Annotated in this window: 52 protein-coding genes (2 of these 52 cut by a window edge); 10 read left to right on the top strand and 42 right to left on the bottom strand. The window is 71.3% G+C overall.

Annotated elements, in window-relative coordinates:
• From ACIQH8_RS10540 to rpsT, 3 genes are all read left to right on the top strand, one after another.
• A protein-coding gene (locus tag ACIQH8_RS10540) for a response regulator (protein ID WP_400998192.1) crosses the window boundary here: on the top strand, positions 1 to 399 show its 3' portion. It extends 228 nt beyond the left edge of the window; only the last 399 of its 627 coding nucleotides appear in the window; its start codon lies beyond the left edge, outside the window; the stop codon is at positions 397 to 399.
• 2 nt (positions 400 to 401) lie between these two features.
• Positions 402 to 1,154 (top strand): alpha/beta fold hydrolase, encoded by a 753-nt coding sequence (locus ACIQH8_RS10535; protein WP_400998189.1) that lies wholly within the window; start codon positions 402 to 404, stop codon positions 1,152 to 1,154.
• Between the two features lie 173 nt (positions 1,155 to 1,327).
• Positions 1,328 to 1,588, top strand: a complete 261-nt coding sequence (gene rpsT / locus ACIQH8_RS10530; RefSeq protein ID WP_067945396.1) for a 30S ribosomal protein S20 — start codon at positions 1,328 to 1,330, stop codon at positions 1,586 to 1,588.
• Positions 1,589 to 1,722: 134 nt separating this feature from the next.
• On the opposite strand, the gene holA is transcribed toward rpsT, so the two are convergent.
• The 9 genes from holA to ACIQH8_RS10485 all read right to left on the bottom strand — a co-directional run bounded on the left by holA (position 1,723) and on the right by ACIQH8_RS10485 (position 16,013).
• A complete protein-coding gene (gene holA, locus ACIQH8_RS10525; RefSeq protein WP_400998185.1) occupies positions 1,723 to 2,742 on the bottom strand; it encodes a DNA polymerase III subunit delta in 1,020 nt (339 codons plus the stop codon).
• A 28-nt stretch (positions 2,743 to 2,770) separates the two neighbouring features.
• Positions 2,771 to 5,185, bottom strand: a complete 2,415-nt coding sequence (locus tag ACIQH8_RS10520) for a ComEC/Rec2 family competence protein (RefSeq protein ID WP_400998183.1) — start codon at positions 5,183 to 5,185, stop codon at positions 2,771 to 2,773.
• On the bottom strand, positions 5,186 to 5,887 hold the full coding sequence (locus ACIQH8_RS10515; protein ID WP_400998180.1) for a ComEA family DNA-binding protein: 702 nt from the start codon (positions 5,885 to 5,887) through the stop codon (positions 5,186 to 5,188). It lies immediately after the preceding gene.
• Positions 5,888 to 5,997: 110 nt separating this feature from the next.
• A complete protein-coding gene (leuS, locus tag ACIQH8_RS10510; protein WP_400998178.1) occupies positions 5,998 to 8,571 on the bottom strand; it encodes a leucine--tRNA ligase in 2,574 nt (857 codons plus the stop codon).
• Positions 8,572 to 8,651: 80 nt separating this feature from the next.
• Positions 8,652 to 10,121 (bottom strand): aminodeoxychorismate synthase component I, encoded by a 1,470-nt coding sequence (gene pabB / locus ACIQH8_RS10505; RefSeq protein WP_400998176.1) that lies wholly within the window; start codon positions 10,119 to 10,121, stop codon positions 8,652 to 8,654.
• Positions 10,122 to 10,221: 100 nt separating this feature from the next.
• Positions 10,222 to 11,943, bottom strand: a complete 1,722-nt coding sequence (cydC, locus tag ACIQH8_RS10500) for a thiol reductant ABC exporter subunit CydC (RefSeq protein ID WP_400998173.1) — start codon at positions 11,941 to 11,943, stop codon at positions 10,222 to 10,224.
• Positions 11,936 to 13,582, bottom strand: a complete 1,647-nt coding sequence (gene cydD, locus ACIQH8_RS10495; RefSeq protein WP_400998170.1) for a thiol reductant ABC exporter subunit CydD — start codon at positions 13,580 to 13,582, stop codon at positions 11,936 to 11,938. Before cydD ends, cydC begins: the two co-directional genes overlap by 8 nt.
• Position 13,583: 1 nt before the next feature.
• Positions 13,584 to 14,588: a cytochrome d ubiquinol oxidase subunit II gene (gene cydB / locus ACIQH8_RS10490; RefSeq protein ID WP_400998168.1), complete on the bottom strand. Its 1,005-nt coding sequence runs from the start codon at positions 14,586 to 14,588 to the stop codon at positions 13,584 to 13,586.
• Positions 14,589 to 14,600: 12 nt separating this feature from the next.
• Positions 14,601 to 16,013, bottom strand: a complete 1,413-nt coding sequence (locus ACIQH8_RS10485; protein WP_400998165.1) for a cytochrome ubiquinol oxidase subunit I — start codon at positions 16,011 to 16,013, stop codon at positions 14,601 to 14,603.
• A 111-nt stretch (positions 16,014 to 16,124) separates the two neighbouring features.
• Between ACIQH8_RS10485 and ACIQH8_RS10480 the strand changes: the two genes are divergently transcribed.
• From ACIQH8_RS10480 to ACIQH8_RS10470, 3 genes are read left to right on the top strand one after another with little or no spacing between them, the layout of a single operon-like run.
• A complete protein-coding gene (locus ACIQH8_RS10480) occupies positions 16,125 to 16,496 on the top strand; it encodes a BlaI/MecI/CopY family transcriptional regulator (RefSeq protein ID WP_400998162.1) in 372 nt (123 codons plus the stop codon).
• Position 16,497: 1 nt separating this feature from the next.
• Positions 16,498 to 17,430 carry a M56 family metallopeptidase gene (locus ACIQH8_RS10475; RefSeq protein ID WP_400998159.1) on the top strand — a complete coding sequence of 311 codons (933 nt, stop codon included), beginning with the start codon at positions 16,498 to 16,500 and terminating at the stop codon, positions 17,428 to 17,430.
• Between the two features lie 35 nt (positions 17,431 to 17,465).
• Positions 17,466 to 18,215, top strand: coding sequence for a DedA family protein (locus ACIQH8_RS10470; protein WP_400998156.1), 750 nt, complete (start codon positions 17,466 to 17,468; stop codon positions 18,213 to 18,215).
• On the opposite strand, the gene ACIQH8_RS10465 is transcribed toward ACIQH8_RS10470, so the two are convergent.
• The 5 genes from ACIQH8_RS10465 to ACIQH8_RS10445 all read right to left on the bottom strand — a co-directional run bounded on the left by ACIQH8_RS10465 (position 18,212) and on the right by ACIQH8_RS10445 (position 22,134).
• Positions 18,212 to 19,138 carry an ABC transporter substrate-binding protein gene (locus ACIQH8_RS10465; RefSeq protein WP_400998154.1) on the bottom strand — a complete coding sequence of 309 codons (927 nt, stop codon included), beginning with the start codon at positions 19,136 to 19,138 and terminating at the stop codon, positions 18,212 to 18,214. The two genes, ACIQH8_RS10470 and ACIQH8_RS10465, sit on opposite strands and share 4 nt — an antisense overlap.
• Complete coding sequence (locus ACIQH8_RS10460; protein ID WP_400998151.1) at positions 19,135 to 19,878, bottom strand: ABC transporter permease; 744 nt, start codon at positions 19,876 to 19,878, stop codon at positions 19,135 to 19,137. The genes ACIQH8_RS10465 and ACIQH8_RS10460 overlap by 4 nt, the downstream gene beginning before the upstream one ends.
• Positions 19,875 to 20,561 (bottom strand): ABC transporter permease, encoded by a 687-nt coding sequence (locus tag ACIQH8_RS10455; protein ID WP_400998148.1) that lies wholly within the window; start codon positions 20,559 to 20,561, stop codon positions 19,875 to 19,877. The genes ACIQH8_RS10460 and ACIQH8_RS10455 overlap by 4 nt, the downstream gene beginning before the upstream one ends.
• Positions 20,558 to 21,370 carry an ABC transporter ATP-binding protein gene (locus tag ACIQH8_RS10450; RefSeq protein ID WP_400998145.1) on the bottom strand — a complete coding sequence of 271 codons (813 nt, stop codon included), beginning with the start codon at positions 21,368 to 21,370 and terminating at the stop codon, positions 20,558 to 20,560. Before ACIQH8_RS10450 ends, ACIQH8_RS10455 begins: the two co-directional genes overlap by 4 nt.
• Positions 21,371 to 21,474: 104 nt before the next feature.
• Positions 21,475 to 22,134 carry a TetR family transcriptional regulator gene (locus ACIQH8_RS10445; protein ID WP_400998142.1) on the bottom strand — a complete coding sequence of 220 codons (660 nt, stop codon included), beginning with the start codon at positions 22,132 to 22,134 and terminating at the stop codon, positions 21,475 to 21,477.
• Between the two features lie 109 nt (positions 22,135 to 22,243).
• Between ACIQH8_RS10445 and ACIQH8_RS10440 the strand changes: the two genes are divergently transcribed.
• Positions 22,244 to 23,302 (top strand): App1 family protein, encoded by a 1,059-nt coding sequence (locus tag ACIQH8_RS10440; RefSeq protein WP_400998139.1) that lies wholly within the window; start codon positions 22,244 to 22,246, stop codon positions 23,300 to 23,302.
• A 63-nt stretch (positions 23,303 to 23,365) separates the two neighbouring features.
• On the opposite strand, the gene ACIQH8_RS10435 is transcribed toward ACIQH8_RS10440, so the two are convergent.
• From ACIQH8_RS10435 to ACIQH8_RS10320, 24 genes are all read right to left on the bottom strand, one after another.
• The gene (locus ACIQH8_RS10435) at positions 23,366 to 24,421 is read right to left on the bottom strand and encodes a quinone-dependent dihydroorotate dehydrogenase (protein ID WP_400998136.1); all 1,056 of its coding nucleotides are present in this window, start codon (positions 24,419 to 24,421) and stop codon (positions 23,366 to 23,368) included.
• A 47-nt stretch (positions 24,422 to 24,468) separates the two neighbouring features.
• Entirely contained in the window at positions 24,469 to 24,942 is a 474-nt protein-coding gene (gene nrdR / locus ACIQH8_RS10430; protein WP_155051343.1) for a transcriptional regulator NrdR, read from the bottom strand.
• 24 nt (positions 24,943 to 24,966) lie between these two features.
• The gene (hisD, locus tag ACIQH8_RS10425; protein ID WP_400998133.1) at positions 24,967 to 26,280 is read right to left on the bottom strand and encodes a histidinol dehydrogenase; all 1,314 of its coding nucleotides are present in this window, start codon (positions 26,278 to 26,280) and stop codon (positions 24,967 to 24,969) included.
• A 48-nt stretch (positions 26,281 to 26,328) separates the two neighbouring features.
• The gene (dnaE, locus tag ACIQH8_RS10420) at positions 26,329 to 29,859 is read right to left on the bottom strand and encodes a DNA polymerase III subunit alpha (RefSeq protein ID WP_400998130.1); all 3,531 of its coding nucleotides are present in this window, start codon (positions 29,857 to 29,859) and stop codon (positions 26,329 to 26,331) included.
• A gap of 78 nt (positions 29,860 to 29,937) precedes the next feature.
• On the bottom strand, positions 29,938 to 30,858 hold the full coding sequence (locus ACIQH8_RS10415; protein ID WP_400998127.1) for an RluA family pseudouridine synthase: 921 nt from the start codon (positions 30,856 to 30,858) through the stop codon (positions 29,938 to 29,940).
• Position 30,859: 1 nt separating this feature from the next.
• On the bottom strand, positions 30,860 to 31,465 hold the full coding sequence (gene lspA, locus ACIQH8_RS10410; RefSeq protein WP_400998124.1) for a signal peptidase II: 606 nt from the start codon (positions 31,463 to 31,465) through the stop codon (positions 30,860 to 30,862).
• Positions 31,455 to 32,123, bottom strand: coding sequence for a DivIVA domain-containing protein (locus ACIQH8_RS10405; RefSeq protein ID WP_400998121.1), 669 nt, complete (start codon positions 32,121 to 32,123; stop codon positions 31,455 to 31,457). Before ACIQH8_RS10405 ends, lspA begins: the two co-directional genes overlap by 11 nt.
• Before the next feature lie 114 nt (positions 32,124 to 32,237).
• Positions 32,238 to 32,555: a YggT family protein gene (locus ACIQH8_RS10400; protein ID WP_166548517.1), complete on the bottom strand. Its 318-nt coding sequence runs from the start codon at positions 32,553 to 32,555 to the stop codon at positions 32,238 to 32,240.
• A gap of 10 nt (positions 32,556 to 32,565) precedes the next feature.
• On the bottom strand, positions 32,566 to 33,042 hold the full coding sequence (locus ACIQH8_RS10395; protein WP_400998119.1) for a cell division protein SepF: 477 nt from the start codon (positions 33,040 to 33,042) through the stop codon (positions 32,566 to 32,568).
• 36 nt (positions 33,043 to 33,078) lie between these two features.
• Positions 33,079 to 33,750: a YggS family pyridoxal phosphate-dependent enzyme gene (locus tag ACIQH8_RS10390; RefSeq protein WP_400998116.1), complete on the bottom strand. Its 672-nt coding sequence runs from the start codon at positions 33,748 to 33,750 to the stop codon at positions 33,079 to 33,081.
• A gap of 46 nt (positions 33,751 to 33,796) precedes the next feature.
• Positions 33,797 to 34,996, bottom strand: a complete 1,200-nt coding sequence (gene ftsZ, locus ACIQH8_RS10385) for a cell division protein FtsZ (RefSeq protein WP_400998113.1) — start codon at positions 34,994 to 34,996, stop codon at positions 33,797 to 33,799.
• A gap of 149 nt (positions 34,997 to 35,145) precedes the next feature.
• Positions 35,146 to 35,799, bottom strand: coding sequence for an FtsQ-type POTRA domain-containing protein (locus ACIQH8_RS10380; RefSeq protein ID WP_400998110.1), 654 nt, complete (start codon positions 35,797 to 35,799; stop codon positions 35,146 to 35,148).
• A gap of 418 nt (positions 35,800 to 36,217) precedes the next feature.
• Positions 36,218 to 37,624: a UDP-N-acetylmuramate--L-alanine ligase gene (gene murC, locus ACIQH8_RS10375; protein WP_400998107.1), complete on the bottom strand. Its 1,407-nt coding sequence runs from the start codon at positions 37,622 to 37,624 to the stop codon at positions 36,218 to 36,220.
• 43 nt (positions 37,625 to 37,667) lie between these two features.
• Positions 37,668 to 38,768, bottom strand: a complete 1,101-nt coding sequence (gene murG, locus ACIQH8_RS10370) for an undecaprenyldiphospho-muramoylpentapeptide beta-N-acetylglucosaminyltransferase (protein WP_400998105.1) — start codon at positions 38,766 to 38,768, stop codon at positions 37,668 to 37,670.
• On the bottom strand, positions 38,765 to 40,012 hold the full coding sequence (gene ftsW / locus ACIQH8_RS10365) for a putative lipid II flippase FtsW (protein WP_400998102.1): 1,248 nt from the start codon (positions 40,010 to 40,012) through the stop codon (positions 38,765 to 38,767). Before ftsW ends, murG begins: the two co-directional genes overlap by 4 nt.
• Entirely contained in the window at positions 39,969 to 41,525 is a 1,557-nt protein-coding gene (gene murD, locus ACIQH8_RS10360; RefSeq protein ID WP_400998099.1) for a UDP-N-acetylmuramoyl-L-alanine--D-glutamate ligase, read from the bottom strand. The genes ftsW and murD overlap by 44 nt, the downstream gene beginning before the upstream one ends.
• Entirely contained in the window at positions 41,510 to 42,604 is a 1,095-nt protein-coding gene (gene mraY / locus ACIQH8_RS10355; RefSeq protein ID WP_400998097.1) for a phospho-N-acetylmuramoyl-pentapeptide-transferase, read from the bottom strand. Before mraY ends, murD begins: the two co-directional genes overlap by 16 nt.
• Positions 42,601 to 44,013, bottom strand: coding sequence for a UDP-N-acetylmuramoyl-tripeptide--D-alanyl-D-alanine ligase (gene murF / locus ACIQH8_RS10350; RefSeq protein WP_400999788.1), 1,413 nt, complete (start codon positions 44,011 to 44,013; stop codon positions 42,601 to 42,603). The genes mraY and murF overlap by 4 nt, the downstream gene beginning before the upstream one ends.
• Positions 44,010 to 45,554 carry a Mur ligase family protein gene (locus ACIQH8_RS10345; RefSeq protein ID WP_400998094.1) on the bottom strand — a complete coding sequence of 515 codons (1,545 nt, stop codon included), beginning with the start codon at positions 45,552 to 45,554 and terminating at the stop codon, positions 44,010 to 44,012. Before ACIQH8_RS10345 ends, murF begins: the two co-directional genes overlap by 4 nt.
• A 13-nt stretch (positions 45,555 to 45,567) precedes the next feature.
• Complete coding sequence (locus ACIQH8_RS10340; protein WP_400998091.1) at positions 45,568 to 47,349, bottom strand: peptidoglycan D,D-transpeptidase FtsI family protein; 1,782 nt, start codon at positions 47,347 to 47,349, stop codon at positions 45,568 to 45,570.
• A gap of 61 nt (positions 47,350 to 47,410) precedes the next feature.
• Entirely contained in the window at positions 47,411 to 47,989 is a 579-nt protein-coding gene (locus ACIQH8_RS10335; protein ID WP_400998089.1) for a hypothetical protein, read from the bottom strand.
• Positions 47,986 to 48,939, bottom strand: coding sequence for a 16S rRNA (cytosine(1402)-N(4))-methyltransferase RsmH (gene rsmH, locus ACIQH8_RS10330; protein WP_400998086.1), 954 nt, complete (start codon positions 48,937 to 48,939; stop codon positions 47,986 to 47,988). Before rsmH ends, ACIQH8_RS10335 begins: the two co-directional genes overlap by 4 nt.
• A gap of 105 nt (positions 48,940 to 49,044) precedes the next feature.
• Positions 49,045 to 49,476 (bottom strand): division/cell wall cluster transcriptional repressor MraZ, encoded by a 432-nt coding sequence (gene mraZ, locus ACIQH8_RS10325; RefSeq protein WP_129233160.1) that lies wholly within the window; start codon positions 49,474 to 49,476, stop codon positions 49,045 to 49,047.
• 407 nt (positions 49,477 to 49,883) lie between these two features.
• Positions 49,884 to 50,267, bottom strand: coding sequence for a DUF3040 domain-containing protein (locus tag ACIQH8_RS10320; protein WP_400998083.1), 384 nt, complete (start codon positions 50,265 to 50,267; stop codon positions 49,884 to 49,886).
• A 76-nt stretch (positions 50,268 to 50,343) separates the two neighbouring features.
• Between ACIQH8_RS10320 and ACIQH8_RS10315 the strand changes: the two genes are divergently transcribed.
• Positions 50,344 to 51,456 carry a polyprenyl synthetase family protein gene (locus ACIQH8_RS10315; protein WP_400998080.1) on the top strand — a complete coding sequence of 371 codons (1,113 nt, stop codon included), beginning with the start codon at positions 50,344 to 50,346 and terminating at the stop codon, positions 51,454 to 51,456.
• An 11-nt stretch (positions 51,457 to 51,467) separates the two neighbouring features.
• Here ACIQH8_RS10315 and ACIQH8_RS10310 read toward each other — a convergent pair whose 3' ends face one another.
• Positions 51,468 to 51,806, bottom strand: coding sequence for an Rv2175c family DNA-binding protein (locus ACIQH8_RS10310; RefSeq protein ID WP_400998077.1), 339 nt, complete (start codon positions 51,804 to 51,806; stop codon positions 51,468 to 51,470).
• A gap of 134 nt (positions 51,807 to 51,940) precedes the next feature.
• On the opposite strand from ACIQH8_RS10310, the gene ACIQH8_RS10305 reads away from it, so the two are divergent.
• Positions 51,941 to 53,176 (top strand): LysM peptidoglycan-binding domain-containing protein, encoded by a 1,236-nt coding sequence (locus ACIQH8_RS10305; protein ID WP_400998074.1) that lies wholly within the window; start codon positions 51,941 to 51,943, stop codon positions 53,174 to 53,176.
• Between the two features lie 125 nt (positions 53,177 to 53,301).
• The gene (gene pknB / locus ACIQH8_RS10300) at positions 53,302 to 55,176 is read left to right on the top strand and encodes a Stk1 family PASTA domain-containing Ser/Thr kinase (RefSeq protein ID WP_400999786.1); all 1,875 of its coding nucleotides are present in this window, start codon (positions 53,302 to 53,304) and stop codon (positions 55,174 to 55,176) included.
• 72 nt (positions 55,177 to 55,248) lie between these two features.
• Here the strand turns inward: pknB and ACIQH8_RS10295 are convergent, their stop codons facing one another.
• The 3 genes from ACIQH8_RS10295 to ACIQH8_RS10285 form a co-directional block, all read right to left on the bottom strand.
• Entirely contained in the window at positions 55,249 to 56,577 is a 1,329-nt protein-coding gene (locus ACIQH8_RS10295) for a class II 3-deoxy-7-phosphoheptulonate synthase (RefSeq protein WP_400998071.1), read from the bottom strand.
• A gap of 140 nt (positions 56,578 to 56,717) precedes the next feature.
• Positions 56,718 to 57,413, bottom strand: a complete 696-nt coding sequence (locus ACIQH8_RS10290; RefSeq protein WP_400998069.1) for a lysophospholipid acyltransferase family protein — start codon at positions 57,411 to 57,413, stop codon at positions 56,718 to 56,720.
• 50 nt (positions 57,414 to 57,463) lie between these two features.
• Positions 57,464 to 57,671, bottom strand: the 3' end of a protein-coding gene (locus ACIQH8_RS10285) for an ROK family glucokinase (RefSeq protein WP_400999784.1). It continues 740 nt past the right edge of the window; the window shows 208 of its 948 coding nt (coding positions 741-948); its start codon lies beyond the right edge, outside the window; its stop codon occupies positions 57,464 to 57,466.

Raw genomic sequence — 57,671 nt, 5'->3', positions numbered from 1 at the left:
CCGCGCGTGCTGGTCCTCACGAACTACGACACCGACGCCGACATCCTCGGCGCGATCGAGGCCGGCGCCAGCGGGTACCTGCTGAAGGACGCCCCGCCCGGGGAGCTCGTCGCGGCGATCCGCGCCGCGGCGGCCGGCGAGTCGGCACTCGCCCCGACGATCGCCTCCCGGCTCGACGAATCGCAGCGCGCCGGCGACCAGCGTCTCACCGTTCGCGAGGCGGAGGTGCTCGCACTGGTCGCCGCCGGGCGCACGAACCGCGAGATCGGCCAGGCGCTCTTCCTCAGCGAGGCGACCGTGAAGTCGCACCTCGTGCACATCTTCACCAAGCTCGGCGTCGGGTCGCGCACCGCCGCGGTCGCGCGGGCCCGCGAGCTTGGGGCGATCCGGGCGGGCTGACGATGCCGCGCGCACGTGTCGTCCTCGTCCACGGCATCCGCACGTCGGCCACGATGTGGCGCGGGCAGGTGCTGCGGCTCGAGCGTCACGACCTCGAGGTCGTCACCGTCGACCTCCCGGGTCACGGGTCCCGGCTCGGGGAGCCGTTCACACTCGGGGACGCGCTCGGCATCATCGGGGAGGCGCTCGGTGATCCGGTGCCCGGCGTGCCGCGACTGCTCGTGGGCCTGAGCCTCGGCGGGTATCTCTCCATCGAGTTCGCGGCGCGGCATCCGCACGCCCTCGAGGGTCTCGTCGCCGCCTCGTGCGGCACGCGCCCGCGCGGGCCGGGCCTCCAGAGCTACCTGCGTCTCGCCGACGCCATCGGCCGGCTCCCCGACCAGGGGCGGGCACTCAACGACCGGATGGCGCGCCTCTTCCTCTCCCCCGCTGCCGTTGACGACATCGTGGCGGGCGGCGTCGCCCTCGACGTCATGCGTCCGGCGATCACCGCGGTCGGCGAACTCGACCTCGAGGCCTCGATCGCGGCGATCGAGGTGCCCGTCTGGTTCGTCAACGGACGGTACGACCACTTCCGGTTCGAGGAGCGGCGGATGCTCCGTGCCGCCGCCGACGGCCGTCTCGTGCACATCGACGGGGCGACCCACCTCGTGAGCCTCGCACGGCCCGAGGAGTTCACCGCGACGGTGCTCGGCGCGGTGGCCGAACTCGAACTGCGGGAGGTCCGCCGCGAGGCGGCTGCCTCACCGCGCTGAGGCAGCGTCGCGGGTCGCTCCCGCTCCGCGGTCGCTTTGGTACCGCACGGGCGATGCTGGTATCGTTGCCTGTTGGCTTGCGTGTGGGTCCCACCCCGCACGATGCGCCGCGACGGCCCCTCTACCGATTGCGGCAACTCCGGTACCCGCAGAACACACGAAAGACGAACCACGTGGCAAACATCAAGTCGCAGATCAAGCGCATCCGCACCAACCTGAAGGCGCAGGAGCGCAACAAGGCCGTCAAGAGCGAGCTCAAGACCGTCATCACCGCCACCCGCAAGGCCATCGCCGAGGGCGACAAGGAGAAGGCCACCGCCGCCCTCCGCGTCGCGACCCGCAAGCTCGACAAGGCCGTCAGCAAGGGCGTGATCCACAAGAACCAGGCCGCGAACCGCAAGTCGGCCATCGCGAAGCAGGTCGCCGCGCTCTGATCCGAGCATCGTCCGAAGGCCCCGCACCGAGAGGTGCGGGGCCTTCGTCGTTCCACCACGACCGAACCTGCTCGAGGATCCGCCCGGTGGTCGGCCGACTGGACTCGACGGCCGGATCCTGATGCGAACGGCGGCTACGCGAGGGCGCGGCCGCGCGAGGCGATGATGCCGACCAGGCGCTCGAGCGCGAAGACCGGGTCGCGTTCGGCGCCCTTCACCGCGGCATCGGCCGCAGCGAGCGCCTGCACGGCGACCCCGAGGCCCTCATCGCTCCACCCGCCGAGGTCGCGACGGGCGCGGTCGACCTGCCACGGCGCGAGGCCGAGGGAGGAGGCCGACGCACCACGCGACCCGGCGACCTTCGCCATGGTGCGGATCTTCATCGCGAAGGCCGCGACGATCGGCACCGGGTCGGCGCCCGAGTCGAGCGCGTGCCGGAGCGCGATGAGCGCTTCGCCGTGACGACCGGCGATCGCCGCGTCGGCGACCTCGAAGGCGCTGGTCTCGACGCGGCCGCCGTAGTACTTGCGCACGGTCGCCTCGTCGATGTCGCCGGACGCGTCGGCGATGAGCTGCCGGCATGCCGCCGCGAGCTCCCCAAGGTCGTCGCTGAACGCGCCGACGAGGGCACGGAGGGCGGCCGGGGCGATGCGCCGACCGGCGAGCCGGAACTCGGCCGCTGCGAAGTCCTGCTTATCGGCGTCGCGCTTGAGCTCGGCGCACAGGACCTCGACGCCGCCGCCCTCCCCGGCGCGCAGGGCGTCGAGCAGCTTCTTGCCGCGGTTGCCCCCGCGGTGGCGGAGCACGACGGTCGTGCCGTCGGCGGGAGCCGCGAGGTACTCCAGCGCATCGAGCAGGAATTCGTCGCTCGACTTCTCGACGCCGGTGACACGGATGAGGCGCGGCTCGCCGAACAGCGACGGGCTCGCCAGTGTGAGCAGCGTGCCGCGCGTGTAGCCGTCGGCCTCGAGGTCGCTCACCTCGAGCGACGGGTCCTCGGCCCGAAGCATCTCGCGCAGCATCGTCAGCGCGCGCTCCGCAAGCACGTCTTCACCGCCGGAGACGAGGATGACGGGCGCCGGGCGTGCCTCGCTCCACGTCAGCTGCGGAATCGCGGTCTTCGTCGACCTGCTGCTGCCCTGTCGTGCCGCCACCGCGCTCCCTCCGTCGTGCCGGTCCAGTCTACGGAGCACCGGCGACGCCGGAGTGCCGGCCGCTCCACAGCTCGAAGCCGCCCGCCACCGCCTCCAGCGCGGCGTCGCCGGAGTGGTCGCTCCGCACCGTCACGGTTCCCGTGTCATCGAGCAGTTCGAGCAGCGATGCCGTCGGATGCCCGTAGCCGTTCTCCGCTCCCACGCCGATGAGCCCGACGGATGCCGCGAGCTCGCCGTACAGGTCGGCGCTCTGGTCGGCGCTCCCGTGATGCGCCACCTTCACGAGGTCGACCCGCGGCAGCTCCGTCGAGCGCCGCATCGCGTCCTGCGCCTCGCGACCGAGGTCGCCGAGGAAGATCGCCCGGTAGTCGGGCGTCACGAGATCGAGCACCACGCTCGCGTCGTTGCCCGGGGCGGCATCCGGTCGCGGCCACACCACCCGCCAGCGGGCCTCGCCGAGGGTGCCGGAGGCCCCGGCCCCGACCTCCTCGTGCGTCGCACCCCCGACGACCAACGGTTGGAGCGCACGGGCGGAGCGTGCGCCGTCGAGCGGTCCGTGCAGCACGGCGCCGACCCGTCCCGCGAGCGCGGACGTGCCCGTCACGTGGTCGGCGTCCCAGTGCGTGAGCACGAGCAGGTCGATGCGGTTCACGCCGGCGCTCACGAGGCAGCGGCGGAGGGCGTCGGCGTCCGGACCGGCGTCGACGAGCATCACCGCCCCGGCGCTGCGGACCAGCACCGCGTCACCCTGACCGACGTCGCACTGCCAGACGTCCCACGCGGACGGCCGGGTCGCGCCCGCGACGATCGGCGGTCCCGCGGCCGAACCGAGTGGCACTGCGACGCTGAGGCAGAGCGCGATCACCGCGATACGGCGCGTCACGCGACGCACCCGTCTGCCGTCGGGCGCCGCCGATGCGAGCAGGAGCAGGAGACCGGACCCGACGGCGACCACCACGAGGAGCGCCCCGCCGACGTCCGGCGGCCAGGGCACGCCGGTGAGCGGCATCCGCTCGACGCCGCGCGCGAGGAGTGCGATCCATGACGCCGGCAGCCACGCCACCTGCAGTGCGGCGAGTCCGGCCGACGGCAGGACGGGCAGCAGGAGGCAGCCGATGAGGCCCGCCATGGTCGCGATCGGTGCGGCGGGCGCGGCCAGGAGGTTCGCCGGCACCCCGTACACGGGGATCACCGGTTCGAGCAGCACGAGCACGGGCTGGCAGGCGAGCTGCGCTGCGAGCGGGATCGCCGTCACCGTGGCGAGCGGTCGAGGCATCCACCTGGCGAGCACGCGTGCCAGCGGCCCGGAGAGCAGCACCAGGCCCGCTGTCGCGCAGACCGACAGGGCGAAGCCGGCGTCTGCGGCGTACCACGGGTCGATCGCGAGGAGAGCGATGACGGCGACCCCGAGCGCGGGCACCCCGCCCGCGCTTCGGGCGGTCGCGCACGCCGTGAGCACGACGATCGCCATCGCGGAGGCCCGCACGACGCTTGCCTCGGGCGTGACGAGGGCGACGAATCCGCCGAGCGCGATGAGGGCGCAGACGACGCGTGCGATGCGCGGCAGCCCCGCGAGACCCGCGATCCAGAACGCGGCAGCGGTGATGATCGCGCAGTTCGCCCCCGAGACCGCGGTGAGGTGCGTGAGCGATGCGGTCGTCATCGCCGCCCGCAGGTCGTCCGGGACCCGCGACGTATCGCCAATGGCGAGGCCCGGCACGAGCGCAGCGCCGTCGCCGCCGAGCCGGGCGGATGCCTCCGCCAACCCGCCCCTCAGCGGGTGGGTCCAGGCGAGCCAGGCCGGGGCCGGTCCGATCGCCACGACGTTCGACGCATTCAGGCGGTAGGCGGCACGCGACGCGGACGGCAGCTCCGAGAGCCGCCCCTCGACGACGAGGGTCGATCCGAATCCCGATGGCCCCGCCCCGCCGGGCAGCGACAGGTCGAGACGCACGGCGGAGACGTCGACGGCTCCTGCCTCCGTTCCGCCGCCCGACAGCGTGAGCAGCGTCGCGGCGACCCGCAGACGCGGCTCGCCCGACCACGGTGCCGCGTTCGCGGGGCGCGGCGCCGCATCCAGTCGAACGCTCGCCCGGACCACCTCGCGTGATGCGGCCGCCGCTCCGACGGCCTCCGGATGCCGCCGCTCGAGCGCACTCCACGCCGATGACGCGACGAGGCCGGCCGCCGTCGCTGCCAGGAGCACCGCCGCCGCCGACCTGCGCAGACGGAGGGCGCGGACTGACGCGTGCGAGCGGCCCCGCCACCCGCCACCGCCCCGACCGCCGAACAGGAGGGTCGCGACCGCGAACCCGGCGAGACTCCACGCGACGATCGGACCGCCCCACGTCGGCACCCCGAGATCGGGGATCGTCGTCGCGAGCCAGGCGGTCGCCCAGGCCGCCGCAGCGGGACCGAGCAGGCGGAGGTCGTGCCCGCGCACTCAGAGGCCCACGAGGTCGACGAGCCCGGAGTAGACGGCATCCCCGATGCCCGCCACCTCCATCAGCTGCGACACGTCGGTGAAGGGTCCGTTCGCCTCACGCCAGTCGATGATGCGCTGGGCGAGCGCCGGCCCGATCCTCGGAAGCGTGTCGAGGGTCGCGGCATCCGCCTGGTTGATGCTGACGCGGCCGCCGCTGCCCGCCCCGATCCCGCCGGCCGAGACGCCGGAGCCGGCCGGCGGAGCCACCTCGCCCTCGCGGGGAACGACCAGTTGCTCGCCGTCGACGATCGGTCGTGCCAGGTTCACGCCCGCCGGGTCCGCATCGCCCGCGAGGCCGCCGGCTGCGGCGATCGCATCGACGACCCGTGCACCCGCGCCGAGCTCGACGATGCCGGGCTCGGCGACCGCACCGAGCACGTGCACGAGGATCGTCGGCGCGTCGACGGCCCGCTCACCCGCCGGCGCACCGCCGCCGGGCGCGCCCCCCGCGCTCGAACCGTCGCCGGACGCGTCGCCGTCGTCGACGCGCACGATCTCACCCTGCATTCCCCCTCCGCCGGCGCCGATCGAGAGGATCGCCGAGACCGCGACCGCCGCGACGAAGAGCACGACGGCCGCGCCGACTGCGACGCGAGCCCGCGGTCGCGCACGCGATGGCGCGAGTCGGGCGAGCGCATCGGCGTGGGGTCCATCGATCACGTCGCGACGCTACGGGGGCGCACGGCGAGCGTCGGCGGCGCACGGGCGAACGGCAGTCGCCGGCCGATCCTCCCCGGTGTGGAGGAGGGCTCGACCCCGGGAGACGGGACCTAGCCGCGCGTGGCGATGTTGACGAGCTTCGGCGCGCGCACGATCACGTTCACGATCTCGCGCTCGCCCACCGACCGCACGACCGCTGCCGACGCTCGCGCGAGCGACTCGAGCTCGTCGGCGCCGATCTTCGGCGAGACCTCGAGGCGGTCGCGCACCTTGCCGTCGACCTGCACGATGGCCGTGACCGACTCCTCGATGAGCAGCGCCGGGTCGGCCTTGCGCCACGCGACGTTCGCGACCGTGGGCTCGTAGCCGAGACGCTCCCACATGTCCTCGGCCGTGTAGGGCGCGAACAGGTCGAGGATCATGGCCGTGACCTCGGCGGCCTCGCGCACGGCGGCATCACCCGCGCCGGGACCGGAGTCGATCGCCTTGCGCGTGGCGTTGACGAGCTCCATGAGCCGGGCCACGATGACGTTGAACTTGAACGACTCGGCGAGGCCCGGGGCATCCGCCAGCAGCCGGTGCGTGATGCGCCGGAGCGCCGGATCACCCGACTTCCACTCCACGTCCGGGCTCGAGGTGACCTCGCCCGAGATTCGCCAGGCGCGGGCGAGGAACTTCGCGGCGCCGACCGGCGACACGTCGGCCCAGTCGATGTCGTCCTCGGGCGGGCCCGCGAACGCCAGCGTGACGCGCAGCGCGTCGGCGCCGTGCGCCGACAGCTCGGCCGCGAACTCGACGAGGTTGCCCTTGGACTTCGACATCTTGGTGCCGTCCATGATGACCATGCCCTGGTTCAGCAGCGACGTGAACGGCTCGGTGAACCCGAGGTATCCGAGGTCGAAGAGCACCTTCGTCACGAAGCGCGAGTAGAGCAGGTGCAGGATGGCGTGCTCGACGCCGCCGACGTACTGGTCGACGGGCATCCACTTCTCGGCCTCGGCCGGGTCGAAGGCCTTCTCGTCGTCGGTCGGATTCAGGTACCGCAGGTAGTACCACGAGCTGTCCACGAAGGTGTCCATAGTGTCCGAGTCGCGACGCGCGTCGCGGCCGCAGTTCGGGCACGTCGCGCGCGACCACTCCTCGGCGGCACCCAGCGGGCTCGCGCCCTTGGGGCTCAGGTCGAGCCCCGCGGCATCCGGCAGTCGCACCGGCAGGTCGGCCTCGGGCACCGGCACCTCGCCGCAGTGCTCGCAGTGGATGATCGGGATCGGGGTCCCCCAGTAGCGCTGGCGCGAGATGAGCCAGTCGCGCAGGCGGAAGTTCTTGGCCGCACGGCCGACGCCGCGCTCCTCGAGGATCTCGATCGCGCGTCGGATCGCGTTGGTCTTGCTCAGGCCGTTCAGCGGGCCGGAGTTCGTCAGCCGGCCCTCTCCGGCGAGGGCGACGCCCGTGCCCGCAGGATCGAGCGCGGGCAGGTCGTCGAGCGGCAGCGGGACGCCGTGCTCGTCGACCGGGATCACGGGGATGACCCCGGTGACGGGCGCGTTGGTGTCGACCACCACGCGGACGGGCAGCTCGAACGCGCGCGCGAAGTCGAGGTCGCGCTGATCGTGCGCCGGAACCGCCATGATGGCGCCGTGGCCGTAGTCGGCCAGCACGTAGTCGGCGGCCCAGATCGGCAGCCGCTCGCCGTTCAGCGGGTTCGTCGCGTAGCGCTCCAGGAACACGCCGGTCTTCGGCCGATCGGTCGAGAGGCGGTCGATGTCGCTCTCGGCGCGTACCGAGTCCAGGTAGTCCTCGAAGCGGGTGCGCACCTCCTCGGAGGCGCCCGCGGCGAGCTCCGCCGCCAGCGTCGAGTCGGGGGCGACGACCATGAAGGTCGCGCCGTACAGCGTGTCGGGCCGTGTCGTGAAGACCGTGACCGGCTCGTCACGGCCCTCGATCGCGAAGTCGACGTCGGCACCCGACGAGCGGCCGATCCAGTTGCGCTGCATCGTCAGGACCTTGTTCGGCCACTTGCCCTCGAGCTGGTTGAGGTCGTCCAGCAGGCGGTCGGCGTAGTCGGTGACGCGGAAGTACCACTGCGTCAGCGCCTTCTTCGTCACGAGGAACCCGCAGCGCTCGCAGTGACCGTCGACGACCTGCTCGTTGGCGAGCACGGTCTGGTCGTTCGGGCACCAGTTCACCTGGCCGTCCTTGCGGTACGCGATGCCCTTCTCGTAGAGCTTCAAGAACAGCCACTGGTTCCACTTGTAGTACTCGGGGTCGCTCGTGTGAAGCTCGCGCGTCCAGTCGAACGAGGGCGCGTACTGCTTGAACGAGCGCTTCTGCTGCTCGATGTTCGCGTAGGTCCAGGCCTTCGGGTCGGCACCGCGCTTGATGGCCGCGTTCTCGGCGGGCAGGCCGAAGGAGTCCCACCCGATCGGGTGCAGCACGTCGAAGCCCTGGTGGCGCCAGTAGCGCGCGGCCGCGTCGCCGAAGCCGAACGCCTCGGCGTGGCCCATGTGCAGGTCGCCCGACGGGTACGGGAACATGTCGAGGATGTACTTGCGGGGGCGCGTGTCTCCCGGCTGCGCCGCGCGGAACGGCTGGAGCTCCTCCCACACCGGAGCCCACTTCGCCTGGATCGCGGCGAAATCGTAGGTGCCTGCCTCGGCCTGGGTGGTGTCCTGCTCGTGTGCCACGTGTCTCTCAATCGTGATGCGCGGGGGTCGGGCGTCTCGCCCGGATGCGGGCGCGCGCGACGGGCGCCCGAGGATCAAGCCTACTCAATGCCCGGAGAGGTGCGTCGGTCGTCCACGTGGGGCCCCGCAGCCGGGCGGCCGCCGTCGCCGCGCCCCGTCCACGGGGCCGGCGCCTCGCCGCCGAGGGCCGCGATCAGCGCCCGCGCCTTGATGCGGGTCTCCTCGACCTCCTCGTCGGGGTCGGAGAGCGCCGTGATCCCGCCACCCGTGCCGATCGATGCCCCCTCGGGGGTCAGCACGATCGAGCGGATCACCATCGCGAGGTCGGCGGTTCCGTCGACCCCGAGACATCCGAACGCCCCGGAGTACACCCCGCGCGGACCCTGCTCGAGTCCGTGCAGGATCGACATGGCCGACAGCTTCGGCGCCCCCGTCATCGACCCGGCGGGGAACGCCGACCGCACGGCGTCGAGGGCGGTGAGCGGATGTCGCAGCCGCGCGGTCACGGTCGAGACGAGCTGGTGCACGTGCGGGTACTCCTCGATCTCGAGCAGGTGCGGGACGCGGACGGTGCCGAGTTCGGCGATCCGTCCGAGGTCGTTGCGCATGAGATCGACGATCATGAGATTCTCCGCGCGCTCCTTCTCACTCGCGTGGAGCTCAGCGCGGAGCGCGGCATCCGTCGCCGGATCGGCCGACCGCGGCCTCGTGCCCTTCATGGGCTTCGTCGCGACCGTGCCGTCGCGCTCGACGAGGAGGAACTGCTCTGGCGACGCGCTGAGCAGGGCCACATCGTCGATGCGGACGAACCCGCCGTGGTGACTCGGGCTCGAGGCGCGGAGGGCGAGGTAGGCGGCGACCGGGTCGGGTCGCACGTCGAGGTCGACCCGGTTCGTGAGACACAACTGGTAGGCGTCGCCGCGCGCGATCGCCGCCTGGCACTCCGCGATCATGCGCCGGTACTCATCGGGCGAGTGGCGCCAGCGCGTGCGAGCCGGTGCGGCAGTCGGTGCTGCGAGCCGTTCCCGGTGGTCGACGGATCGGCCTGCACTCCCGATCGCGCCGATCCGCCGCGTGGTCCGCCGAGCCCACTCGTCGATGCCGGCCGCGCCTCGCACATCATCCTCGATCCACTCGAGGCGGACGGTCCGCGCGGCGTGTTCGAACACGATCACGCGATCCGCGAGGAAGAACGCCGCATCGGGCGTCCGCGAGGCGGCGGCGGGCACGCCGAGCGTGCGGGCGCCGAACTCGTACCCGAACCAGCCGTGCCACCCGACGGCCGCGCGGCCGCGCGACGGTCCGGGATCCGGGTCGACGTCTCCGAGCTCGTCGGCCAGCGCCGCGTACACCGCGTCCGGGTCGGCGCCACCGCCTGCCCGCACGACGGCCGCGTCGTCGGCGGCCACCGCGATCACGCTCCGCCCGGTCGTCGCGTCGTCGCCCCCGTCGAGCCATGCGACGCGGTCCGCACCCGCGGCGACGGCGAGGAACACCGACTGCGGATCGCGCCACTCGGGCAGCACCGTGCTGCGGATTCGTCGCGGCATCCCCTCAGCCTACGGCTGCGCCGCGCCCGCGATGCACGCAGCGACGGGCGGGTGCCGTCGGCACCCGCCCGTCGTGTCGTGCGATCAACGGATCACGGCGTCACCGCAGCGAGCCGCCGACGAGGTGAACCTCCCGGTCGACGAGCCCGGCCGGGGCGCCCGTGTGCGAGATCAACAGCACCGACCGCGCGTCGCCGGCCGCGCCGAGCAGGTCGCGCAGCAACGCGTCGGCCTGCGCCGGGTCGACGCTCGCCGTCGGCTCGTCGAGCACGAGCACCGGGAAGTCGGCGAGCATGGCTCGGGCGAGGGCGATGCGCTGGGCCTGGCCGCCGGAGACGAGGGCGCCGCGCTCGCCGACGCGGGCGTCGAGGCCGCCGCGCTCCTCGGCCCACGCTCGGAGGCCGACCCGATCGAGCACGTCGAGCAGTTCCGCGTCGGTCGCGGTGTCGCGCGCGAAGATCAGGTTCTGACGCAGGTCCTCGTCGAAGAGCCACGGCCGCTGCTCGACGAGCCCGACCGTCCGCCGCACGGCACGCGCATCGAGCTCGCGCGCCTCGACGCCGTCGAGTCGGTACGAGCCGCCGTACTCTAGGAACCGGACGAGCACGTGCGCGAGCGTCGTCTTGCCCGCGCCCGACGGACCGGTGACCAGCACGCGCTCCCCCGGCGCGAGCTCGAGGTCGAGGGGGGCGAGCGAGGCACGAGCGGATGGCTCGGCGCCATCCGTCGCGTCGTCGCCCGCGATCGCCGGCCACCGTGCACCCGCGCCGCGGAGGCTGATCGCGGGAATCGGTCGTGCGCCGGGCGTGTGCGGCGCCGAGGGTTCGATACCCGCGTCGACGTCTCGTGCCGGGATCTCAGCCGGAACCGAGTCCGGGACCGCCTCGGCGACCCGACGAGCGCTGGCACGCACCACGCGGAGCGAGCCCACCGCGACCGGGATCGCTGCAGCGACCTCGGCGATCGCGAGCGGCACCAGGCAGAGCACGGCGAAGGTCGGGCCGTCGATGCGACCGCCGTCGAGCAGCGGCTGCGCGGCGCCGAGGCCGGCCGCCGCCGCGAAGGCCCCGACGGCGCTCATGGCGGCCGCGGCGAGCCCGACCGCCGATGCTCGGGCCCGGGTCGCGCGCTCGAGGCGGCGGCCCAGCGACCGGATCCGCTCGCGACCGATCTCGGCCGCACCGAACGCGACGAGGACGTCGAGGGCCTGCACGTGCTCGACGATCGCCGCCTGCAGCTCACCGCGGAGCGGAGCGAGCCGCTGGTCCGCACGCGCGGCCAGCAGCGCCTGCGCGACCACGGCGCCCCCGACGCCGAGCGCGAGGACGAGACCGACTGCTGCGGCCGCGGCCGGCGCGAGCCACGCGAGCCCGACGAGCGCGGCGGCGAGCACCACGATCGCACTCGCGACGGGCTGCACGATCCGGAGCGACACGTTCTGCAGGTCGTCGACGTCGCCCACGAAGCGCGAGAGGAGGTCGCCGCGCCGTGAGGACGCGAGACCGTCGGGCGCGAGCGGGAGCATCCGTTCGAAGACCCCGACCCGGATCTCGGCGAGCTGCCGGAACGCGGCGTCGTGGCCGGCGAGCCGCTCGAGGTAGCGGAACACGGCCCGCCCGATCGCGAACGCCCGGACCCCGACGACGCCGAGCGAGAGGAACAGGATCGGCGGCTGCTCCGCGGCACGAGCGATGAGCCACGCGCTGGAGGCGAGCAGGGCGACGCTCGAGAGGCCGGCGAGCACCCCCAGCGCCACCGACGGCAGCAGTCGGCGCAGCGGCGGGACGGCCTGCCGGAGGACCGAACGACCACGGTCAGGCACGGACCACCTCCGGGATCGCGACGACGCGATCGGCCGCGTCGCCCAGCCCGCCGCGGTGGGTCGTGACGAGCACGATCCGGCCGGATCGCGCGAGCCCCCGCAGTGCCACGGCCATCGCCCGTTCCCGCTCGGGGTCGAGCGCCGATGTCGGCTCGTCGAGGAGGACGAGCGGCGCGTCGGTCGCGAGCGCACGATGGACGGCCCGCGCGACGGCGACCCGCTGCGCCTGCCCGCCCGAGAGCCCCGCACCGGACGGGCCGAGGCGCATCGCCGGGTCGACGTCGACGCCGCCGACGGCGAGCGCCCGTGCGAGCAGGTCCGGGTCCGCGGCCTCCGAGCCGAGGCGGACGTTCTCCGCGACCGTGCCCTCCACGAGCTGCGGCGACTGACCCGCCCAGGCGACGAGCCGTCGCGTTCCGGATCCGAGCGGGACGCCGTCGAGCGCGAGCACGCCGGTGCGGTCGGCGAATCCGAGCATCGCGGCGAGCACCGAGGACTTCCCCGAGCCGCTCGAGCCGGTCAGTGCGACGAACTCGCCGCGTGCGGCGTCGAGGTCGAGCGGAGCGCACACGGGCGTGCCGTCCCGGAGGACGACGAGGTCGCGGACACGCAGTCCCCTCCCCGCGCCCGCTGGGCTCGGCTCCACGGCGACGGATGCCGCGGCATCCGCTCGCCCCTCCGATGCGCCGGTCGTCGGGCCGTCGAGCAGGTCGAGCGCGTCCCTCGAGGCTTCGAGCCCCGCCGTCGCGGAGTGGAACGCGGCGCCGACGTTCCGCACGGGCAGGAACACGTCGGGCGCGAGGATCAGCACGAAGAGGCCGGGCGCGAACGCCATGTCGCCCGCGACCAGCCGCAGCCCGATCGAGACCGCGACGAGCGCGACCGAGAGGCTCCCGGCGAGCTCGAGCGTGAACCCGGAGAGGAAGGTGACGCGCAGCACCTTCATCGTGCTCGACCGGTAGTCGTCGGTCACGGTGCGGATCCGACGCGCCTGACGCTCGGCGCGCCCGAACACCATGAGCGTCGAGAGCCCGCCGAGCACTTCGAGGAACCCGCGGGAGAGCGCTTGCAGCCGATCCCACTGGCGGCGCTGCACGACCTGGGTGGCCATGCCGATGAGCGCCATGAAGACCGGGATGAGCGGCAGCACGATCACGAGGATCAGGCCGGAGACCCAGTCCGCCGCCCAGGCGGCCACGACGAGTACGGGCGTCGCGATCGCCGTCAGCACGAGCTGCGGGAGGTAGCGTCCGAAGTACTCGTCGAGCGCGTCGAGCCCAGGACCCAGCAGTGTCGCGGCACGCGCGGTCGAGACCCCGCGCCGCCCGGACCGGTCCTCGAGTCGCCTGAGCAGCGCATCGCGCAGTTCGGCCTTGACGCGCATCGCCCCGGCCGAACCCAGCCACTCCCACAACCAGCCCGAGATCGCGCGAACGGATGCCGCGGCAAGGAGCACTCCCACGATCGCGCCCGTGCCGACGCGCGGGTCGCCCTCGATGAGTCCGACGACGAGCGTGGACAGGGCCCACGCGAACGCGACCGTCGCGCCGGCCTGGAGGAGCGCGAGCGCGCCGCCCGCGACCAGGAAGCCGCGGGCGGCGCGGGAACGCCGGAGCAGTCTCGGATCGAGTGGACGCACGTCAGTGCGCAGCGGCGTCGATCGTCTGCCGGGTCACGCGCTTGCGGAACACCCAGTAGGTCCAGCCCTGGTAGGCGAGGATCAGCGGCAGGAAGATCAGCGCCGTCCAGCTCATCACCGTCAGCGTGTACGGCGTGCTCGACGCGTTCTCGATCGTGAGGCTGTTCGCGGGGTCGTTCGACGCCGGCATGACGTCGGGGAACAGCGCGGCGAACAACGCGAAGACGGCGGTGCCGATCGTCACGGCCATGAGCGTGAACGCGACCCGTTCGGCTCCGCGGCCGTTCGCGAGCCACGAGCCGATCAACGCCAGCGCCGCGACGCCCGCCAACCCCCAGAACCACGCCGTGCCGTGCGCGAAGCCCGTCCACACGAGGAAGGAGGCCGCGACCACGATCGTGATCGCACCGGCCCGCGCCGCGAGGCGTCGTGCGCGCTGCCGGATGTCGCCGTCGGTCTTGAGCGCGACGAACACCACGCCGTGCGTGAAGAAGAGCATCAGCGTCGTGAGCCCGCCGAGCAGGGCGTACGGGTTCAGGAGGTCGAAGAGCGTGCCCGTGTAGTTGTGGTCGGCATCGAGCGGGACGCCCTGCACGATGTTCGCGAACGCGACGCCCCAGAGCAGCGCGGGCACGGCCGAGCCGACGATGATCATCCAGTCGAAGCGCCGCTTCCACTCGAGCTCCGGGCGCTGGTGTCGGTACTCGAATGAGACGCCGCGCGCGATGAGCGCCAGCAGGATGAGGAGCAGCGCGAGGTAGAACCCCGAGAAGAGGGTCGCGTACCACTCCGGGAAGGCCGCGAACAGCGCCGCGCCCGCGACGATGACCCACGTCTCGTTGAGGTCCCACACCGGACCGATGGTGTTGATGAGGACCCGGCGGTCGGTGTCGTCCTTCCCGAGGAAGGGCAACGACATGCCGACGCCGAAGTCGAACCCGTCGAGCACGAAGTAGCCGACGAAGAGGAAGGCGACGATCCAGAACCAGAGCACTGCGAGATCCATGTGCGTGTCCTCCTAGTAGACCGTTGCGGTGTGTTCGACCTTGCCCGTCTCCGGGTCGGGCGGGGCGATCTCGGGGGGTCCCTTCCGAACGGCCTGGACGATGAGCTTCACCTCGACCACCGCGAGGATGCCGTAGATGAGCGTGAATGCGACGAGCGAGATCAGCACGTCGAGGCCCGTGACGTTCGGCGAGACCGCCGATTCGGTCGGCAGCAGGCTGAAGACGATCCACGGCTGCCGGCCCATCTCGGTGAAGATCCAGCCGACGATCATCGCGGCGAGCGAGAGCGGGAAGCTCCAGACGGCGACGGTCCAGATCCAGCGCCGCGTCGGCATCCGGCCGCCGCGGGTCAGCCAGAGGCCGACGAGCGCGATCAGGACGTGCAGCACGCCGAGGCCGATCATCCAGCGGAACGCCCAGTACGTGACCCAGATGATGGGCGCGTAGTCGCCGGGGCCGTAGAGCTCGGTGTACTGCGCCTGCAGGTCGTTGATGCCCTCCACGCATCCGTCGAGCGAGTGCGTCGACAGCAGCGACAGCAGGTAGGGCACGCGGATGGAGAACAGTTCGGTCGTGCCGTCGGGCGTGCCGAGCGTGAACAGCGAGAACGAGGCATCCGCGCCGCAGACCGTGTCGTAGGTCGCCTCGGCCGCGGCCATCTTCATGGGCTGCGTCGCGACCATCGCGAGGCTCAGCTGATCGCCGAAGAAGGTGGTGAGCGCACCGGCGATCAGCATGCCCCAGAGGCCGAACTTCAGCGCGGGACGCATCGTGTCGAGATGCTGGTTGCGCGCCAGGTGCCATGCGGCGGCGCTGATGATGAGGCCCGAGCTCACCATGAAGCACGCCGCGATCGTGTGCGGGAAGGCGGCGAGGGCGACCGGGTTGGTCAGCAGCGCCCAGATGTCGACGAGCTCTGCTCGGCCGCGCTCCGCGTTCATCTCGTAGCCGACCGGGTTCTGCATGAACGCGTTGGCGGCGATGATGAAGTACGCCGAGAGGATGGTGCCGATCGCCGTCGCCCAGATGGTGGCGAGGTGCAGCTTCTGCGGCAGCCGGTTCCAGCCGAAGATCCACAGGCCGATGAACGTGGCCTCGAGGAAGAACGCGAGCAGGCCCTCGAGCGCCAGCGGAGCACCGAACACGTCGCCGACGAAGCGCGAGTACTCCGACCAGTTCATGCCGAACTGGAACTCCTGCACGATGCCCGTGACGACGCCCATCGCGAAGTTGATGAGGAAGATCGTGCCGAAGAACCGCGTGATCCGCAGGTACTCGACCTTGCCCGTTCGCACCCAGGCGGTCTGGAAGATCGCCGCGGAGGTCGCGAGCCCGATCGTGATCGGGACGAAGAGGAAGTGGTACACCGTGGTGAGACCGAACTGCCACCTGGCGAGCAGGAGCGGATCGAGCAACTCGTTCACGCGGGGGCCCCTTTCATGGGAACGATCGTCGACGCGATTCTTCTACAGAGCGTAGAGCATGTTTTCTACACCGTGTAGAATCGTTCGCCCCTTGCGCGGTATCCTCGACGTATGGCAGGCCTCGGCGAGTTGGAGCGCTCCGTGATGGAGCAGCTCTGGGTGACCGACACCGCACTCACGGCGAACGAGGTGCGCGACCGCCTCGCACTCGTGTCCGAGCCCGGTCGCGCGCCGGCGACGACGACGGTCCTCACCGTGCTCTCGCGCCTCGAGCGGAAGGGCTTCGTCGGGCGCAGCCGCGACACGCGGCCGCATCGCTACAGCGCGCTCCTCTCGCGCGCGGAGCACACGGCCGAACTCATGCACGAGGTGCTCTCCTCGTCGTCCGACCGCGACGCCGCACTGGCACGATTCGTGGGCACCGTCACGGCCGGCGAGGCCAACACGCTGCGCCGCCTGCTCGACGACCTGGTGCGCCACTGACGTGATCGTCGCCGCCCTGGCGCTCGGCGCCCTCGCCCTCGCGCTCGCATGGCCCGTGCCGGTCGCGCTGTCGCGGGCCGAATGGCCCTCCCGCTCCCCCGCGACCGCGCTGGCGCTCTGGCAGGGCATCGCACTCGGCGGCGGCCTCTCCATGATCGGCGCCCTCCTGGCGTTCGGCGCATCGCCCGCGGGTTCGCTCACGGGCGCCGCGACCGCGCTCCTGCCCGTCCTCGCCGCCGGCCCGATCCCCGACGGCTTCGGCGTCGTGCACCTCGCCGCCCTCACGCTCGCGGTCGGACTGGCCGTCCACCTCGCCCTGAACCTCGGCACGACCGCGGTGCGCGCGGAGCGCGCCCGCCGCCGCCAGCACCGGCTGATCGACCTGCTCGCCGGCCCCGCGAGCGAATCGACCGGCGCGCGGGTGCTCTCGCACCCCGTTCCGGTCGCCTACTGCGTGCCCGGGCTCCGCACCGCGACCGTCGTCACCGACGGACTCGTCGACCTCCTCGATGACGACGAGCTGCGGGCGGTCGTCGGCCACGAGCGCGCCCATCTCGACCAGCTCCACCACCTCGTGCTGCTCGCGTTCCGGGCCTGGCACGCCGCACTCCCCTGGTTCCCGATCGCGAACCGTGCCGAGCGATCGGTCGCGACCCTCACCGAGATGCTCGCCGACGACGCGCCCCGCCGTCGCGTGGGCGTCGAGCCGCTGCGCACGGCCCTGCTCCGGGTCGGGAGCTCGGGAGCGGCGGCGACCTACGCGGACGCACCGGTCGGTGCATTCGATCCCGACGAGCGCGTGCTCGAACGCAGGCTCGCGCGCCTCGACGCCGACCTGCGCCCGCTCGGCGCTCGTGCACGCAGCGCGACCTGGCTGCTCGCGACGGGAATCGTCGCCGTCCCGGTGTGCGTGCTCGCGGCGATCGCATTCTGATCGACTTCCCTGCCGCAGCCCATAGGCTCTGAACCGTGAACGAGCTGCTCGACGGCATCCTCGCGACGGTGCAGGGCGTCGACCCCGTCGTCCGGACGCTGCTCGCCGGCCTCGGCATCATGCTCGAGACGTCGGTGCTGATCGGCCTCATCGTGCCGGGCGACACGATCGTCCTCGTCGCCGCAACCGGCGTCGAGGGCCCCGTCGAGTTCGTGGCGCTCGCCGTCGCTGTCGTCGTCGGTGCGCTCATCGGCGAGAGCATCGGCTTCGCCCTCGGTCGCTGGTTCGGCCCGCACATCCAGCACTCGCGACTCGGGCGCCGCATCGGCGAGCACAACTGGCACCGAGCGCAGCGCTACCTCGCGCGTCGCGGAGGCCCGGCGGTCTTCATCTCGAGGTTCCTCCCGGTCCTGCACTCGCTCGTTCCCCTCACCGTGGGCATGAGCGACATGACCTATCGGCGATTCATGGCGTGGACCGCCCCCGCGTGCGTGATCTGGTCGTTCGCGTACGTCGGCGTCGGGTCGGCTGCCGCGGGCGGATACCGGGAGCTCAGCGACAACCTGCACTGGGCGGGCTACCTCTTCGTCGCCGTCATCATCCTGTTCCTCGTCCTCGCGTGGCTCGGCAAGAAACTCCTCCTCCGCCTCGAGGCGCGGCACATGACGGAGTCTGCCGCACCGCCGCCGCACCCCGCCGTTCCGCCGCACATCTCGCCTGCCGAGACCACGAAGGGGCCGGCCGCCGGAGCGGCCGACCCCTCACGCGAGGACACGGTTCCCTAGAACAGCGACTGCTCCGCGAGCCAGTCGCTCGCGATCTGCTCCGCAGACTGCTGCTCGTTGACGCTCAACGCGTTGAGGGCCACGAGGTCCTCCGCGGTGAGCGCGGCACTGACGGTGTCGATGATCTCGGCGATCTCGTCCGTCACCTTCTCGCTCACGACGGGCACGACGTTCGAGGCGAGGAAGAGCCCCTCGGGGTCCTCGAGCGTGACGAGGTCGTTCGCGGCGATGTTCGGGTCGGCGCTGTAGATGTTCACCATCTGGACCTGGTCGTCGACGAGCGCCTTGAGCGTGAGCGGCCCGCCGCTGTCCTCGATCGGCGTGAACGCCACGTCGACGCCGTACACCGACTTCAGGCCCTCGGGTCCGTACGGCCGGGTCTCGAGTTCGGAGTTGCCGCCGAGCGTGATCGACGCGTCGACGTCGGCCAGGTCGGCGAGGCTCGTGACGCCGTACTCGTCGGAGAACGCCTGCGTCACGTTGTACGAGTCCTGGTCGGTCGCCGGGGACTGATCGAGCACGCGCAGCCCGTCGGGCAGTGCGCTCGAGAGCTCTGCATACACGTCGTCGCTCGTGGTGGCCGTCGTATCGGGCACGTAGTACTGGAGGAGGTTGCCCGTGTACTCGGGGAAGACGTCGATCGCGCCGGCCTCGATCTCGGGGATGTACACCTCGCGTTGGCCGATCCGGAACTGCCGGTCGACCGTGTAGCCGTTCTCCTCGAGCGCCTGCGCGTAGAGCTCGGCGATGATCTCGTTCGAGTAGTAGTCCTGCGAGCCCACGACGATGGTCTCGCCGGTGGCCTCGCCATCACCCGATCCGCTGTCGAGCGGATCGCCCGATGCACACCCTGCCAGGGCCACTGTCGCCCCGACCGCGACCGCTGCCAGGGCAACGAGCCGGCCTTTTCCTGCTGTGATCATTCCTGATTCCCTTCGGTGTTGGGTCGCCCCACGACCGTTCGCGACCGGGTCGGCCGGGAACGGAGCTCTGCGGTCCGCGTCGCGCGGACGCCGGCGGGGACGACGACGCGCTGCGTGAGCGCGAAGCATCCGTCGATGACCAGGGCGAGGAGGATGACGAGGATCGACCCGCCCAGCATCTCGCCGTAGTCGCGGGTCTTGAGCCCCGCGAAGATGAAGCGGCCGAGCCCCTCGTCGGCGATGTAGGCCGCGAGGGTCGCCGTGGCGATGATCTGGAGCGTCGCCGACCTGATGCCGCCGACGACGATCGGCATGCCGAGCGGCAGCTCGACCTTGCCGACGACCTGGAGTTCGCGCATCCCCATCGCTCGCGCGGCGTCGATCGTGCGCCGGTCGACGGACTCGAATCCGGCGTAGGCGCCCGCGAGCAGCGGTGGAATCGCGAGGATCACGAGCGCGATGACGGGTGCCGCGAGGCCGATGCCGATCCAGATGCCGAACAGGGTCAGCACACCGAGCGTGGGCAGGGCGCGAAGGCCTCCGGAGATCATGACCGCCGGTTCACGGCCGCGGCCGGTGTGGCCGACGAGTGCGCCGATCGGCAGCGCGATGACGGAGGCGATGACGAGCACGAGGGCCGAGACCCAGAGGTGCTCCCAGATGCGCTGCGGGATGCTGCCGGGCCCGGTCCAGTTCGCGGGGTCGGCGAGCCACGCGAAGGCGTCGAGGAAGAGGTTCACGCGGTCTCCTCCCGAACGCGTCGCGCCGCGGCGACCCGACCGTTCGACGCCCCCCGCCGGGTCCACGGCATCAGGAGGCGACCGAGCAGGACGCTGAGCGCGTCGAGACCGAGCGCGAGCACGATCGTGGCGACGATGCCGGTGATGATCTCGACCTGGATGCCGCGTTGGAAGCCATCGGTGAAGAGGCTCCCGAGGCTCTGGACCCCGATCACCGCGCCGACGGTGGCGAGGCTCACGGTGCTCACGATGACGACGCGCAGGCCCGACAGCAGTACGGGCCCGGCGAGCGGCAGTTCGACGCCCCAGAACCTGCCCGTCGCCGAGTAGCCGACGGCGGTCGCCGACTGCCGGATGTCGCGCTCGACGGAGTCGAACGCGTCGGCGGACGTGCGGACGATCACCGCGATGCCGTAGAGCGTGAGCGCGATGACGAGGTTCACCGGTGAACGGAGGCTCAGTCCCGTGAACGCGGGCAGGGCGATGAACAGCGCGAGCGACGGGATCGCGTAGAGGAGCCCGCAGATGGACAGCAGCACCCCCCTCGACCACCGGTAGCGGTGGGCGAGCCAGCCGATCGGCACGGAGATCACGAAGCTCAGTATGATCGCCGGCACCGACAACGCGAGGTGGACGAGCATGAGCTCACCGACGAGGTCGAGGTTCGACCACAGCCAGTTCACGAGGCCAGGACTCCCGCCGCGCGGCCGTCCGCATCGACGACCACCCGGCGTCCGTCGACCTCGGTCACGTGCAACGCCCGCTTGCCGCGGTCGGCGCCCACGAAGTCGGCGACGAACGCGTCGGCGGGATGCGCGAGGATCTCGGCCGGGGATGCGGCCTGCGAGATCAGGCCGCCCTGCTGCATGATCACGACCTGGTCGCCGAGCAGGAACGCCTCGTCGATGTCGTGCGTGACGAACACGACCGTCTTGCCGAGCTCCTCCTGGAGCCGGAGGAGCTCCTGCTGCAGCTCCGCCCGCACGATGGGGTCCACGGCGCCGAACGGCTCGTCCATGAGCAGGATGTTCGGGTCGACCGCAAGGCCCCGAGCGACCCCGACACGCTGCTGCTGTCCCCCCGAGAGCTGGGCCGGGTACTTGTCGGCGAGCGACCGGTCGAGTCCGACGGTGTCGAGCAGCTCGAGCGCATGCGCGTGCGCTGCACGACGGGACTCACCGCGCAGCAGCGGGACCGTGGCGACGTTGTCGATCACCTTCCGGTGCGGCAGGAGCCCGGAGTTCTGCATGACGTAGCCGATACCCCGTCGCAGCTTCACCGGGTCGACGGTCGCGACATCCGTACCGTCGATGAGCACCTGCCCGGCGGTCGGATCGACCATGCGGTTGATCATCCGGAGGAGCGTCGTCTTGCCCGAGCCCGACGACCCGACGAGGACGGTCGTCCTGCGGGGCGGGATGACGATGTCCACGTCGTGCACGGCGACCGTGCCGTCGGGGAACTGCTTCGTGACGCCGCGGAACTCGATCATGCTGCCTCTCCGTCGGTGCCGTGCGCCGACCGGCGCCGCATCCCCAAGCCAAACACCTCCGCCGCGGCGGAGCAACGGGGACCGCAGCGGTTCGCTGCGGATGCTCAGGCGGCGGGGGCGGCGGCGAGCCGGTCGGCGAGGTGCCGACCGAGGTAGTCGCGCACGACCCGGTGCGCCTCGTCGAGGTACCGGGCGTCCCCGGCGTCATCGCGGGCGAACGCCCGGTGGATGAGCGTCGCGCCGATCTCGAGCGCGATCCCGAGCCGCAGGCGCACCTCGGCGTCGTCGGCCACGCCGAAGTCGTGCTCGAGGAGCCGCGCGACGCGGTGCGCGATCTCGGGCTCGCCGTCGAGTTCGGACGCCTCCCGCGGGGCGGAGTAGACCACCGCGAAGCCGGGCTCGTTGCGATAGAGGTCGACGCAGACGTCGAGCGCCACGTCGACCACGTCCCACCAGGCGGCGAGCTCGGCTCCGTCGACCGCCTCGGCGAGCCGCTCGCGGAAGCGTCGCACGCTCCGCTCGCGGAGGGCGTGCAGGACGGCGACCCGGTCGGGGAAGTACCGATAGACGGTGCCGATGGAGGCCCCGGCTCGCTCGGCGACCATCTGGGTGGTCAGTCGCTCGAATCCGAGTTCGTCGACGATCTCGGCGGCGGCGTCCAGCAGCGCGTCCAGCCGCTGGGAGCTGCGTCGCTGCGTGGGCTCGGTTCGCACCGAGCGCCTCCGCCCGTGATCGGCCCCCAGGATCAGGTCGATGTTCGGCACGGGTCCTCCTTGTTCGCCGGACCACTCTACCCGGCTCCGAGCGGAAGTCCCGCCTTCGGGGGACGGCGGGTTTTCGCTTCGGTACGCGGGTCCATGAAAGACTGGCGTGATGCCGGTGAGTTCCCCCGACCCGGCCGGTCCCCGGCTTCGGCCGGCCCGGCACGGTGCTGCGCGCGCCGAGGACTGGATCCACGACGTCCGCGAGCGGTGGGCGCGGAGCCGTGGCCACGTCCCCACCGTCGTGCCGTACACCGGGTACGGCTCGACGGAATGGGTGCGGGTGTTCTGCCGCGTCCTGCTGTCGAAGCCGATCCGACCGGACGACACGTCGAAGCGCCGGCGGCAGCGGCGCGAGCAGGGCATCCGCGGGTGGCGGAGCTTCACGAGCGTGCCGGTCGGCGATGTGCCGGTGACCATCGAGGTCGGCGGCGAGCGGGTCGAGGTCCTCGCCGATCGCGGCGGCGTCGTCGACACCAAGATCCCGGCGCGCCTCGCACCGGGTTGGAACCACGTCGTGCTCCACACGCACGGCGCCGAGCCGGTCGAAGCGCCGATCAGGGTCGTCGGCCCCGACGTCGACTTCGGCATCCTCTCCGACGTCGACGACACCGTGATGGTCACCGCGCTCCCGCGCCCGTTCGTGGCGGCGTGGAACACGTTCGTCCTCGACGAGCACGCGCGCAGCCCGACGCCGGGCATGGCCGTGCTCTACGAGCGCCTCGCACGACGTCACCCGGGCTCCCCGGTGATCTACCTGTCGACCGGTGCGTGGAACGTCGCCCCCACGCTCACCAGGTTCCTCTCCCGCAATCTCTACCCCGCCGGACCGCTGCTGCTCACCGATTGGGGGCCGACCCACGATCGATGGTTCCGCAGCGGGCGCGAGCACAAGAGCGACAACCTCAGTCGCCTCGCCGAGGAGTTCCCGAACGTCCGCTGGCTCATGATCGGCGACGACGGGCAGCACGACGAGGAACTCTACGCCGCGTTCGCGCGCGAGCATCCGAACAACGTCGCGGCGATCGCGATCCGCGAGCTCTCCCCCGGCGAGGCCGTCCTCGCGGGCGGTCGCACGAAGTCCGAGCAGCACGGCGCCGACGTGCCCTGGGTGTCGGCGAGCGACGGCGCGACGCTCGCCGATCGGCTCTCCGAGGTCGGGATGCTCTAGGTCCCGCCGACGGCGCCCCCGGTCCGCGGTCGGGCCGACCGGATCCGATCGGACCCGGTCGGGTCAGCCGACGGATGCCGCGGCGCGCCGCTCGCGTCGGATCCGCTCGAGCCCGCGGTTGACCTCGTGCGCCCACAGTGGCCCGCGGTAGATGAACGCGGTGTACCCCTGCACGAGGGTCGCGCCGGCGTCGAGTCGTTCCTGCACGTCCTCCGCGGTCTCGACCCCTCCGACGGAGACGACGCACAGGTCGGCGGGCACCTGCTCGCGGATAAGCTTCAGCACCGCGAGCGAGCGCGTGGCGAGCGGCGCTCCCGACAGCCCGCCGGCCCCGATCGCCTCGACCTCCGCCGACGGTGTGACGAGGCCGGCTCGGGAGATCGTGGTGTTCGTGGCGATGATCCCGTCCAGGCCGAGCCGGACCACGAGCTCGCAGATCCGGACGACCTCCGCGTCGTCGAGGTCGGGCGCGATCTTCACGAGGAGCGGTGTGCGAACCGCCGCGGCGCGAACCGCTTCGAGCAACGGGGCGAGCGCGTCGAGCTCCTGCAGCCCACGGAGGCCCGGCGTGTTCGGAGAGCTGACGTTCACGACGAGGTAGTCGGCGTGCGGTGCGAGCACCTTCGTGCTCCGCACGTAGTCGTCGGTCGCGTGCTCGACCGGTGTCACCCGGCTCTTGCCGATGTTGACGCCCAGGACGGGTCGGCGACGACGGCGCGACAGCCGCGAGACCCGGCCGACGGCGGCATCCGCCCCGCCGTTGTTGAAGCCCATGCGGTTGATCAGTGCTCGGTCAGCGATCAGGCGGAACAGCCGCGGGCGCTCGTTGCCCGGTTGCGGGAGGGCGGTGATCGTGCCGACCTCGACGTGCCCGAAACCGAGCTGCCCGAGGCCGACGACCGCGAGCGCATCCTTGTCGAAGCCCGCGGCCACGCCGAACGGCGATGGGAATCGCAGGCCGAGCGCCTCGACCGCGAGCTCGGGTGCAGGCCCGGTCGCGCGCTCGACGAGGCGGCCCAGCCCGAGGGTCGGAAGCGCGCGGATGACCCGGAATGCGAGGTGGTGGGCGCGCTCGGGATCCATGCGCGAGAAGACGAGGGAGAAGAGGAGTCGATACATGCCTGGATCAGGCTACCCGAGCGTCGTCGCGCCGCCCGACGCGCCCCTCACTCGGCCGGCCTGGCCGGCAGCCGACCGTGCTCCTCCCGGAGCGCCTCGATCGCCGTCTCGAAGTCGTCGAGCGACTCGAACGCCTGGTAGACGCTCGCGAACCGCAGGTAGGCGACCTCGTCGAGTTCGCGGAGGGGCGGCAGGATGGCCAGGCCGATGTCGTTCGCCTCGATCTGCGAGGCGCCGGTCGACCGGATGGTCTCCTCGACCTTCTGCGCGAGCACCGCCAGGTCGGAATCGGTCACCGGCCGACCCTGGCAGGCCTTCTTGACGCCCAGCACCACCTTCTCGCGGCTGAACGGCTCGATCACGCCCGAGCGCTTGATGACCGCGAGGCTCGCCGTCTCGGTCGTCGAGAAGCGACGACCGCACTCGGGGCACTGGCGACGGCGGCGGATGGAGAGCCCGTCGTCGCTCGTGCGGGAGTCGATGACGCGCGAATCCGGATGGCGGCAGAAGGGGCAGTACATGGTGCTCCCAGCGTAGCGTCGGGATCAGCGACGATCGCCGAAGCGGGCGGTGACCGCCTCGCCGTGCGCCGGGAGGTCCTCTTCCTCGGACAGCGTCGCGATGACGGGCGCGACCGCGCGCAACGCGGTCTCGTCGTACCGCACCACCTGCTGCGGTCGCAGGAACGTCGCCGCAGACAGCCCGGCGGCGTACCGCGACTGACCGCCCGTCGGGAGGACGTGGTTCGAGCCAGCCGCGTAGTCGCCGAGGCTCACCGGCGAATACGGCCCGATGAAGATCGCTCCCGCGTTCTCGATGCGCTCGAGCACCGCGTCGGCGTCCCGCACCTGGATCTCGAGGTGCTCGGCGCCGAACGCGTTCGCGAAGTCGGCCGCCTGCGCGAGGTCGTCGACGAGCACGACCGCCGACTGCACGCCCTCGAGCGCGACCCGGACGCGTTCGGAATGCCGCGTCTCGGTGGCGCGCACGACGAGCCGCTCGAGCACCCGCTCGGCGAAGTCGGCCGAGTCGGTGACGAGCACCGCGGCGGCGAGTTCGTCGTGCTCGGCCTGGCTGACGAGGTCGGATGCCACGAAGTCGGCGTCGGCCGCCGCGTCGGCGATCACGAGGATGTCGGTCGGTCCTGCCTCCGCGTCGATGCCCGTGACCCCCTGCACGACGCGCTTCGCGGCGGCGACGAACACGTTGCCCGGACCGGTGACCCGTTGCACGGGGTCGAGGCCGAGCTCGGGCACCCCATAGGCGAACGCGCCGATGGCGCCTGCACCGCCCATCGCGTACACCTCGTCGATGCCGAGGAGCCCGGCGACTCCGGCGATCGTCGGGTGGATCCGCCCGCCGTGCGCGGCCTGCGCCGGCGAGGCGAGCGCGATCGAGCGCACGCCCGCCACCTGCGCGGGCACGACGTTCATGACCACGCTCGACGGGTACACGGCCTTGCCGCCGGGGACGTAGAGCCCGACGCGACCGACCGGCTGCCACCGCTGCTCGACCACCGCGCCCGTGGCGAGGGTGGTGCGTTCGGGCGCGGGAATCTGCGCGGCGCTCGCCGCGCGCACGCGCTCGATCGTCGACTCGACGGCGCGACGCACGTCGGGTCGCAGCGCGTCGCGCGCGGCCGCGAGTTCGCCGGCCGCCACTCGCACCGCCGGCGGCCGGACACGGTCGAACCGCTCGGCCTGGTCGAGCAGCGCCGCCTGCCCCCGCGCACGCACGTCGTCGATGAGTGCGCGAGCCGGCTCGAGCGCGGCGGCGACGTCGGTCGCCGCCCGTGGGACGAGGGCGAGCAACTCGGTCGGTGACGGACGGGTGCCACGGAGGTCGATCGTGCGAAGCATGGTCCGCTCAGCGTACCGACCGGCACCGCCCGACCGCTGGGAGCGACGTCACGTGAGGCAGTTCGGCCCGAGGAGGCTCTTCAGCTCGCCGTAGAAGTCGGCGCTCACCGCGACCGGGTACGGCAGCTCGAACACGCGCGCCGTCCGGCCCTTGGTGAGCTTCAGGCGCACCTCGGTGTCGCCGCGGTGCCGGATGAGCACGTCGCCGAGCGCGGTGATCGTGTCGGTGGTCGCCCGGACATCGGGCAGGGAGATCACGACCGGACCGGTCCCGTCATCCTGACCGACCTCGGGCTCGAACACGCTGTAGGCATGCAGGTTCATGCCGTCGTCGCGCATGCTGACGCGACCACGGACGACGACGATCGAGTCGCCCTTCAGCGCCGGAGCGAACTCCTGGTACGCCTTGCCCATGAACATGACGGTGATCTCGCCCGAGAAGTCCTCGACCTGGATCATGCCGTACTGGTTGCCGGACTGCCGTGCGACTCGGTGCTGCACGCTCGTGACCAGACCGGCCACGGTCACCGTGTCGCCGTCCTGCGTGGCATCCGAGCTCATCAGGTCGGTGATCGTCGTCGAGGCGTGCTTCGCGAGCGTCGCCTCGAGTCCCGCGAGCGGGTGATCGGAGACGTACAGCCCGAGCATCTCGCGCTCGAAGGCGAGCTTGTCGCGCTTGGCCCACTCGGGGCGGTCGGGCACGGGCGACGGGGCCGACTCCTTCTCGTGGTCCTCGAACAGGCTGTCGAAGTCGAAACCGACGTCCCCGTTCTCCTCGGCCCGCTTCTCCTTCACGGCCGCCTCGACGGCACCCTCGTGGATCTCGACCAGCGCGCGACGCGTGTGTCCGAGCGAGTCGAACGCGCCGGCCTTCACGAGGGATTCGACCGTGCGCTTGTTCGCGACCTGCGTCGGCACCTTCTTCAGGAAGTCGTGGAAGCTCTCGAAGGCCCCCTTCGCATCGCGCGCCGCGCGGATCGCGTCGACCACGTTGAAGCCGACGTTCCGCACCGCGCCGAGCCCGAATCGGATGTCGTCGCCGACGGCGGCGAAGAACCCGATCGACTCGTTGACGTCGGGAGGCAGCACCTTGATGCCCATGCGGCGGCACTCGTTGAGGTAGAGCGCGAGCTTGTCGCGCGCATCGCCGACGCTCGTGAGGAGCGCGGCCATGTACTCGGCCGGGTAGTGCGCCTTGAGGTAGGCCGTCCAGTAGCTGAGCACGCCGTACGCCGCCGAGTGCGCTTTGTTGAACGCGTAGTCGGAGAAGGGCAGCAGGATGTCCCACAGGGTCTTGATCGCGGCATCCGAGTAGCCGTTCGCCTTCATGCCGCCCGAGAATCCCTCGTACTGCTTGTCGAGTTCGGACTTCTTCTTCTTGCCCATCGCACGGCGCAGGATGTCGGCCTGACCGAGGCTGAAGCCCGCGACCTTCTGCGCGATCGCCATGACCTGCTCCTGGTAGATGATCAGGCCGTAGCTGGTGTCGAGGATGTCCTTCAGCGGCTCCTCGAGCTCGGGGTGGATCGGCGTGATCGGCTGCAGGCCGTTCTTGCGGAGCGCGTAGTTGATGTGCGAGTTCGCACCCATCGGTCCCGGGCGGTACAGCGCGATGACGGCCGAGATGTCCTCGAAGTTGTCGGGCTTCATCTGCCGGAGCAGCGAACGCATCGGCCCGCCGTCGAGCTGGAACACGCCGAGCGTGTCGCCCCTCGACAGCAGGGCGTACGCCTCGGGGTCGTCGAGCGCGAGGTCTTCGAGGACCGGCCGGAAACCGCGGTTCGCCTCGATGTTGTCGAGTGCGTCGTCGATGATCGTGAGGTTCCTGAGCCCCAGGAAGTCCATCTTGATGAGGCCCAGCGACTCGCACGCCGGGTAGTCGAACTGCGTGACGATCTGGCCGTCCTGCTCCCGCTTCATGATCGGGATGATGTCGATGAGCGGCTCGCTCGACATGATGACGCCCGCGGCGTGCACGCCCCACTGTCGCTTGAGGTTCTCGAGCCCGAGCGCGGTCTCGAAGACGGTCTTGGCCTCGGCATCGGTCTCGATGAGGGCGCGGATGTCGCCGGCCTCCTTGTAGCGCGGGTGGTCTCGGTCGAGGATCCCGGACAGCGGGATGTCCTTGCCCATGACGGCCGGCGGCATCGCCTTGGTGAGCTTCTCGCCCATGCCGAACGGGAAGCCGAGCACGCGGCTGGAATCCTTGAGCGCCTGCTTGGCCTTGATCGTGCCGTAGGTGACGATCTGGGCGACGCGCTCGTCGCCGTACTTCTCGGTCACGTACCTGATGACCTCGCCGCGACGACGCTCGTCGAAGTCGACGTCGAAGTCGGGCATCGAGACGCGGTCGGGGTTCAGGAACCGCTCGAAGATGAGCCCGTGCTGGAGCGGATCGAGGTCGGTGATCCGCATCGCGTACGCCGCCATCGAGCCGGCGCCCGATCCGCGGCCGGGACCGACGCGGATGCCGTTGTCCTTCGACCAGTTGATGAAGTCGGCGACGACGAGGAAGTAGCCCGGGAAGCCCATCTGCGAGATGACGCCGACCTCGTAGTCGGCCTGCTTCCGGACCTCGTCGGGGATCCCACCGGGGTAGCGCTCGTGCAGGCCCTTCTCGACCTCCTTGACGAACCAGCTCTGCTCGTCATCCCCGGCCGGAACGGGGTAGCGCGGCATGTAGTTCGCGCTCGTGTTGAACTGCACGTCGCAGCGCTCGGCGATGAGGAGCGTGTTGTCGCACGCCTCGGGGTGGTCGCGGAAGAGGTGGCGCATCTCGGCGGCGGACTTCAGGTAGAACTCGTCGGCGTCGAACTTGAAGCGGTTCGGATCGTCGAGCGTCGATCCCGACTGCACGCAGAGGAGCGCCGCGTGGCTCTTGGCGTCGTGCGCGTGCGTGTAGTGCAGGTCGTTCGTCGCGACCAGCGGCAGGTCGAGCTGCCTGGCGAGCCGCAGCAGGTCGTCCATGATCCGCTTCTCGATGCCGAGCCCGTGGTCCATGATCTCGGCGAAGAAGTTCTCCGTGCCGAAGATGTCGCGGAACTCCGCCGCTGCCTGCACGGCCTCGTCGTACTGGCCGAGCCGGAGCCGTGTCTGCACCTCGCCCGAGGGGCACCCGGTGGTCGCGATGAGGCCCTTCGAGTACGTCTGCAGCAGCTCGCGGTCCATGCGGGGCTTGAAGTAGTAGCCCTCGATGGAGGCGCGGCTGGAGAGCCGGAAGAGGTTGTGCATGCCCTCGGTGGTCTCGGAGAGCAGCGTCATGTGGGTGTACGCGCCGGACCCCGACACGTCGTCGCCGCCGCCATTCCCCCAGCGGACACGCGTCTTGTCGCTGCGATGGGTGCCCGGCGTGAGGTACGCCTCGGTGCCGATGATGGGCTTCACGCCGGCATCCGTCGCCTGCTTCCAGAAGTCGTATGCGCCGAACACGTTGCCGTGGTCGGTCACCGCGACGGCCGGCATGCCCTCGGCCACCGCGGCCTTCATCAGTTCGCCGACCCGGGCCGCCCCGTCGAGCATCGAATACTCGGAATGGACGTGCAGGTGGACGAAGGAATCGGCGGCCACAGGGCTCCTCATCGGTGGTGCAGCGAGCGGTTCTGGGGTACTTGGATTCTAGGGGCCACCACTGCCACGCCGGGCCCTCGGGGTGGCGATTCAGTCGCCGCCGAGCACGTCGAGCGCGTGCTGGAGGTCGGCCGGGTAGGCCGACTCGTAGGTCGACCACTCCCCCGTGCCCGGGTGCACGAACGAGAGCTGCTTCGCGTGCAGCCACTGCCGCGTCAGCCCCAGGCGCGCGCTCAGGGTCGGGTCGGCGCCGTACATCGCGTCACCCGCGCACGGATGCCGCTGCGCCGACATGTGCACTCGGATCTGGTGCGTCCGGCCGGTCTCGAGGTGGATCTCGAGGAGTGACGCGTAGGGGAACGCCTCGATCGTCTCGTAGTGCGTGACGGCGTGCTTGCCATCGGCGGTCACCGCGAACTTCCACTCGGAGCGCGGATGGCGGCCGACGGGCGCGTCGATCGTGCCCGCGAGCGGATCGGGCAGCCCCTGCACGACCGCGTGGTAGATCTTCTCGACCTCGCGGTCGTGGAACGCGCGCTTCAGCGCCGTGTACGCCGACTCCGACTTGGCGACGACCATGAGGCCGCTCGTGCCCGCGTCGAGCCGGTGCACGACGCCCTGCCGCTCCGGTGCGCCCGACGTCGAGATGCGGTAGCCGGATGCCGCGAGCGCACCGACGACGGTCGGACCCTCCCAGCCCAACGACGGGTGCGCGGCCACGCCGGCGGGCTTGTCGACGACGACGATGTGATCGTCGTCGTGCACGATCCCGAGGTCGGGCACCGGGATGGGCTCGACCTCGAGCGTGCGCGGCGGAACCCAGCTCACCTCGAGCCAGGCGCCCGCGCGGAGCCGGTCGGACTTGTCGACCGGTCGGCCGTCGAGGCTCACCCCACCCGCTTCGGCGAACTCGGCGGACTGGGTTCGGGAGAAGCCGAGCAGCTTCGCGATCCCCGCGTCGACCCGGACGCCGTCGAGCCCGTCGGGGACGGGCAGCGCGCGGTGCTCCACGTCAGGACTCGCGAGCGAGTTCGGCCGGTGCGCCGCCGCCGCGCTCCTCGCGGCCGGACTCGGGCGCCGCGGCATCCGTGGCGTCGCCGTCGCGGACCGGACGCGAGCCGTCGAGCCCCACGCCCCGGATCGTGAGGATCATGAAGAGGATCATGCTCGAGACGATCGCGATATCGGCGACGTTGTAGATGGCCGGCAGCATCCACGGCGTCGAGATGAAGTCGATCACGTGGCCGATGCCGAAGCCCGGCTCGCGGAAGAGGCGGTCGGTCAGGTTGCCGAGCACGCCGCCGAGCAGGAGCCCGAAGACGAGCGCCCAGGCGATCGAACGGATGCGGCGGGCGAACCAGATGATGAACGTGATCACGCCCGCCGCGAGGATCGTGAACACCCAGGTCATTCCGCTCGCGAACGAGAAGGCCGCCCCCGGATTCCGGACGAACTGCCAGTGCAGCACGTCGCCCAGCACCCGGACGGTCTCGCCCTCGGCGAGGGTGGTGACGACGAAGTACTTGCTGACCTGGTCGACGGCGTAGACCGTGATCGCGACGCCGACCAGGACCAGCAGTGCGGTGACGCCGAGCCTGGCCCTGCGCTCAGCCTCCAAAGCCCTGGAAGGTCGGTGCGGGCTGCTCGCCTGACGTCGTCGCGGCGTACCCGCCACCGACCTGGACCGGCTGCGCCGTGTCGAGGTCGCGCAGCTGGCCCTCGATGTAGCTCTTCAGCTTCGCGCGGTAGTCGCGCTCGAAGACGCGGAGCTCGTCGACGCGCTTCTCGAGCGCGACGCGCTCCTGATCGAGGATGCCCATCTGGGCGCGCTGCTTGGCCTCGGCCTCGGCGACGATGCGCGCGGCGGTCGCGTGTCCCTCGGCGATCAGCGCGTCCCGCTTCTCGACGCCCTCGCGCACGTGCTCCTCGTGGAGACGGCGCGCCAGCTGGAGGAGGTTCGTGGTGCTCGTCTGCTCGTCGATCTCGGACTGCGGGACCGCGGTCTGGGTCGGCACCGCGACGGTCGGGGCGGCCGCCGAGGGCTCCGCGTACGTCTGGGCCGGCGCGGGCGCGGCAGCGGGGGCTCCGGCGCCCTCGGTGGACCGCGACTCGGCGGCGGCGAGGCGCTGACGGAGCTCCTCGTTCTCCTGGTTCAGGCGGCGCAGTTCGACGACCACCTCGTCGAGGAAGTCGTCGACCTCGTCCTGGTCGTAGCCCTCCCGGAACTTCGTCGCCTGGAAGCGCTTGTTGACCACATCTTCCGGAGTTAGCGCCATGGCTTCCCACCCTCAAATCTGTCGAGCTGTTCGATCACGTTCTGCTAACGGTAGCAAAGAGAGCCTCGCGGATGCAGAGCGTCGGCTGGACGGCGCGCCCCGATCCCGCTCGGCTCAGGCGGCCGCCGCGGCGCCCGCCGCGAGCCACGATACGACGGTCATCGCGATGATCACCACCAGCATGGCGACGCTCCAGCCGAGGTCGAGCGCGACCTGTCCGAGACGGATCGGCGGGATGAGCCGTCGGAAGAAACGCACCAGCGGGTCGGTGACGGTGTAGACGGCCTCGACGAGCACCAGCACGACGCCGCGCGGTCGCCACGACCGGTTGAACGTCCGCACGAGGTCGAGGACGAACCGCGCCCACATCACGAAGAAGTAGATGAGGAGGAGCGTGTAGACGAGGTTCCAGACGACAGCGAGTGCGCTCACGTCCGGGAGTCTACGCGTGCGAGAAGAAGGAGGAATCCACGTCGGCCTCCCCTTCGCCCGCCTCGCCCGACACGACGACGTGCGCCGGCGAGAGCAGGAACACCTTGCTCGTGACGCGCTCGATCTTGCCGTGGAGCCCCTGCGAGAGCCCGCTCGCGAAGTCGATGAGTCGACGCGCGTCGGCGTCGGACATCTGGGACAGGTTGATGATGACCGGCACGCCCTCTCGGAAGGACTCGGCGATCACCTGGGCGTCTCGGTACTGGCGCGGGTGCACCGTGAGGATCTCGTTCATCTCCGCCTGCGGGGGTGTCGGTTGCACGTGGTGCTTTCGGAGGGGGGTGACGGCGGCGCCGCCCTTGGGCGCGGGCGCGGGCGCGGCGTGCACGACCGGCGCCGACGACGCGGCGGCCGGGGGCGACTCCGGCTCGAGTTCCTCGTCGGCGAGTCCCAGGTAGACCATGGTCTTCTTGAGCGGGTTCGACATCGCTGCCTCCGTCAGGGTGGTTCCGTGATTCCGAGGCTAGCCTCCGGTCGGCCGGTTCCCCGTGATTGCCGTGCCGATCCGAAGGTGTGTCGCACCCTCCAGGATCGCGTCGCGATAGTCGTGCGACATGCCCATGGACAAGGCGGTCGCCGCGGGTGCGATCGTTCCGACACGTTCGGACAGCGCGCGTACGCGGGCGAAGGCGGCCCGCGCCGGCTCGTCGAGGGGCGCCACCGCCATCAGGCCGAGCAGCCGGATGCCCGGGGTGGCGAGGACGCGCTCGACCATCGGCTCGAGGGCCTCGGGCGCGACACCTCCGCGCTCGGGATTGTCGGTCAGGTTGACCTGGATGAAGCCGTCCACCGTCGAGTCATCGGAATGCAGCGCATCGACGAGCGAGACGCGGTCGATGGAGTGGATCACGGAGGCGTAGGCGCGCACCTGCCGCGCCTTCTTGCTCTGGAGCTGCCCGACGAAGTGCCAGCGCAGATCGAGGTCGGCGAGCGCACGCGCCTTGGCCTGCGCCTCCTGGTGCCGGTTCTCGCCGATGTCGCGAACTCCGAGGCCGGCGAGTTCGCGGATGAGCGATTCGGGGTGGAACTTCGTCACGACGATCGTCGTGACCTCGCCCGGGTCGCGGCCGGCTTCTCGCGAGGCGTCGGCGACGCCGGACCGGACGACCTCGAGCCGTTCGGCGAGCCCGCTCACGAGGCGCCGACCGGGACGTCCGGGCGGCGCCTCGGCGCGCGAGCGATCACTTCAGGAAGTCGGGGATGTCGAGGTCGTCCGAGTCGTCGCCGAAGGCCGGATCGGAGACGATCTGGTCGGCCGTCGCGCTCGCCTCGCCCCAGTTGGCGGTCTCGACGAGTTCCTCGATGTCGATCTCGGTGATACCGTCGACCGCCTCCCCGCCGAGCAGGCCCGAACCGGCGCTCCCGCCCGCAGCCGCGCCGACCGCCGCGGGCACCGCGCTGGGCTGGCGGACCTCTGCCGGCCTGGGCGTCGGGTCTCCGCCGTCGAACCCGGCGGCGATGACCGTCACGCGGACCTCGTCACCGAGGGTGTCGTCGATGACGGCGCCGAAGATGATGTTCGCCTCGGGGTGCACGGCCTCCTGCACGAGCCTCGCCGCGTCGTTGATCTCGAAGATGCCGAGGTTCGAGCCGCCCTGGATCGAGAGCAGCACGCCGTGCGCGCCGTCGATGGAGGCTTCGAGCAGTGGACTCGCGACCGCCAGTTCGGCGGCCTTGATCGCACGGTCGGCGCCCCGCGAGGATCCGATTCCCATGAGCGCCGAGCCGGCGCCCTGCATGACGGACTTGACGTCGGCGAAGTCGAGATTGATGAGGCCGGGCGTCGTGATGAGGTCGGTGATGCCCTGCACACCGGCGAGGAGCACCTGGTCTGCCGTGGCGAACGCCTCGAGCATCGAGATCCCGCGGTCGCTGATCTCGAGCAGTCGGTCGTTCGGGACCACGATGAGGGTGTCGACCTCCTCCTTCAGGCGGGCGACGCCCTGCTCGGCCTGGGTCTGGCGCCGCTTGCCCTCGAAGCTGAACGGCTTGGTCACCACGCCGATGGTCAGGGCACCGATCGACTTTGCGATGCGCGCCACCACCGGAGCCCCGCCGGTGCCGGTGCCGCCACCCTCGCCCGCGGTCACGAAGACCATGTCGGCACCGGCGAGCGCCTCCTCGATCTCCTCCGCGTGGTCTTCGGCGGCCCGGCGGCCGACCTCCGGATCGGCGCCCGCCCCGAGCCCTCGCGTCAGGTCTCGTCCGACGTCGAGCTTGACGTCGGCGTCCGACATGAGCAGCGCCTGTGCATCGGTGTTGATCGCGATGAACTCGACGCCGCGCAGGCCGAGCTCGATCATGCGGTTGACGGCGTTGACGCCACCACCGCCGATGCCGACCACCTTGATGACGGCGAGGTAGTTCTGGTTTGTCGACATGTCCGGCCCTCTCTGCGAACTCTGAACCCTGAACCTCTACTCGAAGGTTAAAGTTTTGCCGAGTATGCAATTCCTGAATCGAAGGTAGGGCGCCCCGGGCGGCCCCCCGCTCGGCGTACGCGGCGTGTCGCGATCCCGACCGTCGCGCCTCAGCCCGTGACCGGACTGAGCGGCGCGGAGACGTCGTAGCGGTCGACCTGGTCGGGCGGCGCGGCAGCCATGAGGTCTCGGAGGACGGTCGTCTTCAGCGCCGCGTCCTCCGCGCTGCCCCACACGACGCTCGAACCCTCGTCCAGCACGAACCGGACGTCGTCGGTGGACTCCGCCGTGACCGACGCGACCTGCGCACGCAGCTCGGTCGGAAGGCTGCGCATCACACGGCCGGCCGCTCGGAACGCCGCATCGTCGATGCCGCCCTCGACCTCGATCAGCGGGAGCGAGTCCGGAACCTGGTCGACCCGCTCGACCACCACGCCCGCCGCATCCACTGCCATCAGGCCCGACGACGTGTCGAGCACCCCGATCGGCGTGCGTTCGACGATCCTCACCACGAGCGTGCCCGGCGGTACCGTCTCGGTCGTGTAGGTCTCGATGAGCGGGAACTCCGACAGCGCGCGCTGGACCTCGTCGGGCGCGATGAGCGGAAGGGGCGTGCCGACCCGATCATCGAACGCAGCCCGGACATCGGCCGCCGCGATCCGGCTCGTTCCCTCGACCCGCACCTCCCTCAGCGCCATGAGCGGCGAGTACGCGACCGCGACCGCCGCGACCCCGATCGCGACGATCGATGCGACGACGGTCATCCAGGTCGCACGACGCAGTCGGCTCCGCCTGGTGAACCGCCGGACCTCCTGTCGTTCGTACCTGCGACGGGTCCGTTCTGCGGCAGCGAGCTCGCGACGCGCGGCGCGATCGTCGGGGCGGGCGGCCCCGGCGACATCCGCGACGCGCCCGGCCGCGCGCCCGCGGGCACCGACCTTCCTCGCCGTCCCACCCGGTCCACCGCCGACAGGCAGCGCGATCGGTTCCGTCGCGTTCCGGTCCGGGTCGGCCGCGGTCGGCTTCGGCGCCGGGCCGGGGGCCCGGCCGCCCTGCCCGGCCCCCGCCGCCACGGCCGCAGCGCCCACGCCGCGGGACGGCGGCGCAACCGCGGACGACGCGGACCCGCTCCGAACGGGTCGTGCGCCGTCGAATCCCTGCGGCCGCTTCACCGGACCCCGATCAGGCGTCCCGCTCGCGTTCGAGCGAACCGATGAGCTGGGGCACGATCCGGTACACGTCGCCGCAACCCAGCGTGATCACGAAGTCGCCGGGTCGCGCGATGCGCGCCGTGTGGTCGGCGGCCTCCTGCCAGTCGGCGATGAACGCGACCCGATCGGCATGCTGGAAGCGCTCGCTCACCAGTGCACCCGTGACGCCGGGTTCCGGGTCCTCGCGCGCACCGTACACGTCGAGCACGACGGTCTCATCGGCGTAGCGTTCGAGCACCTCGGCGAACTCCTTCGCGAACAGCCGCGTGCGGCTGTAGAGGTGCGGCTGGTGGACGGCGATGATGCGGCCGTCGCCGACCACCGTACGCGCGGCGGAGAGCGCCGCGGCGACCTCGGTCGGGTGGTGGGCGTAGTCGTCGTACACGCTGACCCCGTCGACCACGCCGTGCAACTCGAAGCGCCGACCGGTGCCGGCGAAGCGCGAGATGCCCTCGAGCGACGCGGCCGGATCGAAGCCCAGGCCCACGAGCACGGCGAACGCGCCCGCCGCGTTGATCGCGTTGTGCCGACCCGGGATCCGCAGCTGCGCACGGTACGTGACGCCGTCGTGGTCGACGGCGAACGACACCGGCCCGGCCGTCTCGATCGAGTGCACGCGGACCGTGGCGTCGGCGGCCTCGCCGAACGTCAGGACGCGCTCGTGCGAGAGCCGCGCCCGGACGCGCGCCGCACCCGCGTCGTCGGATGAGATCACGACGAACTCGTCGGCCCGATCGGCGAAGTCGACGAATGCCTGCTCGAAGGCGTCGAGCGAGCCGTAGTGGTCGAGGTGGTCCGGATCGACGTTCGTGATGAGCGCCACCGACGTGTCGTACAGCAGGAAGGAGCCGTCCGACTCGTCGGCCTCGACGACGAAGAGCTCCCCGGCGCCCGATGCCGCGCTGACCCCGAGTTCCTCGATGACCCCGCCGTTGACGAAGCTCGGATCCTCGCCGAGCGCGAGCAGCCCGGTGATGATCATGCCCGTCGACGTCGTCTTGCCGTGCGCGCCCGCCACCGACACGAGCCGCTGTCCCGAGATCACCGAGGCCAGCGCCTGCGAGCGATGCAGCACGGGCACGCCGCGCAACAGTGCCGACCGGTACTCCGGGTTGTCCTGCCAGAGCGCGCCGGTCACCACGACGGTGTCGACGTCGTCGGGCAGGTTCTCGGCCGCGTGTCCGATCGCGATCGTCGCGCCGAGGTCGCGCAGGGCCTGGACGTTCGCGGAGTCGCGGACGTCGGAGCCGGTGACGCGGTGGCCCGCACCGAGGGCGAGCCGAGCGATGCCGCTCATGCCCGAACCGCCGATGCCGACGAAGTGCACGGCGCCGAGGTCGGCGGGGATCGCGATGGAGAGGTCGGGCTTGATGGTCACGGTGTCGCGGTGCTTCCTGGAGAGGGGTTCGGTCGGTTCAACGTTACGCGCCTGCGGCGTCGGCGCCGCCGTCGCGGCGCAGCGCGCCGTCGACGAGCTCGATCATGCGGTCGGTGCCGTCGAGGGCGCCGACGGATGCCGCGGCCCGGGCCATCCGCTCGAGGCCCTCGCGATCGGCGAGGAGCGGAACCACCTCGCGGGAGACCCACTCGGGCAGGAAGTCGGCGTCGTCGACGAGGATCCCGCCGCCGGCCTCGACGACGCCGGCCGCGTTGAACCGCTGCTCGCCGTTGCCGACCGGGTACGGGACGTAGACCGCTGGGATTCCGAGCGCGGAGAGCTCGCTCACGGTCGCGGCGCCGGCCCGGGAGACCGCCGCGTCGGCGATCGCGAGCGCGAGGTCCATCCGGTCGGCGTACTCGACCATCCGGTAGTCGGCGATGCCGGGGTCGTCGACCTCGGACTTCGCACCGGTCACGTGCAGCACCTGCCAGCCGGTGCCGGTGAGCGTCGCGGCGCTGTCGACCGTCGTGCGGTTGATCCGGCGGGCGCCGAGCGACCCGCCCGTGACGAGCAGCACCGGGCGCGCCGGATCGAGTCCGAAGAACGCGGCCGCCTCGGCACGCCGTGCAGCACGGTCGAGGACCTCGATCTCACGTCGGAGCGGCATGCCCACGAACTCGGCGCGCGGCAGCGGCGTGCCGGCGAAGGCGACGCCGACGCGCGCCGCGAAACGTGCGCCCAGGCGGTTCGCGAGACCCGGTCGCGCGTTGGCCTCGTGGATCACCACGGGGATGCCCGCGCCCCGCGCCGCCAGATAGGCGGGGGTCGACACGTAGCCGCCGAAGCCCACGACGACCTCGATGCCGCGCCCCGCGATCATCGTCCGGACCTCGGCGATGGATCGTCGGAAGCGTGACGGGAACCGCAGCGCCGCCCCGTTCGGCCGACGCGGGAAGGCGACCTTCTCGATCGTGAGGAGCTCGTACCCGCGGGCGGGCACGAGCCTCGCCTCGAGGCCCTCGGCGGTGCCGAGCACGAGCACGACCGCCTCGGAGTCTCGCTCCCGCAGCCGGTCGGCGACGGCGAGCAGCGGGTTCACGTGGCCGGCGGTGCCGCCGCCGGCGAGGAGGTACGTCGTCATCGCGTGCGGGCCGCCTTCGACGGACGGCGCGACGTCGTCCCGGCGCTGGCGCGCGTCGGCACCCCGGGGTCACGGGCGACGGAGAGCACGACGCCGATCGCGAAGAGGGTGGTCAGGAGCGCGGTACCGCCGGCCGAGACGAGCGGCAGCGGGACACCGAGGACTGGGAAGACGCCGAGCACGACACCGATATTGACACACGCCTGCCCGACGACCCAGACGAGGACCGCCGCTGAGACCGTGCGTCCGAACGGCGTCGCGGCCGCTCGCATCACCCGCGCGAGTGCGATGGCGAGCACCACGAAGAGCCCGATGACGACGACTGCGCCGATGAGCCCGAGCTCCTCGCCGATGATCGCGAAGATGAAGTCGTTGTCGGCCGCGGGCAGCCACGACCACTTGGCCGCCGAGTTGCCGAGCCCCACGCCGAAGATGCCGCCGTTCGCCATCGCGAACGTCCCGTGCTGGATCTGCCAGCAGTCGCCCAGGTTGTACTTCGCGCAGTCCTCCTCGAGGAACGCGGTGATCCGTCGCATCCGGCTCTCGCTCGAGACCGCGACGAGCGCGAAGGCGGCGGCGCCGAACAGCACCGGAACGGCGAGCAGCCGAAGGGGCACCCCGATGAGGAAGAGCGTGCCGAGGAGCATCGCCGCCATGACCATGACGGTTCCGAGGTCGCCGCCGAGCAGCACCAGCCCGATGGCGCCGCCGCCGACGAGCAGGATCGGCATGATCCCGGCGCCGAAGTCTCCGAGGTGGTCCTGCTTCTTGGTCACGATGAGGCCGAGCCAGAGCACGAGCGCGACCTTGATGAGCTCGGACGGCTGGAACTGGACCGGCCCGAGACGAAGCCAGTTGGTGTTCCCGCCGACCTCGACGCCGAGCGGCGTCGCGACCACGAGCAGCTGCAGTACGCACGAGACGCCGAGCACCAGCCAGGCGATCCGCATCCAGAACCGCTCCGGCATGCGACCGGCGAGCAGCATGACGGGCACACCGATCAGGGCGTACGTCGCCTGCTGCGCCGCACGCGACGTGAAGTCGCCATCGTTGGCGAGCGCCGACTCGACCTGCGACGACGAGAGCACCATGACGAGGCCGAGCACGACGAGGAAGAGCACCGTGCCGAGCAGCAGGAAGTAGTCCTTCGACTCCGGTCGGAACGCCCCGAGTCGGATCCGGGCGGCGAGCCCGGTCGACTCAGTCCGCCTGGCCGGCCGGGTCGTCCGAGGTGGGCTGGTCATGCCCCTCCTCTCCGAGCCGGTTGCGGACGGCCTGGTGGAAGCGCCGGCCGCGGTCGGCGTAGTCCGCGAACTGGTCCATCGATGCCGCCGCGGGCGCGAGGAGCACGGTGTCCCCTTCCTCCGCGACCGACGCCGCGAGGGCGACCGCGTCGGGCATCACGCTCTCAGTGTCATCCGCCGCGACCTCGAAGACGGGCACGCCGGGCGCGTGTCGGCGGAACGCCTCGACGAGGGCCGTGCGATCCACGCCGATGACCACGGCGGCGCGCAGTCGCGCCGAGTGCCGTGCGACGAGCGCGTCGGCGTCGACCCCCTTCAACAGTCCGCCGACGATCCAGACGACCGGGCTGAACGCCTGCAGCGACGCCTCGGCCGCGTGCGGGTTCGTCGCCTTCGAGTCATCGATCCAGCGGACGCCGCCGGCGGTCGCGACCGTCTGGATGCGGTGCGCGTCGAGTCGGAAGCCCGCGAGCGCGTCGTGGACGGCAGCGACCGGGACGTCGATGGAGCGCGCGAGCGCTGCGGCGGCGAGGATGTTCGCGACGACGTGCGGGACCGCGAGCCCCTGCGGCTCGAGCTCCTCGAGCGTCGTGATCTCGAGCGCCGCGGTGCGGCGGTCCTCGAGGAACGCCCGGTCGCAGAGGATGCCGTCGACCACGCCGAAGTCGCTCGGACCGGGCGTGTCCAGGCCGAAGCCGATCGCGCGGGCGCCCTCCTCGACCTCGGCGTCCTCGACCATCGACCGGGTCGCCTCGTCGGCGCGGTTGTAGACGCACGCGACCTTCGTGTTCGCGTACACCTTCGCCTTGGCGTCGCGGTACGCCTCGGGCGAACCGTGCCAGTCGTAGTGGTCGTCGGCGAGGTTGAGGCACACGCTCGCGACCGGGTGCACGGCGCCCGGGCCGGTCGTCGGCAGATGGTGCAGCTGGAAGCTCGAGAGCTCGACGACGAGCACGTCGTACCCGAGCGGGTCGCGGACCGCGTCGAGCACGGGAACGCCGATGTTGCCGCACGGAGCGACGCGGGAACCGCCCGCCGCGATCAGCGTGGCCGCGAGCTGCACGGTCGTCGTCTTGCCGTTGGTGCCGGTGACGAGCATCCACTCGGACGCCTTCACCTTGTCTCGGACCCGCCACGCGAGCTCGATGTCGCCCCACACCGGCACGCCGGCCGCGGAGGCCCAGCGCAGCATCGGGTGGTCGGGACGGAACCCGGGTGAGACGACGACGAGGTCGGGGGCGGATGCCGCGAGCTCGTCCGGCACGGCGTCGAGCGGGTGCACGACGAAGCCGACCCCGATCACGTCGAGGATGCGCGCGCGTTCGTCGTCCGGCGAGGCCGCGTACACCGTGACGCGCGAGCCGAGCTCGGCGAGCGTGTCGGCCACGGCGAACCCCGTGACGCCGAGCCCGAGCACGACGACGCGGAGGTCGCGCCACGCGTCGGAGTGCCAGCTCGTGAGTCCCTCGAGGCGTGCGGCCCCGCTCGTGGCATCCGTCAACTCTGCAGCCATTCGAAGTAGAAGGCGCCGACGCCGGCGGCGACGAACAGCCCGGCGATGATCCAGAACCGGACCACGATGGTGACCTCGGCCCAGCCCTTGAGCTCGAAGTGATGATGGATCGGGCTCATCAGGAAGATCCGTTTGCCGCCCGTGACCTTGAAGTAGGCCCGCTGCACGATGACCGAGCCGGCCTCGATCACGAAGAGGCCGCCGATGACGAGCAACAGCAGTTCCGTCTGGCTCGTCACCGCGAGCGCCGCGAGGGCGCCGCCGAGGGCGAGCGAGCCCGTGTCGCCCATGTAGATGTGCGCGGGATTCGTGTTCCACCAGAGGAAGCCGACGACGGCGCCGACGATCGCGGTCGCCACGATCGCGAGGTCGAGCGGGTCGCGCACGTCGTAGCTGCGGTACAGGTCGCTCGGGTTCAGGTTCTCGCTGAACCGCGACTGGTTGAACTGCCAGAAGCCGATGATGATGAACGAGCCGATCGCCAGGATCGACGCGCCCGAGGCGAGTCCGTCCAGGCCGTCGGTGACGTTCACCCCGTTCGAGGCGGCCGCGGTGATGAGCACGATCCAGACGACGTAGGCGATGATGCCGACCACGGTGCCGAGCACCATGAAGTCCAACGGCAGGTCGCGGATGAAGGAGATCTTCGTCGACGCGGGGGTCGCCCCCTCGGCATTCGGGAACTGGAGCGCGAGCAGCGCGAACACGGCGGCTACGAGCGTCTGGCCCGCGATCTTCGCCCAGCCCCCGAGGCCGAGGCTCTGCTTCTTGCGCGTCTTCAGGAAGTCGTCGACGAATCCGACGAGGCCGAGACCGACCATCATGAACAGCACGAGCAGTCCGGAGGCCGTCGGGCCGTCCCCCACCAGGGTCGTGGCGACGAAGTAGCCGAACAGCGTGCCGAGGATGAAGATGATGCCGCCCATCGTGGGCGTTCCGCGCTTGACGTGGTGCGTCTTCGGGCCGTCGTCCCGGATGAACTGGCCCCACCCGAGACGCGTGAACAGCCGGATGAACAGCGGCGTCAGGAACAGGGTGAACGAGAGCGACAGGGCTCCGGCGGTCAGAAGTGCTCTCACGCGAACCATTCTCCCAGTCGGTCGCCGAGGTGGCGGAGGCCCGCCGAGTTCGACGATTTCACGAGCACGGTGTCCCCGGGACGAGCCGACGCGGTCACGAGGTCGAACGCCTCGTCCGCCGACTCCACGTACTGGGACTCGCCGTCCCACGAACCCTCGTTGATGGCCGTGATGTGCAGACGCCGCGCACCCTCGCCGACGACGACGAGCTGCGAGATGCCGAGCCGGACGGCGAGCAGGCCGATCCGGTCGTGCTCCTCGCCCGAGAACTCGCCGAGCTCGCTCATCTCTCCGAGCACGGCGATCGTACGAGCACCCGGTCGCTTGACCTGCGCGAGCGTCTTCAGCGCCGCGGCCATCGAGTCGGGACTCGCGTTGTACGCGTCGTTGATGATCGTGATGTCGTCGCGGCCGCCCAGGACCTGCATGCGCCACTGCTCGGCGAGCGTGACCTGCTCGAGGCCGCTGACGATCGTGGCGAGCGGCACGCCGAGCTCGAGGGCGGCGGATGTCGCGGCCAGCGCGTTCATGACATGGTGCTCGCCGAGCACCGAGAAGCGCACGCGAGCGGACTCGCCCCCCGGCACCGTGACCGTGAATTCGGTGCCCTGCGGGTGCACGACGATCTCGGTCGCGCGGACGTCCGCGCGCTCGCCGAGCCCGAACCAGACGACGCGCGCCGCCGTGCGCTCCGCCATGGGCACCACACGCGGGTCGTCGGCGTTCAGCACCGCGACATCCGTCGGGAGCAGGTCGGTGACCATCTCGGACTTGGCCTGCACGGTCTTCTCGATCCCGCCGAACTCGCCCGCGTGCGCGAGGCCGACCTTCAGGACGATGCCCACGTCGGGGCGGGCCATGCGGATCAGCCGGGCGATCTCGCCCACGCCCGAGGCGCCCATCTCGGCCACCAGGAACTCGGTCTGCTCGGTCAGCTCGAGCATGGTCGTCGGCGCACCGACCTCGTTGTTGTAGCTCTTCCGCGCGGCGACGGTCGGACCGACCTGCTCGAGCACCGTGCGGAGCAGGTTCTTCGTCGTGGTCTTGCCGTTCGATCCGGTCACGCCGACGATCTTCAGGCGGCCGGCGGCCCGAACGCGTCGGACCACCTCGGTCGCGAGCGCGCCGAGCGCGTCGACGGAGTCGGTGACGACGACCTGCGCGACGGGGAGGTCGAGCACGTGCTCCACGATCAGGAGAGCCGCTCCCCGCTCGACGGCGCCCGGTGCGAACCGATGCCCGTCGTCGAACTCGCCGCGCTTGGCGACGAAGACGCCGCCCGGCTCGATCTCCCGCGAGTCGGTGGTCACCGCACCGTCGACGATGGTCTCGAGCGTCGCGTCGGTACCCGCCGGCTCGAACCGGCCCGCGGTCGCCGCGGCGATCTCGGTCATGGTGAGCGCGATCATCCGAGCCACCCCGCTTCCTGCAGTGCGAGCCGTGCGTCGTCCCTGGCCGAGTAGGGATGCTTCACTCCGGCGACCTCCTGGTAGTCCTCGTGACCCGGGCCCGCGTAGAGGATCGCGTCACCCTCGCCGACGAGCGAGAGCGCGTGCCGGAAGGCGGCGCGCTGGTCGGCGATCTCATGGATCTCGCGATCCGGGACGGCGGCGCGCGCGCCGGCGATCAGCGCCGCCCGGATCGCCGCCGGGTCCTCCCACCGCGGGTGGAAGTCGGTGACGACCAGCACGTCCGCGCCGCGGGCGGCGATGGCCCCCATCTCGGCCCGCTTGGTGGTGTCTCGGTCGCCGTCGGCGCCGAAGACCATCACCACACGGCCTGCGGTCGTGCGGCGGATCGCCTCGAGCGCCTGTGTGAACGCGTCGGGCGTATGCCCGTAGTCGATGTAGACGACGGGGCCGCGATCACCGGAGACGCGTTCGGTCCGCCCCGGGATGTACGCGTCGATTCCGTGCTCCGCCACGGCGCCGGCGATGAGATCGAGGTCGTGGCCCGCCTCGACGAGCAGCACGATGGCGAGCGCGGCGTTCGCGGCGTTGTACCTGCCGATGAGCGGAATGCTCGTCTCGAGCGAACGGCCGTCGGGCGCCTCGAGACGGAAGGCGGTGCGGGTCGGCGTCTCCTCGAGCACGGTGAGGCGCCAGTCGGCGTCCACGCCGGGTTCGGTGGCGAGCGTGGCGACCGGGATGCGCGACTCCGCGACGAGTCGCTCGCCCCATTCGGAATCGACCGTCACGACGCCGCGGCGCGCACGCTCGGGCGTGAACAGCTCGCGCTTCGCATCGAAGTACTCCAGCATCGACGCGTAGTCGTCGAGATGGTCGTGCGAGAGGTTGGTGAAGCCGACGACGTCGAACACGATGCCGTCGACGCGGTGCCGGCTGAGCGCCTGCGCCGACACCTCGATGCCGACGGCTCTGACGTCGACCTCGCGCATGCGGGCGAGGAGCGCGTGGAGCTCGCTCGCCTCCGGCGTCGTGAGCGAACTCGTCACCGCCTCGTCGCCGATCCGACGCTCGGCGGTCGAGGTGAGTCCGGCGACGACGCCGAGCTGACGCAGGATCGCATACAGGAGGTACACGACGCTCGTCTTGCCGTTCGTGCCGGTGACGCCGAACAGGGTCGCGGGGTTCTCCGCGGTGCGGTGGATCCAGGCCGCCACCTCGCCGAGCGCTGCTCGCGCATCGGGCGTCACGAGGACGGGGAGGCCCGACTCGGCCGCACGCTCGGCCCCCGCGGCATCCGTCAGCAGCGCGACCGCGCCGTTCCCCGCAGCCTGCGCGGCATAGTCCGCGCCGTGGGCGTGACGGCCGGGCACGCCGACGTACAGGTCGCCGCCGTGCACCGCCCCGGAAGCGATCGCGACGCCGGTCACGTCGAGGTCGTCGATCCCGCCGCGCACCTCGAATCCGAACGCATCCGCGAGGCCGCGGAGCGATCGAGGACTCGGGTGCTGCGGCCGGAGTGCCGTGGGAGGCGATCCGGTCACGAACCCAACTTTCTCACCAGGTGGCTGGCAGCTCGGGCGCCGGGGCGCCGGATGGAACGGTCCGGTACTTCTTCAGCACCTGGCTCATCACCTGTTGGAAGACGGGAGCCGATGCGGCGGACGAGTTCATCTTAACCGGGTTCATGATGCTGACCGAAACGACGAACTCGGGGTCGTCCGCCGGGGCGAACCCGGAGACGGAGACGAGGTAGCCGGACTGGTACCCGCCGTTGCCGTCCGGGACCTGCGCCGTTCCGGTCTTCGCGGCGACGCGGTAGCCGGGGATCTCCCATTGATCGGCGAGCCAGCCGTGGAGGTACACCTGCTCGAGCATCTGACTCGTCTGGTCGGCGGCGTTCTCGGACACCACGCGTCGTCCCTCATCGGACGGCACCTCGGTCACGCTGCCGTCGGACTGCCGGCATCCCTCGACGAGCGACACCGGCATCCGGACGCCGCCGTTCGCGAGCGCCTGGTAGGCACTCGTGATCTGGATCGCCGTCGTCGTCAGTCCCTGGCCGAACATCGTCGCGTACTTCGTCTGGCTGTCCCAGTTCTCCGGCCCGCCGTGGAGGTCGCCCGGCTCCTCCCCCGCGAAGCCGACCTCCGACTCCGCTCCGAGGCCGAAGTCGAGCATGTCCTGATATCGCTGCTCGTCGTCGACCTGCTCGCCGAACATCGACATGGCCGTGTTCGAGGAGTCGATGAGCATCCCCGTCATCGTGTAGTTGGTCGGCCCGTGGTAATGGCTGTCGTTGATGTTCGCGCCGTTCGGGGGCAGGTAGCGGTAGTCGGCCGTCACGCCGCTCGTGGACGACCCCTTGCCGGCGTCGATCACGGACGCCGAGGTCAGGGCCTTGAAGGTCGAGCCCGGCTCGAACGGCGCCGAGAACGCCCGCGAGCCGCGGTCGGAGGCGTCGACCGAGCTGGGCGAGTTCGGGTCGACCGTGGGCACGTCCGCGACCGCCAGCAGCTTGCCCGTCTTCGCCTCCATGACCGTGACGGTGGCCCACTCGGCACCGGTCTCCGCCACCCGGGACGCGGCGATGCGCTGCACGAAGTACTGCAGGTCGGCGTCGATCGTGAGCTGGAGGTCGCCGCCGTCGTGGGCGGTCTTCTTGACGACCTCGGAACCGGGGATCGCGACCCAGTCCTTCAGGCTGTGCAGCCAGCTCATCTCGCCGTCCTCACTCGCCAGGCATGCATCCTCCGAGTACTCGAGGCCTGCACCCGCCTCGCCCTCGTCGGTGACGAACCCGAGGATGTTGCCGGCGACCGCCCCGTTCGGATACCGGCGGCCGGGCGCCTCCTCCGAGTACACGAACGGGATGCGCAACGCCTTGACCCGTTCGTAGACCTCCGTGTCGACGCGCTTCGCGACGTACGAGAAGTCCGCACCCGGGTCCTTCGCGAGCTCGCTCTCGATCTGCGTCCGCAACTCGGCCGCAGGTCGGCCGATCACGTCGCCCAGTTCGCCGAGCGCCTCGTCGAGGGTCACATCGACCGCGTCGTCGCCGGTCCCGCGCTCAAAGGACTGGGTGGCCATCGCCTGCTTGGGCGAGAGCGTGATGTTGTACCGCATGACGCTCTCCGCGAGGACGGTTCCGTTCGCATCGACGATCGCCCCACGCTCCCCGTAGATCACGCGCGTCTCCGACCGCACGTCCTGCGAGGCCTCGTTCAGCTCCGCAGCGCGCACGACCTGGATGTCGACGAGCCGGACCACGAACCAGCCGACCACGAGCACGAGGGCCAACCCCGCGGCGACGATGCGGCGCATCGGGTGGCGGCTCACTCGATTCATCGGCTGGTGCGCTCCGTCCGGCTTCGGGTCATGGTCTACGGGGTCGCCGGCGTCAGTGCGTCGCCGGGGTGGGCAGGCCGCCCGACAGCGCCGGCGGTGCGGCAGGTGCGCCGTCCGCGGGCGTCGCGGGCTTCCCGTTCCCGCCCTTCGCAGTCTCCCCCTCCTCCTGCTCCGTCACGAGCGGCACGCCGTCGATCAGGGCATTGGGCACGAGTGCCGCCGACGACGACGCGGTTCCGGCGGCTGCGGTCGGGTCGCCGAGGACGGCCCCGTCCGAGAGCCGGAGGTAGACTGGGGCGGCGTTCGGGACCATGCCGAGCGCCTCCGCGTTCGCCGCCAGGAACTGCGGAGACTCCAGCCGATCGAGGTCGTCGGACAGCTTCTGCTGCTCGCGCCGCAGTTCCGCCTGGCGGAGGAGCTGCTCGTCCATCTCGTATGCGCCCTGCGTCATGGCGATGGACAGGAGCAGCTGGACGATCGCGATCGCGCCGATGGAGCCGAGTGCGACGACCGCGTACGCGAGTCGCGGCCGCGCGCGACGCGCGCCCGGCTCCGGTGCCGGGCGGAGCCGGGGCACGGCGGTCGGCGCCCACCGCCTGGCGGGACGGGCCTGGGCCGGCAGTGCGCTCATGACGGCCTCCTCACTCGTTCTGCGGCGCGAAGTCGCACCGGCTTCGCACGCGGGTTCTCCGCCTGCTCGGACTCGCTCGCGAGCTCGGCTCCCCTGACGAGGAGCCGGAACTGCGGGCGGTGCTCCGGAAGCTCCATCGGCAACCCGGCGGGCGCCGTGGAGGTGGATGCCGCGGCGAGGACGCGCTTGACGAGCCGGTCCTCGAGCGACTGGTAGGACAGCACGACGATGCGGCCGCCCACGGCGACGAGGTCGAGCGCGGCGGGCAAGGCCCGCTCGAGCACCGAGAGCTCCTCGTTGACCTCGATCCGCAACGCCTGGAAGACGCGCTTGGCGGGGTGGCCGGCTCGCTGCACCGCAGCGGGAGTCGCGTCGTGCAGCACCTCGACGAGTCGCCCCGATCGCGTGATCGGGGCATCTGCGCGCGCTCGGACGATGGCCCGGGCGTACCGCGAGGCGAGCTTCTCCTCGCCGTAGTCGCGGAAGATCCGGCGCAGGTCCTCCTCCGAGTACTCGGCGATGACGTCTGCGGCGGTCCGTCCCCGGGTCGAGTCCATGCGCATGTCGAGCGGCGCGTCCTTCGCGTACGCGAACCCGCGCTCCGCGCGATCGAGCTGGAGCGACGAGACGCCGAGGTCGAAGAGGATGGCGTCGACCTCGTCGAATCCCTCCCCGCGGACCGCTTCGGCGATGCCGTCGTAGACGGTGTGCACGAATCGCGCGCGGTCGCCGAACGCCGAGAGGCGCTCCCGCGCGATCCCGATGGCATCGGTGTCGCGGTCGAGTCCGATCGCGATCGCGTTCGGGAAGCGTTCGAGGACGGCCCGCGAGTGGCCGCCCATCCCGAGGGTCGCGTCGACGTACACCGCACCGTCGCGCTCCAGCGCGGGTGCCAGGAGTTCGAGCGTCCGCTCGAGCATCACCGGCGTGTGGATCCGTTCGATGTCCATGAAATCTCCCTCGTTCCCGGGCCTCCGGGTCCCGATCCCCATCCGTTCGTCCTGCTGCGGGGAAGTGCAGCAGGCTCGCACGGCTGGGAGTCGGGGCCCGGAGACTCAGAAGAGTCCGGGGATCACCTCCTCCGCCGTCTCTGCGAAGGCCGCCTCCTGCTCGGCGAGGTACGTCTGCCACGCCGCCGCATCCCAGATCTCCACCCGGCTCCCCGCGCCGATGACCGTCAGGTCTCGGTCGAGCCCCGCGTATGCGCGGAGATTGGCGGGGATGGTGACCCGATGCTGCTTGTCGGGGGTCTCCGCAGAGGCCCCGGAGAGGAAGACGCGCATGTAATCGCGCGCCTGCTTGCTCGTGACGGGGGCTTGGCGGATCTTCTCGCTCATGTCCTCGAACTCCCGCGCGCTGAACACGTAGATGCAGCGCTCCTGACCTCGCGTGAGCACGAGGCCGTTCGACAACTCATCCCGGAACTTCGCCGGAAGAATGACGCGACCCTTCTCGTCGAGCTTCGGTTCGTAGCTTCCGAGGAACATCCCGTCACCCCCATCCTCCGGCCAGGAACCAGGTGCGGTCCCCACTTTACTCCACTACCCTCCACGGAACAACGACATTCCTCCGTTTTCGGCCCTTCGCCCTCAGTGCAGGCCCGGATTCTCAGGCTTCTCGCAGGTGGAGGGAAGTGGATGACGAGGGCGCGGCGTGACCACTGATCGACCGCGCGGGGCCGCGCTCGACGGCCTTCGACCGGGCGGGCTCGGTCGCACCGATCCGTGCACGGGCGCGCCCGATGCAGCGGTGGGCGGATGTGGAGGGGTCCGGCCGACCGGGGTGGAATGAGTCAGCGACTCGGTGGCGTCGACCCGAACACGGCGCGCACGCACGAAAAGACGGGCTGATCCGAGATCAGCCCGTCGATCGGCTCGTCAGTCGACGATGACGGTCAGTCGCGACCCTCCTGGCGGCGATCCCACCGCTCGTTCAGGCGGTCCATGAACCCGGCCTGCGGCTTCGTCGGCTTGGCCGAGCCACCGCCGCTCGGCATGGGCGTCGTCGCCGCGCGACGCTTCGACGGCGTGATGGCGACGAGGACGCCGACGAACATCAGCGCGAAGCCGAGCACCCCGACGATCGTGAGTTGGGAGGCGACTCCGCCGATGAGCGCGCCGGCTCCGGCGACGGCCAGAAGAACGCCGAGGACGATCGCCCGGTAGTTGGGACGGCCTCTGCCTCCACCGCCGACGGTCGCGACGAAATCGGCGTCGTTCTTGTAGAGGTTCCGCTCCATCTCCTCGAGAAGGCGTTGCTCCTGCTCCGAAAGCGGCATCTCATTCCCCTCAGTTCTCGGGACCGACGCTTCGTGACGCCATTCTAGTCCTCTGCGGCCTCGCTAGGCTAGGCAGGTGGCCCATGCTCCCCGACTCGTCGATGCGGTGAACGAACGCCTCGAGGAGTTCCTCGCCGACCGTGCAACCATTCTCCGCTCCATCACCGACGACCTCGACCCGCTGGCGGCATTCTCGAAGCGGTTTCTCAGCGGGGGCAAGCGCTTCCGGGCCAGGTTCTGCAGCCTCGGGTTCGACGCCGTCCGCGGCCCCGATCACGGCGACGGCGATCCCGCGGCGGCGGCCGAGCGATACGCGGTCGTCTCGGCGTCGGCCGCGCTCGAGGTCTTCCATGCCGCGGCGCTCGTCCACGACGACCTGATCGACAACTCCGACACCCGCCGGGGCGCCCCGGCCGCCCACCGCGTCTACGAGGCGCAGCACCTCGACGGCGGCTGGGCCGGCGACGCCGAGGAGTACGGTCGGGCGACGGCGATCCTGCTCGGCGACCTGCTGCTCGGCTGGAGCGACGAACTGCTCGACGAGGGCCTCGCCGGACTCCGGGACGCGTCGGCGTCGAGGGAGACCCGCCTGGAGTTCAATCGCATGCGGACCGAGGTCACGGTCGGGCAGTACCTCGACATCCTCGAGGAGCGCGCGTGGCTCACGCGCCCGGAGGCGGAGCAGCGCGCCCGCGCCGAGCGAGTCGTCGTCCACAAGTCGGCGCGATACAGCATCGAGGCGCCCCTCGCCATCGGCGGGGCGATCGCGGGCGGCTCGGCGGCGCAGCTCGAGGCACTGCGCGCCTTCGGGCTCCCGCTCGGCATCGCCTTCCAGCTTCGGGACGACCTGCTCGGGGTCTACGGCGACCCGGCCGTCACCGGGAAGCCGGCGGGCGACGACCTCCGGGAGGGCAAGCGAACGGTGCTCGTCGCGGTCGCCCGCGAGCGGCTGTCCGCCGGCCAGCGCAGGCTGCTCGACGAACTGCTCGGCGATCCCGGTCTCGACGCCGATCAGATCCGGATGCTGCAGGGCACGATCCGCGACTGCGGCGCCGTCGATGTCGTCGAGGCCGAGATCGCGGCGAACACCGATCGTGCGCTCGCGGCCCTCGCATCGAGCGAACTCGACCGCGAGGCCGCGCACGGGCTCGCCGACCTCGCACGCGCCGTCACACGACGCGAGAGCTGAGTCGGCGAAGGTCAGGCGAGAGCCTGCGCGATCCGGCGCACCTCGGCCTTGCGGCCCGCGCGCAACGCCGCGATGGGCGTGGTGCCGAGGCTGTCCTCCTCGGCGAGGAACCACTCGAGGGCTTCGGCATCGGAGAATCCGGCGTCGGAGAGGACGATCGCCGTCCCGTGCAGTTCGGGCAGCGGGGCGTCATCGCGGAGGAAGTCCTCCGGCACCTTGAGGACGCCGTCGATGCGCGCGCCGAGCAGGTGGCGGTCGTCGATGAGGCGCCGGATCCGGCCGGGACTCTGCCCCATCCGTTCGACCAGGTCGGGGATGGTCAGCCACACGGTCTGCTCGGCGTCGGTCACAGCACCAGCCTGCCACGACCGGGCGCCGGTCGGAACCGGTTCGGCCCCGCGCGGCGCGACTCGCGACGATGAGTTTGACTCGCCATCTCGGCCGTGAGAGCGTGACGGCATCCGCTCGCAGGCGGAGGGGGAACATGAGGCAGTACCGCGACGACACGCCCGAGGGGGGCGAGCCGGGGCCCGGGGGTCGGGTTCCGGCGCTCCGACGCGTCGGCGTCCTCCGTCTGCTCACACTCCCCGTCGCGGTCGTCGGCGCCGTCGCCGTCACCCTCGGATTCGCCCAGCCCGCCGATGCCGCACCGCAGTCCGTGAAGCGGCAGCCGAAGGCGAAGGAGACGCGCGGCACGCCGACCCCTCGTCAGGCGATGCCCGCGTCGGCGGTCCCGAGCGAGGTGGTGGTCGCCCAGGGCGACACGGTGAGCGCGATCGCCGAGCGGTACGGCCTGTCCACCGCAGAGGTGCTGGCCGAGAACGGCCTCAGCTGGTCGAGCCTGATCTTCCCCGGCCAGCGGCTGGCGCTCCCCGGCGGCGCGCCCGACTTCACCGTCGAGACGGATGCCGGCATCGCCCGGCACATCGTCGCGCCCGGCGACACGATGATCGCGATCGCGGCGGAGTACGGCCTCGACGTCGACGTGGTGCTCAGCGCCAACGGCCTCGGACGTGCGAGCCTCATCTTCCCCGGGCAGGCGATCACGATCCCGGCCGGCGCAGCGGGCGGGGCGGCGGCATCGGTCCCGGAGCCGTCGGCACCGACGCCCGCACACCCGTCGGACGCCGAGCAGTCGCACGTCGTCGCCGCCGGAGACACGATGATCGCGATCGGGGAACGCTACGGCGTCGACCTCGAGCGATTGCTCGAGCTCAACGGGCTCGCCGCGACGAGCGTGATCGTGCCCGGCCAGCGGATCATCGTCAGGCCACCCGCGGTCGAGGCCGCGACCGCCGCCGCACTCGACGTCGCACTCGACGACGAGATGCGCGCGAACGCACGGATCATCGTCGAGGTCGGCCGCTCGCTCGGCGTGCCCGACCAGGGCATCGTGGTCGCACTCGCCGCCGCCGCCCAGGAATCGGGCCTGCGCAACGTGCGCCACGGCGATCGCGACTCGCTCGGACTCTTCCAGCAGCGTCCGAGCCAGGGGTGGGGCACCCCTGAGCAGGTGCTCGACCCGGTGCGTGCCGCGACCGCGTTCTACGGCGGGCCGACCACCCCGAACGACGGACGGACGCCCGGCCTGCTCGACGTGCCCGACTGGGCCGGCATGACGGTCACGGATGCCGCCCAGTCCGTGCAGCGCAGCGCGCACCCGAAGCACTACGCCAAGTGGGAGGCGTCCGCCCGACGCTGGCTCGACGAGCTCGGGTGAACGGAGGACGGCGTCCGTTCGTCACGATGCCGTTTCGGTTCGCCGCGGTCCCGGCGTTTGTTCACCGAACGGCATATGCCACTTCGTACACTCGTACGGTGACCACCGCGCCACCCGCCGACCCGATGATCGGCCGTCTCGTCGACGGCCGGTATCAGGTGCGCTCGCGCATCGCGCGCGGCGGTATGGCGACGGTCTACCTCGCCACCGACCTCCGACTCGAGCGCCGGGTGGCGATCAAGATCATGCACGGCCACCTGGCCGACGACAACACGTTCAAGACCCGCTTCGTCCAGGAGGCGCGGTCGGCGGCCCGCCTCGCGCACCCGAACGTGGTCAACGTGTTCGACCAGGGACAGGACGCCGACATGGCGTACCTCGTCATGGAGTACCTGCCCGGCATCACCCTGCGGGACCTGCTGAAGGACTACCGACGGCTGACGCCCGAGCAGACCGTCGACATCCTCGACGCGGTGCTGTCGGGCCTCGCCGCCGCCCACAAGGCGGGGATCGTGCACCGCGACCTCAAGCCGGAGAACGTGCTGCTCGCCGACGACGGCCGCATCAAGCTCGGCGACTTCGGCCTCGCGCGCGCCGCGAGCGCGAACACCGCGACCGGCCAGGCGCTCCTGGGCACCATCGCCTACCTCTCCCCCGAGCTCGTGACCCGCGGCGTGGCCGACGCGCGGAGCGACATCTACGCGCTCGGCATCATGGCGTACGAGATGCTGACCGGGGAGCAGCCCTACGTCGGCGAGGCGCCCATGCAGATCGCCTACCAGCACGCCAACGAGTCCGTGCCCGCGCCGAGCACGCGCGCTCCGTCGGTCCCTCCCGAACTCGACGCGCTCGTGCTCTGGGCGACCTCGCGCGATCCGGACCAGCGACCCGCCGATGCCCGGACCATGCTCGATCGACTGCGCGAGATCGAACCGGCCCTGGGCCCGGCACGCCAGCACACGGGCATGCACGACACGCTCGTCATCGGCGGCGGCACCGATGCGCCCACCGCAGAGACCCGCGTGATCGGCCCGATCGGCACCCCGGTCGCAACGGCGACCGAGGACGCCGACGACGCGGCCGCGCTCGAGCGGTCCACGACACGTCGCCGGAACCGCGGGTACTGGATCCTGGCCCTCGTGCTGCTCCTGACCGGCCTCTCGGCCGGCACGGGTTGGTACTTCGGCGCCGGCCCCGGCGCCCTCGCGAGCATTCCCGACACCGCTGAGATGCTTCCCCAGAACGCCACGCAGACGCTCGAGGACGCGGGCTTCGTCGTGGAGCCGGCCGAACGCAACGATCCGGTCGTACCCGCCGGCCAGGTCATCGGGACCGACCCGCCGGCCGGCGACTTCGCGCGACGAGGTTCGAGCGTGACGATGTTCGTGTCGACCGGCCCGCAGATCCTCGCGGTGCCCGACGTCATCGGCGCACCCGAAGCGGACGCTCGCGGGCGGCTCGCCGACTTCACCGTGGCGGAGGAGAGCGCGAAGCAGTTCTCGGCAGATGTCGAGGCGGGTCTCGTCCTCGCCGTGCTCGACGCCGACGGCGCCGCCGTCGGCGCGGAGTACCCGGAGCTCGGCGCGCTGACCCTGCTCGTCTCCGTCGGTCCCGTGCCCCCTGTGGAGGGGCTCGGCGTCGGCGAGGCGCAGTCGCGCCTCGAGTCCGCCGGCCTCACCGTCGAGTTCGCCGATCCGGTGTTCTCGAACGACGTCGCCGTCGACGTGGTGATCACCGCCGAGTGGCTCGACGACCCGATGAATCCGGGCGACGTCGTACGACTCACCCTCTCGAAGGGCCCCGACCTCGTGGAAGTTCCGAACGTCGTCACCGGCCAGACCATCGCCGAGGCACGAGCCCAGCTCGAGGAGGCCGGCTTCTCGGTGGCCTCGAACGTGCCCGGATTCCTCGAAGGCGCCGTCGTGGCATCCGTCCAGGACCCGGCGGCCGGCGAGTCGGTCGCGCGCGGCTCCGAGGTGACCGTCAACTTCCAGCCGTAGTCGGCGTGGCAGACGCCGACGGGCGGCCGCGGCATCCGTGTGCCACGACCGCCCGCCGCGTGTCGTCCGCCGTCAGCGTGCGGCGAGCTCCTCGGCGACGAGGAACGCCAGCTCGAGCGACTGCATGTGGTTCAGGCGCGGGTCGCACAGCGACTCGTACCGCGTCGCCAGCGTCTCCTCGTCGATGTGCTCCGAACCGCCGAGGCACTCCGTCACGTCGTCGCCCGTGAGCTCGACGTGGATGCCGCCCGGGTGCGTGCCGGCGGCGCGGTGCGCCTCGAAGAAGCCCGCGACCTCGTCCATGACGTCGTCGAAGCGGCGCGTCTTGTACCCGGTCGGCGTCGTGATGCCGTTGCCGTGCATCGGGTCGGTGACCCACAGCGGGTTCGCGTCGCTCCGCTTGATCGTCTCGAGCAGCGGCGGCAGCGCATCGCGGATCTTCCCGGCACCCATCCGCGTGATGAAGGTCAGGCGTCCGGGCTCGCGGTGCGGGTCGAGCTTGTCGACGAGCTCCATCATGATCTCGGGCGTCGTGGTCGGGCCGAGCTTCACGCCGATCGGATTGCGGACGCGCGACAGGAAGTCGACGTGCGCGCCGTCGAGCTCGCGTGTGCGCTCGCCGATCCAGATGAAGTGCGCCGACGTGTTGTACGGCGTGCCCGTGCGGGAGTCGATGCGCGTCATCGGCCGCTCGTAGTCCATGAGCAGGCCCTCGTGACCGGTGTAGAACTCGGTCCGACGCAGCTCGTCGAAGTCGGCGCCGCACGCGTCCATGAACTTGACCGCACGGTCGATCTCGCGCGCGAGCTTCTCGTAGCGGATGTTGGCCGGGTTCGCCGCGAAACCCTGGTTCCAGGCGTGCACCTGACGCAGGTCGGCGAAGCCGCCCTGCGTGAACGCACGGATGAGGTTCAGCGTCGACGCGGCCATGTGGTAGCCCTGCAGCAGGCGGGACGGGTCGGCTGCGCGTGATTCCGGCGTGAAGTCGTAGCCGTTGACGATGTCGCCCCGGTACGCCGGCAGGGTCACTCCCCCGCGGGTCTCGGTGTCGCTCGAGCGGGGCTTGGCGAACTGCCCCGCCATCCGCCCCATCTTCACGACCGGCATCGATGCGCCGTACGTGAGCACGACCGCCATCTGCAGCACGGTCTTCACCCGGTTGCGGATCTGGTCGGCCGTGGCGCCCGCGAAGGTCTCGGCGCAGTCGCCGCCCTGGAGCAGGAACGCCTCGCCGCGCGACGCGGCCGCGAGGCGGTCGCGCAGCATGTCGACCTCGCCGGCGAACACGAGCGGCGGCAGCGTGGCCAGTTCAGCGGATGCCGCGTGCGCGGCCTCCGCGTCGGGCCAGCTCGGCTGCTGCTTGATGGGGAGCGTGCGCCAATAGTCGAGGCCGGCAATCACGGAGGGATCTGCATTCACGACCGGCTCGACGAGCTGTACCACTGGACTGTCCTGAGGGTTCGGGCGCACACGGCGCGGAAACGAGGCGGCGCCGCACGTCGCGACGCCGTGGCTCCAGCCTACCGTGGGGCGGAGGCTCGTTACCTCGCCGGGGTCTGGGCGGCCCGCTGCTCCCGAAGGGTGCTCGCGTACACGTCGACGTACTCCTGCGCACTGAGCGCTCGCAGATCGTAGACGAGCTCGTCGGTCACGGAGCGGAGCACGAACCGGTCGCCCTCCATGCCGTGGAACCGCGAGAAGTCGAGCGGCTCGCCGAACACGATGCCGACGCGCCGCACCTTGGGCAGCCTCGTCCCGATCGGCATGATCTCGGCAGTGCCGATCATGGCCACGGGGACGACCGGAACGCCGGCCTCGAGCACCATGCGGGCGACGCCCGTCCGCCCGCGATAGAGCTTCCCGTCAGGGCTGCGGGTGCCCTCCGGGTAGATGCCGAGGATGCGACCCTCGCCGAGCACGCGCAGGCCGGTGTTCAGGGAGGCTTCCGACGCCTTGCCGCCGGAGCGGTCGATGGGCAGCTGGCCCGCCGCCTGGAAGAACATCCTCGTCGCCCAGCCCTTGAGTCCCTTGCCGGTGAAGTACTCGCTCTTGGCGAGGAACACGACCGGCCTGTCGACGACGAGCGGCAGGAAGATCGAGTCGATGAAGGAGAGGTGGTTCGAGGCGAGGATGACGGGCCCTTCCTTCGGGACCCGCTCGAGCCCGACCACCCAGGGGCGGAAGATCGAGAGGAGCAGCGGCCCCACCACGATGTGCTTCATGATCCAGTAGAACACCCTGGTCCTCCGTCTCGTCCCGCTGCCCGGCAAGCCTAGCGCCGCAGGCGTCAGGCGTGCTCCTCGACCCAGACGCGCGCGAGATCGGCCGCGCCGACCACGCCGGCGTCGTTCACGAGCTCGGCGATCACGAAGTCGGGCTCGGGGTGGTAGCCGCGTGCCGGGAGATGCTCGAGGTAGGCCTCGCGAACGGGCGCCAGCAGCAGTTCGCCCGCGACCGCGACCCCGCCGCCGAACACGAACCGCTGCGGGTCGAGC

It is taken from the genome of Agromyces sp. GXQ0307, from assembly GCF_044769845.1.
Taxonomy (GTDB): Bacteria; Actinomycetota; Actinomycetes; order Actinomycetales; family Microbacteriaceae; genus Agromyces.
This window is presented reverse-complemented; position numbering and strand designations above follow the sequence as displayed.

Excerpts from the sequence above, each read along its gene's own strand:
- ACIQH8_RS10535 (WP_400998189.1), top strand. The coding sequence starts at position 402 with ATGCCGCGCGCACGTGTCGTCCTCGTCCACGGCATCCGCACGTCGGCC.
- pabB (WP_400998176.1), bottom strand. The coding sequence starts at position 10,121 with ATGCCGCGACGAATCCGCAGCACGGTGCTGCCCGAGTGGCGCGATCCG.
- cydB (WP_400998168.1), bottom strand. The coding sequence starts at position 14,588 with ATGGATCTCGCAGTGCTCTGGTTCTGGATCGTCGCCTTCCTCTTCGTC.
- ACIQH8_RS10480 (WP_400998162.1), top strand. The coding sequence starts at position 16,125 with ATGGCAGGCCTCGGCGAGTTGGAGCGCTCCGTGATGGAGCAGCTCTGG.
- ACIQH8_RS10465 (WP_400998154.1), bottom strand. The coding sequence starts at position 19,138 with ATGATCACAGCAGGAAAAGGCCGGCTCGTTGCCCTGGCAGCGGTCGCG.
- ACIQH8_RS10450 (WP_400998145.1), bottom strand. The coding sequence starts at position 21,370 with ATGATCGAGTTCCGCGGCGTCACGAAGCAGTTCCCCGACGGCACGGTC.
- ACIQH8_RS10440 (WP_400998139.1), top strand. The coding sequence starts at position 22,244 with ATGCCGGTGAGTTCCCCCGACCCGGCCGGTCCCCGGCTTCGGCCGGCC.
- ACIQH8_RS10435 (WP_400998136.1), bottom strand. The coding sequence starts at position 24,421 with ATGTATCGACTCCTCTTCTCCCTCGTCTTCTCGCGCATGGATCCCGAG.
- nrdR (WP_155051343.1), bottom strand. The coding sequence starts at position 24,942 with ATGTACTGCCCCTTCTGCCGCCATCCGGATTCGCGCGTCATCGACTCC.
- hisD (WP_400998133.1), bottom strand. The coding sequence starts at position 26,280 with ATGCTTCGCACGATCGACCTCCGTGGCACCCGTCCGTCACCGACCGAG.
- dnaE (WP_400998130.1), bottom strand. The coding sequence starts at position 29,859 with ATGAGGAGCCCTGTGGCCGCCGATTCCTTCGTCCACCTGCACGTCCAT.
- ACIQH8_RS10405 (WP_400998121.1), bottom strand. The coding sequence starts at position 32,123 with ATGGCGCTAACTCCGGAAGATGTGGTCAACAAGCGCTTCCAGGCGACG.
- ACIQH8_RS10395 (WP_400998119.1), bottom strand. The coding sequence starts at position 33,042 with ATGTCGAACCCGCTCAAGAAGACCATGGTCTACCTGGGACTCGCCGAC.
- ftsZ (WP_400998113.1), bottom strand. The coding sequence starts at position 34,996 with ATGTCGACAAACCAGAACTACCTCGCCGTCATCAAGGTGGTCGGCATC.
- ACIQH8_RS10380 (WP_400998110.1), bottom strand. The coding sequence starts at position 35,799 with ATGACCGTCGTCGCATCGATCGTCGCGATCGGGGTCGCGGCGGTCGCG.
- murG (WP_400998105.1), bottom strand. The coding sequence starts at position 38,768 with ATGACGACGTACCTCCTCGCCGGCGGCGGCACCGCCGGCCACGTGAAC.
- ftsW (WP_400998102.1), bottom strand. The coding sequence starts at position 40,012 with ATGACCAGCCCACCTCGGACGACCCGGCCGGCCAGGCGGACTGAGTCG.
- murD (WP_400998099.1), bottom strand. The coding sequence starts at position 41,525 with ATGGCTGCAGAGTTGACGGATGCCACGAGCGGGGCCGCACGCCTCGAG.
- murF (WP_400999788.1), bottom strand. The coding sequence starts at position 44,013 with ATGATCGCGCTCACCATGACCGAGATCGCCGCGGCGACCGCGGGCCGG.
- ACIQH8_RS10335 (WP_400998089.1), bottom strand. The coding sequence starts at position 47,989 with ATGAGCGCACTGCCGGCCCAGGCCCGTCCCGCCAGGCGGTGGGCGCCG.
- rsmH (WP_400998086.1), bottom strand. The coding sequence starts at position 48,939 with ATGGACATCGAACGGATCCACACGCCGGTGATGCTCGAGCGGACGCTC.
- mraZ (WP_129233160.1), bottom strand. The coding sequence starts at position 49,476 with ATGTTCCTCGGAAGCTACGAACCGAAGCTCGACGAGAAGGGTCGCGTC.
- ACIQH8_RS10320 (WP_400998083.1), bottom strand. The coding sequence starts at position 50,267 with ATGCCGCTTTCGGAGCAGGAGCAACGCCTTCTCGAGGAGATGGAGCGG.
- ACIQH8_RS10305 (WP_400998074.1), top strand. The coding sequence starts at position 51,941 with ATGAGGCAGTACCGCGACGACACGCCCGAGGGGGGCGAGCCGGGGCCC.
- pknB (WP_400999786.1), top strand. The coding sequence starts at position 53,302 with ATGATCGGCCGTCTCGTCGACGGCCGGTATCAGGTGCGCTCGCGCATC.